Genomic DNA, 56,348 nt, shown 5'->3' with positions numbered 1-56,348 from the left:
CGAGCAGCTCCGTGACCGCGCCGGCTACTTCGGCGGGCGTGGCATGGTGCGAAAGCAGGCGATGGGCCGCGGCCGGAAGCAGGGCCACGGGCAGCACCGGCGGCCGGCGGCCCGTAAGCACCAGCGTAGGGAGCCAGGGCCGCAAGCTGCGCACCTGGCTCAGAATGGTAGGCAATACCTTGGCAGCCAGAGCAGTACCATCCATAATGAGCAGGGCGTAGGCCTGGCTGTGCAGTAGCCGGGGCAGCTGCGCCAGGTCGGCCACAAAATGAATAGGGCAGGTGGGCCAGGCTTCGCGCAGGGTGAGCAGCAAGCCGTGGCGGAGGAGAGTGGGCGGGGCGGCCACCAGCAGCCCCGCATCCAGAAGGAGCGTTGCCATGGATTAATTACTGAGGTGGGACTATCAGTACTTAACCCAAGTAACTAGCCAGCAATGGGTTGCAGTATGGGCTGGACGCGCGCCCACGGTAACATTGAGCCGGGGCAAAAGAGCTATTCCAACTAAAGCCGGGCCAGAACGGCGCGCAGAAGGCAGGCTTCCGCGCAGAGAGTAGGGAAATCATAGCAGGTAAGGAAAGTAGAGTGGCAATACTCAACCTTAGACCGCGTAATCGCTTGAGGTATAGGGAGGAGTTGATACCAAAGTACAGCGCTCTCCTAGCTAAAGCAAGCCATTTTGCTCAGTGTCCGTTATTTGCAGCCAGGTGCCCGCGGGGAGTATCCCGCCGGGGTCGGCATCGAGCAGCAGGGCTCGGGTGGGCGGCTCATCGGCGCGGGCTAGCTCCTCAATGGTGGCGGGCAGGGCCAGGGGCGGCTGGCCGGGGCGGTGCAGGCGTAGCAGCAGGGTTGTGTGCAGCGGGTGGGCACCCAGCCAGGCGGGCGCGGGTGGTGCGGGCAGCACCAGCAGGCCTAGCCCCGGTACCCGAAAGCTGCTGGTCACTACGAAGGCGGGCGCGGGTATCATGCGGTAAAAAAGCGAAGCTTGGGCGGGTGCCCTATTCGCCCGTCTTCGTGATTTGGCCCTTGCGCTTGCCGTGCTTTTTGATGCGCGTGCCGGGCAATATTTGCAGCTCCACCGTAGCGGGCGCGCACGAGGCGAGCGTAACTACCTGGGGCGCGTAGCCGGCGGCACTCACCGTGAGCGTGGGGAACCCGGTGCCAGTAGCAGGCAGTGTAAAAAAACCTTCCTCATTGGTAATGAGAATCATCATGGCTCCCTTCACCGACAGGCTAACGCCGGCCAGTGGCTTGCCACCGGCCATAACACGGCCGCTGAACGCGTTGCACGCCCGGCTGGCCGCGTCGTACCCGGCGGCCGGCGGGGTAGTCTGGCTGAATGCAGGTAACGTGCTGGCAGTGAATAATATGCAGAAGAAAGAGTGTGAATAATTCATAAGTAGAGTAGGGTAAGCGATGGGCGGGACAGGGGAAACGTAAGGTGGTAGTACGCAAACAGCGACTAATGGCTGAAAGTCTTGTTTCAGAAAGCGTGCCGGATGCGACGGTAGTAGGCCGAGTGGCCGGCTGCGGCTGGGGGCCGGGCCAGGATTACTTTCGTAGCATGCGCTTTTTTATTCGTTTCCGGGGGTGGTTGCTGGGGTTGTGTTTGGTGCTGGCCGGTGGCCGGCTGGCCGCGCAGCCCACGCCGCTGCCGTGCCTACTGCTACCCCTGGGCCCCGCCGAGCGGGTGCAGGCCGCCAACCTTATCGTGGAGGCCGAAGTGCTTGATGCACAAGGTGAATGGGATGCCGCGCACCAACGCATTTTTACGCGGCAGCGGTTGCGCGTGTTTCGGGTGCTCAAGGGCGTGCTGCCCGACACCGCCGCCCTGCCGCTGCTGGTAGAGGGCGGCCAGGTGGGCCTGGCCCGCCAGGAGCTCACCAACACCCTGCGCCCGCTGCCAGTGGGCCAGCAGGGGATTTTCTTTTTGCAGCCCGCGCCGTGGCCGGGCGTGGCCCCGGCCTACGCCGCCTACGCATCCAGCCAGGGCGTTATCACCTATAGCCTGGCCCTGGGCACCGCCGCCGAGCCAGCCCGTGCCTACGCCACCTGGGCCGCGGCCGCCCAGCAAACCACGCAGCTCAGTGGCCAGCCCGCGCAGCTGCTGCGGGCCAACCCACGCCTGCAAGCGGCCGCCCAGCGGCTGGCCAGCCCTTTCGCCCAGCGCACGGCGGCCCCCACCATCAGCGGGTTTAGCCCGGCCCAAACTACGGCGGGCACCGGGGCGGTGCTCACCATTCGGGGCAGTGGGTTTGGCAGCAGCCAAGGCAGCGGGGGCGTCGATTTTCGCAACGCCGACGATGGTGGGGCCACCACCACCCGCGCCCTGGCTCGCGACTACCTCAGCTGGACCGACACCCAGATACTGGTGCGGGTGCCCTCGCTGGCCAGCGGCGGCCACCCCGCCGGCACCGGCCCCGTTACCGTAACCGCCGCCGATGGCACGGCCGCCACCACGGCCACAGCGCTCGTCATCGTCTACGCCCTCGCCAATATCGACAACACCACCGGCACCTTCACCGACCGCCCCAACCACGTGGCTACCAATGCCACGGGCGGCCTCACGTTTCGGCTGGCCCCCAATTTTCGGAGCAACGCCCCCGCCGTGGCGGCCTGGCAGCGGGCGCTGGCGCAGTGGCGCTGCACCTCGGGCATCAACTGGGAGCTGGGCCCCGATGCCCCGGCCAATACCATGGCCCTCGACCAGGTGAATACCGTTGCCTTCGACGATGGCACGCTGCCGGCTCGGGTGCTGGGGCGCACAACCTCTTATTATTCGGGTTGTTACAATGCCCAGGGCGAGGTGATATTCTACGTGTCCGAAATCGACCAGCAGTTTACTACCAGCTTGCCGTTTCAGCTGGGGCCGGCGCGGCCCGGGGCGGGGCAGTACGATTTGGAGTCGGTGGCCGTGCACGAGCTGGGCCACGCGCAGCAGCTGTCGCACCTCATTCGGCCGGGGGCCATCATGCACTTTGGGGTGGCGGCGGGGGCCACCCTGCGCGTGCTCGACCCGGCCTCCGATGTGGCGGGCGGGCGGCTGGTGCTGCGCACCCGCAGCTTCCGCAACCGGGGCTGCGGCGGCCCGGCCATGCTGCCGGCCCCGCTCACAGCGCTGGCTATCAATGCGGTAGGCACCGCGCCGGCGGCCACCTTCAGCACCCGCGACGAGTGCTTTGTAAACGGCTTTGTGCTGGAGCGCAGCGCGGGCCTCGACACCACCACCGCCGGTGCGGGCTGGCAAGCCGTGGCCACCACCAATGCCGGGGCCGCCAACAGCAGTCAGTACACCCTCACCGACCCGCGCCCGGCCCTGGGCCTGCGCTACTACCGCCTGGGCCTGCGCCGCCCCGATGGCAGCCTCGACTACGCCGCCCCCATGCCCGTGGCAACCGGCGAGGCTGTTGCCGACGCGCAGGTATTCCCTAACCCACTGGAAGGCAATAAGTTGCAGCTAGCCTATCCTGCCGCCGCAACCGGCGACTTGGTGCTGCGCTTCTACGACGAGCTGGGCCGCTACCACCGGGGCCAGCGCACCAGCGTGCAGGCCGGCCTCAACCTGCTCACCCTCGACGTAACCGGCTTGCGGCCCGGCTTCTACATCCTGCGCCTCACCACCGACCAGGGCAGCCGTAGCGTGCGGGTGATAAAACTCTGATTGAATGGTAGTTGCTAAGCAAGGGTTCGTGCGCCGGTCCGCCGGCGAAGCCGGCCGACCGGTTGACGGGCGCGCCGCCTGGCCAGTCGCGCAGGTACTTGTTCACGCACCAACCAGTTGAAGAGCCCGCGGCTGGTCGTGCAGGAATCATTCACATGATAACTGGTCGGCCAGCTCGCGCCGGCGGACCGGGGGCCGGGCTGGCTTTTAACTCTTCACCGGCTGGTAGTTGGCCAGGTCCTCGGCAGTAAGGTTGCCGTTGAGCCACTCGCTTTCAATGTTGGCTCCCAGTTTCTTATAGAACGCGATGGCCGGCTCGTTCCAGTCGAGCACCTGCCACTTCATGCGCTGCGCGCCGGTGCGCTGGGCCTCGCCCACCACGGCATCGAAGAGCAGGCGGCCGTAGCCGCCGCGCCGGGCGGCCTCGGTCACCACTAGGTCTTCGAGAAAAAGCATGCGGCCCTTCCAGGTCGAGTAGGCGGTGTAAAACAGGGCCAGGCCGATAATATCAGCCCCGCTTTCGAGCACGAAAAAACCGAAAATTGGCGCCGGCCCGAAGCCATCGCGCTGCATCATTTCGAGCGTATTAGTCACGGCATCGGGGGCGCGCTCATACACGGCCAACTCCTGAATGAGGGCCAGCACGCGGGGCAAATCGGTTTCCTGGCCGCGCCGCAGGATAGGGGAGAGCGTCATAAAATCAACCAAAAAATAGGTATGCAAAAGCCTGGGTTAATAAGCTGTACCACAACTCATTAACTCAGGCCATAAAAACCAGAAAGCGCATTCAAAAATCCGAAAAGAAGTCGTCCGAATCAGCGCAATTTGTCTAAATCTGCGATTTACATCTGCGGCTGCATCTTCTTGATGTCTTCCACGGCGTTGGGGGCCGTTAGCTCGCGGTTGACGCTGTTGGCGGCGGGAGTGGGGGCTTTTTTACCGCCACTCGTGTCCACGGCCGCCGGAATGGGGGGCAGGGGCACGGTGGCTACGTCGTCTTCGGTCGAAGTGGGGTTGCCGTCGGGCGAACTGCACGCGGCCATCGTCAGCGTGAGGGCGGCGGCGGCTAGCAACGTGGGCAGGAAGCGTTTCATCATCATACAGGTAAGCCGGATTTTAGGCCGCAAGTTACGGCGCGAAAGTGTAGGGTAAGCTTTCGCTGGCCGGGCGTTAAGCGGCTTTCTACGCAATTGGCGGCCTACCTGGCCAGCGAAAGTTTGCCCTACCCCCGCCACAACAGCCAGCCGAGCCAGGCGGCCCGCGCCGTCCAGGCCAAGGTGCGCAGCCAGTTGGTGCGCGTGAGGCCGTCGATAGCAATGTAGTTATAGCCGCTCGCCCCCAGCCGGTTGTGAAACGGCACCGAAATAAGAAACGTGACGGCCCACACTGCCAGCACCAGCGCCAATTGGCCCAGCGCCGGGCCCGCGCCCCAAGTGGCGTAGGCGGCCCAGGCTAGCCAACCGGCCAGCGCCAGCTCCAGCACCATGGGGGCGCCCACCACCCAGCCCATGCCCTGCGTGTGGGCCGCGTGGTAGCGCCCAAACTCGGGCTTGCCCACCAGCGCCAGTGCCGGGTACACCACCAGCTGCACCACCCAGACAACGCCCGTGAGGTAGGCGGCCAGCGCGAAGTTGAGTAGCAGGAGGCGGGCGAGGGGCATGGGGCGGTAAAGTGGTGCAACCGTCTTACGCAAAGGGCCGCCTGTTGGTGGGTTGGCCCGGTTGGGTTTAGCTTGCGCGTGCTGGCTGATTGCTGCGCGTGCGGTACCCAAGCTGAAGCTTATGCTACATCTTTCTTATGAATAAAAACCTGTTGGCGCTGCCGCTGCTGGCCGCCCTGGCCACGGCCTGCAACTCGTCCCCCAGCTCATCGGCCGCGGGCGACAAGCCCGATTTGCTGCGCGCCGCCCTCGACACGACCGTGGCCCCCGGCGACGATTTTTTCAGCTACGCCAACGGCACCTGGATTAAAAACCATCCCATTCCGGCCTCCGAAAGCAACTCGGGCATCGGCATTGAGGTGCAGAAGGAGATTTATAACCGCCTGCGCGAAACCAGCGTGGAGGCCGCCAAGGCCAGCGCCGCGCCCGGCAGCAACCAGCAGAAAATCGGCGACTTCTGGGCCGTGGGTATCGACTCGGTGAAGGCCAACCAGCTGGGCTACACGCCCATTAAGGCCGAGCTAGCCCGCATCGCGGGCATCAAAACGGCGGCCGATGTGCCGGGCGTCATCGCCCAGGAAATCAAGCTGGGCGTGCGCGCCCTCATCGGCCCGCGCGTGAGCCAGGACGACAAGAACAGCGACAAGATGGCGCTGTACCTCTACCAAAGCGGCCTGGGCCTGCCCAACCGCGACTACTACTTCAACACCGACACCCGCACCAAAAACATCCGCCGCGCCTACGCGCGCCACGTGGCCAACACGTTTAAGCTGCTGGGCCAGGACTCGACCACGGCCAACGCCAACGCGGCCCGCGTAGTGGCCCTCGAAACCAGCCTGGCCAAGTCGTCGCGCAAGCTCGAAGCCCTGCGCGACCCCTACAAAAACTACAACAAGATGACCCTGGCCCAGCTCGACAAGCTGACGCCCGGCGTGGATTGGAAGTCGTGGTTTGGCCAAATGGGCGTGCCCAGCGTGGACACCGTGATTGTGGGCCAGCCCGAGTTTTACCAAACCGTGGGCCAGCTCCTCAAAACCAAGCCCGTTGCTGACTGGAAAGCCTACCTCACTTGGCAGCTGACCCGCGAGTACGCCACCACGCTCAGCCAACCATTTGTGGATGAGAGTTTTAAGTTCTACGGCACCACGCTGCGCGGGGCCAAAGCCATGCGCCCCCGCTGGAAGCGCGTGCTCGACATGCAGGAGGATGCGCTGGGCGATGCCCTGGGTCAACTATTTGTTAAAGAGTACTTTAAGCCCGAAGCCAAAGCCCGCTACGATACCTTGGTGAAGAACGTGGTATCGTCGTTCGCCGAGCACATCAAAAACGTGGACTGGATGAGCGCGCCCACCAAAGTAGTGGCCCTCGACAAGCTCCATAAAATTGCGCCCAAGGTGGGCTACCCCAATAAGTGGAAGGATTATTCGGCGCTCACCATTGACCGCAGCTCGCTGACCGCCAACGTGATGCGCGCCAACCAGTGGCAGTACAACTACCAGCTCAACAAGCTGGGCAAGCCCGTGGACCGCACCGAATGGGGCATGACGCCCCAGACCTACAACGCCTACTACAACGGCTCGAACAACGAGATTGTGCTGCCCGCCGCCGCCTTCGCCATCCCCACGCTGCTCGATGCCAACGCCGACGACGCGCTGGTGTACGGCTACGCCGGGGCCAGCACCATCGGCCACGAGCTCACCCACGGCTTCGACGACGAGGGCAGCCAGTACGACGCCCACGGCAACCTGCACGAGTGGTGGAGCAAGGACGACCGCAAGCGCTTCAACCAGCGCGTGGCCGTGATTGTCAAGCAGTTCAATAGCTACACACTGCTCGATTCGCTGCACATCAACGGCAAGGCCACGGCCGGCGAAAACATCGCCGACCTCGGCGGCATCGTTATCGGCCTCGACGCCTTCAAGAAAACCAAGGAGTATAAGGAGGGCAAAAAAGTGGCCGGCCTCACGCCCGTGCAGCGCTATTTCCTGGGCTATGCGCTGGGCTGGCAAATGCACGTGCGCGACGAGGCGCTGGCCTCGCAGTTGCTCACCGATGTGCACTCGCCGGCCCAGTACCGCGTGAACGGCCCCATGGCCGACGTGCCCGCCTTCTACGAAGCCTTTGGCGTGAAACCGGGCCAGAAGCTGTTTATTCCGGATTCGGCGAGGGTGAAAATCTGGTAGATGAAGGTCTGACTGTCAGGCATGAACGTTGCGTGAAGCTGGTTAGGGAAGGGCGGCGGAGGTTTACCTTTGCCGCCCTTCTTATTTAGTATAGAGAACCTTACCGTTTGATGCCACGCTACTTTTTTCGCCCGTTGGGCTTATCGCTGGCGGCGCTGCTGCTGGCGGGCCGCGCCCTGGCCCAGGGCGGCGTTACTTCGCCCGTGGGCACCCAGCCCGCGCAGCAGCCGGCCGCTGCCTCGGCCCAGGAGCCCACGCACCACGAGCACGACGCGGCCAGCAACTGGAGCGTCCACTTCCAGCAAACCATTATTCAGCAGTGGCACAATGACTTGAGCCCGCGCTACGCCGGCCCGTTTAGCTTGCAGGCCCGCGAGCAGGCCAAGCTCTCGCTTACCACCACGGCCTTTATCGGGCGCAAGCTGTGGCGTGGGGCCGCCGTGTACTTCAACCCCGAAGTAGCTGGGGGCAGCGGCTTGAGCGGGGCCACTGGCATCGGCGGCGCGCCCAACGGCGAAACCTTCCGCATCGGCGACCCCGCCCCGCAAGTGTATTTGGCGCGCCTCTACCTGCGCCAATTGTGGGCGCTTGGTTCAGAAACTACTAATTTTGAGGACGATATCAACCAGGTATCCGGCGCGCGCCCGACCCGCTACCTGGCCCTGAACGTGGGCAAGTTCAGCATGGCCGACTACTTCGACCAGAACAGTTACTCGCACGACCCGCGCACCCAGTTTTTCAACTGGAGCCTGATGAGCGCCGGCTCCTGGGATTATCCGGCCAACGTGCGCGGCTACACCGCGGGCGCGGTGCTCGAATACGTGACGCCGACCTACGCCCTGCGCGCCGGCCTCGGCGCCATGCCCACCGATGCCAACGGCCCCACCCTCGACCTGCACTACGGCAAGGCCCAGGCCCTCACCGTGGAGCTGACCAAACCCTACACCCTGGGCGGCCACCCCGGCACGGTGCGCCTGCTGGGCTTTCGCAACCAGGCGGCCATGGGCAGCTACACGCTGGCCGTGCGCAACGCCGGCCCCGCTGGCCCCGACGTCACGGCCGTGCGCGCCGACCGCCGCACCAAATATGGCTTCGTGGTGAATGCCGAGCAGGAAATTTCGCCCAATGTGGGCCTTTTCGGCCGCTTCAGCTACAACGATGGCCACAACGAAACCTGGGCCTTCACTGAAATCGACCGCAGCCTGAGCGTGGGCCTCACCAGCACCGGTGCCCGCTGGAAGCGCCCCACCGACCGCCTCGGCGTGGCCGCCGTGGCCAACGGCCTCTCCAAAGACCACCAGAACTACCTGGCGGCCGGCGGCTCGGGCTTCATCCTCGGCGACGGTCGCCTCGACTACGGCCTCGAATACATCGGCGAGGTGTACTATAGCATCGACTTCCCGCGCTACCACGCCGCGCTAAGCCCTGATTATCAAATCATTTTCAACCCCGGCTATAATACCAGCCGCCTGCCGGGGCCGGTGCATGTGGTGGCGCTGCGGGTGCACGTCGAGTTTTAGGGGGCTGGGCTACCTTTATACGTGGTATCAAAAACGCCCCGCTTATGGAACCCATCACGCAGTTTTCGCAGCTCGACCTGAGCAAAACGTACACCTACGCTGATTATCTGACGTGGAAATTCGACGAGTTTGTCGAGCTTATCAAAGGCAAAGTGCTGCGCCCGATGGCGGGGCTCAGCCGGCGACACCAAGCTTTGTCGATAAATATCCTGCGTCAGGTATTGCCGATGGTGCAGGGTAAGTCCTGCCAGGTTTATCACGCGCCCTTTGACGTGCGCCTGGCAAGCGGGGGCGCCAATGGCAACCAGCAGATTCAGACGGTTGTGCAGCCCGATATCTGCGTGATATGCGACCGAAGCAAGCTCGATGACTGGGGCTGCCTGGGCGCGCCCGACTGGATTATCGAAATTGTGTCGCCCGGTAACACCGCCCGCGATACCAAAACCAAGTTTGACCTCTACGAGGAAAGTGGCGTGCGCGAGTACTGGATAGTCTACCCCGGCCAAAAAACAATAACGGCCTACGTGCTTGAAGGTGAGCAGTATAAACTAATGGGCGAATACATCGAGCCCGGCGCGCTGCCCGTAACCACCCTGCCCGGCCTGGCCCTGGAGTGGGCCGACATCTTCGCCGAAGACTGAGGCGGCGCACCCGCTTATATTTGCAGCCCCCTGACCGGCAAGGTGTCCTTGCCGGTCTTTTATTTTCTGCATTAATGAAGAAGTTTTTGTTTGCGCTGGCCGTGTGGGCCGCGCTGCCGCTGCACGGCTGGGCGTGGGGCGTAGAGGGCCACCGCGCCATCGGCATTATCGCCGAAAACCACCTCACCGACAAGGCCCGCCGCATGGTAATGGACCTGCTGGGCTCGCAGTCGCTGGCTATGGTCAGCACCATCCCCGACGAGATGCGCTACCTGCCCGAGTTCAAGGAAACCGGCCCCTGGCACTACGTAAACACGGCCCTGGGCCTGGCCCACGACCCCTACCTGGCCGCCGTGAAGGCCCAGGTAGAGCCCAACGCCTACAACGTATTATTGCTGAAAATCAAGGAGATGAAAGACCCCGCCAAAACCCGCGAGCAGCGGGCCGAAGCCCTCACTTTCGTGGTGCACATTGTGGGCGACATTCACCAGCCCATGCACACCGGCCGCGCCGAAGACAAGGGCGGCAACGACATCAAGCTCACCTACCGCGGCAAAGACACCAACCTGCACAGCCTCTGGGACAGTGGCCTGCTCGACTACCAGGGCCTCACCTACACCGAGCTGGGTACCCAGTATAGCCCCGTGCCCGCCACCCTGCTCAAAACCTGGCAGGCCACGACCAGCCCCGCCGAGTGGCTGTTTGAGTCGTACACCATCGCGGGCCAACTCTACACCGAGGCCGCCCAAAACGCGAACCTCGACTACCGCTACTACCCGGCCCACGCCAGCGTGGTGAAGCAGCGCATTCAGCAGGCCGGCGTGCGGCTGGCTGCCGTGCTCAACGAGGCGTTTAAGTAGGCCGCCGCGCCGCAAAAAAGCCCGCCGCATCAGGTAGATGCGGCGGGCTTTTTTGCGGCTAATCACGTAGCTGCCAGTAGCTAGATTACCGGCACATTAGCGGAATAAAGAGCCAAAGTTACGGTAGCTACTGCCTGATGCGCAAGCAGTTAAAAATTCGTCAAAATAATTTGGACTGGAGAAAGCCCCGAAAAACGTGTTCCTGACCACGTTAGCGCCGAAAAAAATGGGCTGAAAAAAATCGCCCAAAAGCTTTTTGTGAATGATAACATTGCCCCCAAAAAGAAACTGGTAATTTTGCACTGTGAACGCACTCAACCACCAGTGGATGATGCGCGGAACGGCCCCAACCGCCGTTCTGCGAGAAGACCGGAAGGCCGTTGGCCCCGTTTTTTATTCGTTCTGTGATTCGTTTTTCGTTTCGTTTTTTTGATTCACCGCTTCATTCGTTTGAAGCGGTTTTTTTGTGCCCGGCCGGCGCGTAAGGTTTTTCAAGTTTTCAGGTTTTTCAAGTTTTCACTAACTGTAAATTCCCCCTTAACTCTAGTATGGATACCAACACGCTTTCCCCGAAAGTAGCCGCCGCTACGTTGTCTTCGACCGCTAAATCTGCCCACGCTGGCAACCGCAACCTGAGCACCGACCCCAAGCGGATGGCCGTTATCAAGGTGTGGGATTCGATGATGCGCGGTGCCCGCAAGTACTGCGAGGAGCAGGGCTTCGTAACTATCCACAACATGCCTCATATTGTGGGTGTTACGGGTGCTTGCGAAAACACGGATACCCTGTTTACCCTCGACTGGTACGATGGCAAGAAGATGTTTCTGCCCCAGAGCAACCAGCTCTACATCGAGATGCTGACCCAGGCCGTGGAAGGCGGCCGCGTGTGCGGCGAAATCCAGAGCTTCCGCAAGGAGCTGAACGCCGACAACCGCCGCCTGGCGCAGTTCACGCTGTTTGAAATCGAGCACGTAGGTGACCTCGACGAGCTGCTGGGCCACCTGGCTGGCATCGTGCACACGGCTTGCCGCGAAGTGGCTACCAAGTGCGCCAAGGAGCTGGCCCTGTTTGGCCGCGATGCGCAGGACATCATCGACCTGACCTTCAAGCGCATGACCTACGCCGACGCCGTTGAGCTGCTGAAGCCGAACGGTTTCCCCGACCTGCAGTGGGGCGATGACCTGGGCGCTGAAGAAGAGAACCGCCTCACCGAGCTGGAGGGCCCCATCTTCATCACCCACTACCCGGCCGACATCAAGTTCTTCAACATGCGCAACAACGACGACGACCCCCGCGTGGTAAACTCGTCTGACCTGTTGCTGCCGCTGGCCGGCGAGTCGGCTGGTTCGGCCGAGCGCGAGTTTGACGGGGCCAAGCTGCGCCATAAGCTGGAAACCAGTTCGATGCTGGCCGGCCTCATCCGCCAGGGCATGAAGCTCGAAGATTTCGAGTGGTACCTGAGCTTCCACGAGGAGCACGACGTGCAGCTGCACTCGGGTGCCGGCGTCGGGATGGCCCGCGTAGCCCAGTTCATCTTGGGTCAGACGGACATCCGCGAGTGCGTGCCCTTCCTGATTAACCGCGAGAACGTTATCTAAGCTGCTGACTGCGAAGCGCCCGGCCCACGCCGGGCGCTTTTGTTTTTACCCGGTTCGTAGCGCGATGTAGCGCGGACTTTTAGTCCGCGAGTAACCCAGCCCAATCTAGTCCAACCCATCGCGGACTGAAAGTCCGCGCTACGCCATGCAAAAGCTCCTTAATCGCGTTGCCCAGGCTAATACGCTGCTCTGCGTGGGCCTCGACCCCACCGGCTCCGACGAAGAAGTGACGCGCCGCCTGCCGCAGCTCATTGCCGAAACCGCGCCCTACGCCGCCGCCTTCAAGCCCAACCTGGCCTTTTTTCTGAGCCGGGGCAACGGCACGCAGCTGCTGCGCCAGGTGGTGGCCGCCGTGCCCGAGGGCATTCCGGTTATTCTGGATGGCAAGTTTGGCGACATCGCCAACACGGCCATGCACTACGCGCAGTTTGCCTACGACATAGTGGGGGCCGATGCCGTGACTGTGAACCCCTACATGGGGGCCGATGCGGTGGTGCCCTTCGCCCGCCCCGGCAAGTTCGTGTTCGCCCTGGCGAAGACCTCCAACCGGTCGGTAGTGCAGGATGCCGTGCTGCAAAACGGCGAGTCCGTGAGCGATTTTACCGCTAAAATGCTGGCCGACCTCGACGCCACCCACGGCAATATTGGCCTCGTGGCCGGCGCTACCGATTCGGCAGCGCTGGGCCGTCTGCGGCGGCTGTGCCCCACGCAGTGGTTTCTGGTGCCCGGCATCGGCGCGCAGGGCGGCGACCTGGCGGCCGTGCTGGCCGCCGGGCTATTTGCCGATGGGACGGGGCTGCTGATTAACGCCTCGCGCAGCATCTGGCAGGCGGAGGATGCGGCGGACGCGGCGCGGGAATTGATGAATGAAATAAACGAACACCGGCCGGTAACTACCTGATAAATAGAGATTTATGAATTAAAAACTAATGAAGCGCTGTCTCCCAACCAGCAAATGGAGGCTCTACCTGGTAGGACCTATCCAGAAAATGGCGGATGTACTGCGTAGCGCGTAGCGTGGCATGGTCTTCATTTGTGACTTCCCCTTGGGCATCAAACTCCAGCACATTGGCAAAAATGGCGTAGGCCATTTCAACTTCACTCGGATTCTCCCCATATAAGCTCAAGTAATCAATGTCCTCCAAATAGTAGTGTGTGCCACTGGCCATAAAGTAGGAAAATGTGCGAAGGGCACCGCTGACGGAATGACTGAGTTTCATAGATGATGATTAACGAGTGTGCAAAGTACTTGCTCGCAAAGGACAGATTAACAGCTTTACAGAATGACCCCAACCACCCTCACCCCCGGCCTGCCCCCCGCCGAAGTCGCCAGCATCATCGAAGCGCAGCTGCGCGCCGAAGGCGCGCTCCTGAGCGGCCACTTCAAATTGTCGTCGGGCCTGCACTCCGATACCTACGTGCAGTGCGCCCGCTTTTTGCGCAAGCCCGAGCTGGCCGCGCCCGCGATGGCCGAGCTGGCTCAGCGCCTGCGTGACGCGGGCATTAACCCTGATGTAGTGGTTGGCCCCGCGATGGGCGGCGTGGTGGTGAGCTACGAATTGGCCCGCCAGCTCGGTGTGCCGTCGCTTTTTACGGAGCGCGACGCAACTGGCGAAATGGTTTTGCGGCGCGGCTTCACGTTGGCCCCTGGCGAAAGGGTAGTTATTGCTGAAGACGTAGTTACGACCGGCAAAAGCACCCTCGAAGTAGCCCGGGTTTTGGGTAAAATGGGGGTCGAAGTGCTGGCAGTGGTGTCCTTAATTGACCGCACCAATGGGAAAGCTGAGCTTCCGTTCCCGAACTTTGCCCTGTTGCCGGTGCAGGCGGCCGTGTTTGCGGCCGATGCGGTGCCGCAACACCTGGCCGGGATTCCGGCCGTGAAGCCCGGCAGTCGGCCGGACTCGAAGTAATCCATTACCACCTGTCAACCTTATCTGGCGTACGCTTGCGAAGGACCTTATCACACTCGCAACGTGGTGATTAGCAAACCTGGTGAAGGAAGCAGTGATAAGATGCTCCCTTCGCCAGCCTGACAAAAGTTAATTTGGAAACCACCCAGCATTCCATCCTCCTTTCGCTGCAACCCGGCCGCCACGACGGCGACGGCCAGCGCGTGGCCGCCGACGCGGCCCGCCACCTGGGCCTGCGCACCGGCCAGGTGCGCAGCGCGGCCCTCTACGCCGTGCGCTACCCCGGCCTCACGGCCTCGCAAGTGGCCGACTTCGCCGCCGCCTGCCTGCAAGACCCCGTGCTGCACGCGGTGGCCATCAACGAGCTGGCCGCGCCCGCCGGCTTCCAGAGCTACATTCTGGTGGCCAAAGGCCCCGGCGTGACGGACGACGAAGGCACCTCGGCCCAAAACGCGCTCAGCGACTTCCGCAACGAGGCCATCGACACGCGCACGCAGCACATTTTCTCGAAGCGCCTCTACTGGGTCGAGCAGGCGCTGCCCGCCGCCGACCTGCGCCGGATAGCTGAAGAACTACTTGGTAACAAGCTCATTAACCGCTTCGAGGTAGGCGCGGTAGCCGACGGCCTGCGCGACTACACCCCGCGCCCCGGCGGCGGCGCCGACGCCCGTACCGAAACCATCGTGCTCAGCGGCCTCAGCGACGAGCAGCTTTTGCAGCTCAGCAAGGACAACGTGTACGCCCTCAACCTGCCCGAAATGCAGGCCATCCGCGACCACTACGCCCAGGCGGCGCTGCGCGAGGAGCGGGTAGGGCAGGGCCTGCCGGCCGACCCCACCGACTGCGAGTTGGAAATACTGGCCCAAACCTGGTCGGAGCACTGCAAGCACAAGGAATTCAGCGCCCTCATCAAGTATAAAAACCTGGAAACGGGTGCCGAGGAAGAGATTGACGGGTTGTTTAAAACCTTCATCAAAGGCGCTACCAGTGAGGTAGATAGGCAGCTGCGGGCCAACGGCAACGACTGGCTCATCAAGGTGTTTTCGGACAATGCCGGCGCGGTGCGCATCAACCCCGAGTCGCTGTTCGTGTGGAAGGTCGAAACCCACAACTCGCCCTCGGCCATCGACCCCTACGGCGGGGCCATCACCGGCATTTTGGGCAACAACCGCGACCCGCTGGCCACTGGCATTGGTGGCGCGCGCTTGTTGTTCAATACCAACGTGTTGTGCTTCGGCAACCCCAACTACGACGGGCCTTTGCTGACCGGCCAACTGCACCCGCGCCGCATATTTGAAGGCGTGCGCAAGGGCATAGAGGACGGCGGCAATAAGTCGGGCGTGCCCACGGTGAACGGCGCCATCATTTTCGACGACCGCTACCGTGGCAAGCCACTCGTGTACTGCGGCACCGGCGCGGTAATGCCCATGCAGCTGGACGGCCAGGACAGCTGGGAAAAGGTCATTTTGCCCGGCGACCGCATCATCATGGCCGGCGGCCGGGTGGGCAAGGACGGCATCCACGGCGCGACGTTCAGCAGCATCGAGCTGGACGAAGCCGCGCCCGCCACGGCCGTGCAAATCGGCTCGCCCATCACCCAAAAGCTGGCGATGGACTTCCTCATTATTGCTACCCGGCGCGGCCTCATCCGGTGCAGCACCGACAACGGCGCGGGCGGCCTCTCGTCGAGCGTGGGCGAGTTGGCGCTCATCCCCGGCGGCGCGGTGGTGGAGCTCGAAAAAGTGCCCCTCAAATACCCCGGCCTCAAGCCCTGGGAGATTTTCCTGAGTGAGTCGCAGGAGCGTTTCACGCTCGCTGTAGCGCCTGCCAAGCTCGACGAGCTGCTGGCGCTGGGTCGCGAAATGGAGGTCGAATTGACCGATATCGGCTTCTTCAACGCCGAGGGTTCGCTCGATGTGCTGTATGATGGCAAGCCCATTGCCGGCCTTTCGCTGGAGTTTCTGCACGAGGGCGTGCCGCGCAAAACCCTGCTGGCCGAGTACGTGAAGCCCGCTGCCCAGGAGCCTGAACTACCCGCTACCCTGGATTATAACGACGTGTTGCTGAAGCTGTTGGGTTCGCTCAATATCTGCTCGCGCGAGTCGGTTATCCGGCAGTACGACCACGAGGTGAAGGGCCGCACCATTGTGAAGCCCCTCATGGGCGCCACCGGCCAGGCCCCGCAGGACGCGGCCGTGGTGCGCTTCAATTTCGAGAGCTGGGAGGGCGTGGCCGTGAGCAACGGCATTCTGCCCCGCATGGGCGATTTGGACGCTTACCAGATGTCGGCCGGCTCGTTTGACGAGGCCGTGCGGCAGATTATTTCGGTGGGCGGCAAGCTGCCCAACCTCACGCCGGGCGACAATATCTTCTGGTCGGTGAACGACAATTTCTGCGTGCCCGACTCGGTTTACGACCCCCTCATTAACCCCGATGGCAAGCAGAAACTCGCCAAGCTGGTGCAGATGTGCCAGGCCCTGCGCGACGCCTGCGCCGCCTACTGCATCCCGCTCACCAGCGGCAAGGATTCGATGAAGAACGACTTCAAGGCCGACGGGGTAAAAATCTCGGTGCCGCCCACGGTCCTCTACTCCATGACGGCTAAGGTAGCCGATGTACGTCAGGTAGTTACCTCCGATTTCAAGCAGGCCGACGACGTGATTTACCTGCTCGGCGAAACTTACGATGAACTGGGTGGCTCGGAGTTCTACCAGCTTTACAACGAGCTGGGGGCCAACGTGCCCAAGGTTGATTTTGCCAAGGCCAAGGCCCTCTACACCCTCGTGGGCGAGGCCAACGACCAGGAGCTCATCCAAAGCAGCCACGACCTCAGCGACGGCGGCCTCGCCGTGACGCTGGCCGAATGCACCTTCGGCCGCGACGGCCTCGGGGCCGAACTCGACCTGAGCGCTCTACCCGCCGAGCTATCAGTGAACGCGCTGTTATTCAGCGAGTCGCACTCGCGCTTTGTGGTAAGCGTAGCGCCTGAAGACGTGGTCGCCTTCGAGAGCATTCTGGAGGACCGCGCCACCCGCCTGGGCCGCGTCACGGCCGATGGCCAGCTGCGCGTGCGCCACCAGGCCACCGAGCTACTGCGCCTGAATACCACCGACTTGCGCGCCGCCTGGACCAACGGCCCCGTTAACCAAACGATTGGCCTGGAGCCGGCAACTGCACTACATTCATAAGTACCAAATAGCTAGTACGTTAGTAAGGTAAATGGCAATGGCAGAACACGAGCAAGCAGCGCCCAAGGCGTTGATTTTAACCGGCTTCGGCATCAATTGCGAAGAGGAAATGGCCGCCGCCTACCGCCTGGCGGGCGGCGTGCCCACCATCGTGCACCTCAACGAGGTGCTGCACGGCCGGGTGAGCATCCACGACTTTGATATTCTGAATTTTCCGGGCGGCTTTTCGTTCGGCGACGACCTGGGTTCGGGCGTGGTGCTGGCCAACAAGCTGCGCTACCGCCAGACCGGCCCCGAGGGCCGCACGCTGCTCAGTGATATCCGCGAGTTTGTGGCCGCCGGCAAGTTTGTGCTGGGCATCTGCAACGGCTTCCAGGTGCTGGTGAAGCTGGGCCTGCTGCCCAACCTGGGCGGCAACTTCGAGCCCGAAGTGACGCTGACGCACAACGCATCGGGCCGCTACGAAGACCGCTGGGTGCGACTCGCGGTGAACCCGCTGGCTAAAACGCCCTTCCTGAAAGGTCTGACGTCGTTTGAGGTGCCCGTGCGCCACGGCGAAGGCCGCCTGGTAGTGCCCGACGCGGCTACTCGTGAACGCATTGTGGCTCAGGGGTTAAACTGCCTGACTTATGCCGGGCATGATGATTTGGAAACCGGCACCTACCCCCTTAATCCGAATGGCGCGGACCTTAATTGCGCCGGGTTGTGTGACCCTACGGGGCATATTTTTGGGCTGATGCCGCACCCGGAGGCGTATCTGGCGGGGTGTAATCATCCCGATTGGGGGGTGAGGAAGCGGCGTGGGGAGTTGACAGACGAGGGGGAGGGGCTGGCGATTTTTAGGAATATTGTGCGGCATTTGCAGCCCCACCCCCCGGCCCCCTCCCCTGCGGGGGAGGGGGAGCCTGACGACTCTTTTTTGGTGGAGGAGGGGCGGCCTCATTACGAGCGGCGTGCGCGGCGTGAGGAAGGCTTGGTTACGTCTATTGCGGATGATGTTTTCACTGCTGATGGCAGCAAATGGGATGCACTTAAGCAGTATAGCCGCCAGATGCGCAAAGAGCCAACGCCGGCTGACAATGAACTGTGGCAGGCTGTGCGCGGGCAAAAGCTCGGGGTGGCCATTCGCCGCCAGCACGCTATCGGGGGCTACATCGCTGATTTTGTGAGCTTAGCTGATAAGCTTATTATTGAGTTGGATGGTGGTATCCACCAAGACCCTGAGCAAGCAGATTATGACCAGGGCCGCACCCAGGCGCTCGCCGAGCTTGGCTACCGGGTAATCCGCTTCAGTAATGAGCAAGTAGTGAATAGTTTACCTGCGGTATTGCAAGAAATAAGCGCCAACCTGCACCCAACTAAATAATCTCAACCATAACCTAAAAAATACCCCACCACAAGCCCCCCAAAGAGTCGTCAGGCTCCCCCTCCCCCGCAGGGGAGGGGACCGGGGGGTGGGGCTACACATATGAACACACTCCCGCACTTCGCTACCCCCCAGCTCCAGCTCCTGCACCGCGGCAAAGTCCGCGACAGCTACCGCATCGACGACGAAACCCGTCTGATTGTAGTGTCCGACCGCCTCTCGGCCTTCGATAGCGTTTTGGAAACCGCCATTCCCCACAAAGGCGCGGTGCTCAACGGGTTGGCCAACTTTTGGTTTGAGAAAACGGCGCACATCATCCCCAACCACGTGAAGGAGCTGATTGATGCCAACGCCATGCTGGTGAAGGAAGCGCAACCCATTAAGGTCGAGATGATTGTGCGCAACTACATCACCGGCTCGATGCTACGCGGCTACCAGAAAGGCCAGCGCACGTTCTCAGGCGTGACCGTGCCCGATGGCCTTACCAAGCACCAGCAGTTCCCCGCGCCCATCGTGACGCCGACCACCAAGGAGGAATCGGACCGCGAAATCACCCCCGCAAACCTCGTGAGCGAGGGCTGGGTGAGCCAGGAGCTGTACGACAAGATGGCCGAGAAGGCGCTGGAGCTGTTCAAAGTAGGCTCCGACTTGCTGACCTCGCAGGGCATCATCCTGGTTGATACCAAGTACGAGTTTGGCCTGCTGAACGGCGAGCTGATTTTGATTGACGAAATCCATACGCCCGATTCGTCGCGCTTCTGGAGCGCCGCCGACTATGCCCAGAACCCCGAGGGTGCCGAGCAGATGGACAAGGAATACGTGCGCCAGTGGCTGATTGCCAATAAGGTAGACGGGGCCTACCCCCGCGCCCTCACCCCCGAAGTAGCCCAGGAAGCTACCAACCGCTACCTCGACATCTACCAGCGCATTGTGGGCCAGCCCCTGGCCACGGCCGACGAAACCGCCACCGGCGGCAACGTCGCCAACCGCTTGGTTAGCAATCTGGTAAAGGCTGGTATCATGAAAGATGCCTGGGTGAATATCGTGATGGGCTCGCCCGCCGATAAGGAGCACTGCCAGAAAATCCGTTCGTTTTTCGAGGGCTACGGAGTATTCACGCAGCTGCGCGTGTGCTCGGCCCACAAAAACGGCGAAGAAATCGGCCCGATGGCCGAAGTCTGGAACCGCTCGATTGAGCCCGGCGTGATTATCGCCGTGGCCGGCCTCAGCAACGGCCTCGGCGGGGCCCTGGCCGCCAACGTGAACGTGCCCGTCATCTCGTGCCCACCCTGGAAGGACTACGCTGAGCTGGCCATGAACCTGAACTCGTCGGTTATCATGCCCAGCGGCACGCCCAACCTCACGGTGGTGCGCCCCGACAACGCGGCCCAGGCGGCGTTGCGCGCCCTCAACACGCCACGCCTGCGCGAGCGCCTGCGCCACGATATTCTGGCCACGAAAGCCAAGTTGAAAGCGGCTGATGCTGAGTTGAAAGCGTTGTAATTCTTTAGCGCGAAGTTTCGCGAAGTGAAAGGCGAAGGCTGGTAAAGCCGCGCTAACGGCTTAGCCGGCTTTACAAAACTTCGCTTTTCACTTCGCGAAACTTCGCGCTCTATGAACACTCAATCTCTCGTTCTCCTCGGTTCCGGTGCCCGCGAGCACGCCTTGGCCATCAAGCTCCGCCAGGATGGCGCGACTGTGCACGTGCTGCCCGGCAACGCCGGCATCCCCGGCAGCGTACCCGGCATTAGCGCTCTCGACTTTCCGGCCATCCAAGATTTCTGCAATGCGCAGCAAGTCAAGCTGCTAGTGGTGGGGCCGGAAGCGCCGCTCGCCGCCGGCGTGGCCGACTTCTTCCTTGATACCGATATCCGCGTTTTTGGCCCACGCCGGCAGGCGGCCACGCTCGAAAGCTCGAAGGTGTGGAGCAAGGACTTCATGCGCCGCCACGGCATTGCCACGGCCCGCGCCTGGAGCTACCGCAGCGACCATCTGGCGGAGGCGCAGGCTAAAGTGGAGGAGCTGCAAGGCCAGGTAGTGGTAAAGTACGACGGCCTGGCCGCCGGCAAAGGCGTGTACGTGTGTAGCTCGGTAGCCGAGGGCATAGCTGCCCTCACCGAGCTGCGTGCCCTGCACGAAGGCTGGTTTTCGGTGCTGCTCGAAGAGAAGCTGACCGGCCCCGAGGTGAGCCTCATCGGCGTTACCGACGGCAACCGCATCCGAATGCTGGCCCCCGCCCAAGACCATAAGCAGCTGCTAGCCAACGATGAAGGCCCCAACACGGGCGGCATGGGTGCCTACTGCCCCGTGCCGTTTCTGGATGATAACTGGCTGGCCGCCATCCGCCGCGACATCATCGACCCCACGCTGGGCGGCCTGCAAGCCGAGCCGTTCGACTTCGTGGGTTTCCTCTACTTCGGCGTAATGCTAACGCCCGATGGCCCCAAGCTGCTCGAATACAACGTGCGCCTCGGCGACCCCGAAGCCGAGGTGATTCTGCCCGCCCTGGAAAGCAGCCTGCTGGGGCTGATAGTAGCCACGCTCGATGGCAACCTGGCCCGGACCGTGACGCGGCAGCGCGCCGGCGCGTTTGTGGGCCTGGTGCTGGCCTCGGGCGGCTACCCGGCGGCCGAGTTTCCGACTGGTTTCCCCATCCACGGCATTGGCAACCAAGGGGCTGATACGCAGGTATTTGTAGGCGGGGTGAAGCCCGGTGAAAAGCCCGGCGAGCTGCTTACTAATGGCGGCCGGGTGGCGGTGCTCGTCTCGCACGGCCCCGACCTGCCCACGGCCATCCAGTTAGCTTATGCGGAGGCCGAGAAGGTCTATTTTCAAGATAAATACGTGCGTTCCGATATTGGCCAGCGCCCCGCGCCCTTGCTCGAAACCGGCGCTTACTAAATGACTGTTCACCGTCCTGCTCGCCTTGCTATCCTGCTCTCCGGCCGCGGCTCCAACATGCTGGCGCTGGCGGAGGCGGTGCGGGCGGGCGTGCTGCAAAGCGTGGCTGAAATAGCCGTGGTATTCAGTAACGACCCCGGCGCCTACGGCCTGGAGGCGGCCGCCGCGCTGGGCCTGCCCACCGCCAGCCTCGCCTCGAAAGGCCGCAAGCGCGAAAGCTTTGACCAGGAAGTGGTGGCGATGCTGCAAGCGTATCAGCCTGATTACGTGGTGCTGGCGGGCTACATGCGGGTGCTTTCGCCTGCCTTTGTGCGGGCCTTCGCGGGCCGCATCGTCAACATTCACCCCGCCGATACGCACCAGCACCAAGGCTTGCACGCCTACGAATGGGCCTTTGATAACCACTTGGCAGAAACCAAGATAACAGTGCATCTCGTGGATGAAGGCCTCGACACCGGCCCCATCCTGGCCCAGCGCGTTGTAAATTTGGTAGGGGCCGATACCCTGGCCGAAGTGCAGCGCCGCGGCCTGGCCGTGGAGCACGTGTTGTACGCGGAAACGCTGGCGGATTTGCTAAAGAGCGCTCTTTTAGTAGGTTAAAAAATCACTGGAATTACTCATTGTTCATTGCTACTTACTCCTTAATATATGTGCGGCATCGTAGGTTTTCACGGCCCTGAGCGCGTGGTGGGCGATATGATTATCGGCCTCACCGCCCTGCAACACCGGGGGCAGGACGCCGCCGGCATTGCCACGTTCGACGGCGATGCTTTTCACCTGCACAAGGGGCAAGGGCTGGTCAATGACGTATTTAAACCCAAGCATACCAAGAAGTTGACCGGCAACACCGGCATCGGGCACGTGCGCTACACCACGCAGGGCGCCAACGATTCGGACCTGGCGCAGCCCTTCACCACCAGCTACCCCTTCGGGCTGGCGATGGTGCACAACGGCAACGTCATCAACTTCCGCGACGTGGCCAAGCTGCTGCACGAGAAGTACCACGTGCTGCCCAAAACGACCAACGACCTGGAGCTCATCATGTACACCTTCGCCTCAGAGCTGCGCGTGAAGAACCTGGACAGCCTCTCGGTGGTCGATATTTTCGACGCCGTGGAAACGACCCAGGAGCTGGTGAAGGGCGCTTACGCCACCATCACCATCATTGCCGGGCACGGTATGCTGGCCTTCACCGACCCGCTGGGTATTCGGCCACTGGTGCTGGGTCGCCGCGACACGCCCGACGGCCCGGTGTACGCTTTCGCCTCGGAGAGCACCTGCTTTGATTACCTCGATTTTGAGTTTGTGAAGGATGTTGGCCCCGGCCAGGCCGTGTTTATTGACAATAACTTTCAGGTCCACTACAAAAATCCCTACTCCCGGCCCAAAGCATTCTGCGTATTCGAGCAGATTTACTTTGCCCGCGAAGATTCCACCATCCACGGCCGCCTGGTGGCCCGCGAGCGCGTACGATTGGGTAAAGTGCTGGCCCGCAAGGTGGCAGATGCCGGCCTGAAGCCCGATATGGTGATTGACGTACCCAGCAGCGGCTACTTTGCCGCCTCGGGCCTGGCCGAAGCCATTGGCGTGCCCTACCGCCGGGCCATGGTCAAGAACAACCACATGGGCCGCTCGTTCATCGTGCCCACCCAGGCCGGCCGCGAAGACGTGGTGAAGAAGAAGCTCAACCCCATCAAGGCGTTTGTGGAGGGTAAAAAAGTAGCCGTGGTGGACGACAGCATCGTGCGCGGCACCACGTCGCGTCGCATTGTGCGCCTGCTGCGCGAGGCCGGCGCCAGCGAGGTCTACTTCATTTCGAGCGCGCCGCCCATCGTGTCGCCCTGCATCTATGGCATCGACATGGCCATGAGCACCGAGCTGATTGCGGCCAACTACACGGAGGACGAAATCTGCCGCTACATCGAGGCCGATAGGGTTATCTACCAGGATTTGAGCGACTTAGAAGACCTGTTTGCCGAGGAGCGCGGCCACGGCGGCTCGTGCTTCGCGTGTTTCACCGGCAAGTACCCCACCGGCGATGTGACGCGCTACCTGCGCCACATTCAGGAGGAGCGCCAGAGCCACCGCCCGGTAGATAAGGAGGCGGTGTCGGTGAGCGCCAAGGCGCCCGCGCCGACGGAGCACTAATTGGCGGCCCCACCCCCCGGCCCCTTTCCCTGCCGGGGAGGGGGAGCCAGACGATTCAGATTTGATTCGGACTACTGTTGACTAACTATCAATTCTACTTGCAATTACGCCCACGCTGCCTAGGCTCCCCCTCCCCCACAGGGGAGGGGGGCCGGGGGGTGGGGCTGCACGATATGAACAACGCCCAAACCCCCGACGCCGGCTACTCCATCGACCTCGGCAACGCCGCCTCGAAAAACGCCTACGACTGGTCGAAAAAGACCTTCGCCACCCGCGCCGGCCTGCCCGGCGAGCCCGCCCGTGGCCTCGACGGCGGCTTTAGCAACGAAATCCGCTTCGGCCAAGAGCGCCTGGGCATCAGCTCGGATGGCATCGGGACCAAAATCGAGCTGGCCGAGCGCCTCGACAAGTACGACACCCTGGGCTACGACCTGGTAGCCATGACCGCCGACGACCTCATCGCCGCCGGCTTCGTGCCCACCAACCTGTCGAATATCATCGACGTCAATACCCTTGACTATGATGTAGTTGACGAGATGATGCGCGGCCTGCACGATGCCTGTATGTTCTCGAAAATCGCCATCACCGGCGGCGAAATTGCCGAGCTGGGCAACCGCATCGGCGGCCACCCCGGCGCGCGGATGAACTTCAACTGGTGCTCCACGGCCATCGGCGTGCTGCACCCCAGCTTGGAGCAGCCCCTGAGCGGCGCGCACGCCCAGGCCGGCGATGCCGTGGTGGCCCTGCGCTCGCCCTCGTTCCGCTCCAACGGCTACTCGCTGGCCCGCAAAACGTTGCAGCGCCTCTTCGGCGACAACTGGCACACAGCACCCTACGACGGCCCCGATGCCGACCAGTACGCCAACTGGGGCGAGGCGCTGCTCGCGCCCTCGCTCATCTACGCGCCCGCCCTCACGGCGGTGCTCGACGCGGGCCTGCCCCTGCGCGGCGCGGCCCACATCACGGGCGGCGGCGTGGCCGACAACTTCAAGCGGGTGCTCAAAAACGGCCTCGGCGCGGTGCTCGACAACCTCTTCGCGCCGCTGCCCGCCATGCAGCGCCTCTGCGAAATCGGCGGCATCAGCCCCGAAACTGCCTACCTCTACTGGAACATGGGCAACGGCATGTTGCTCGTAACCGCCCCCGAAGCCGCTGAGGCCCTGGTGCAGCAGCTCACCCAAAGCGGCTATGCGGCACAGTTGGCGGGGTATCTTACCGCCGAGCCCGGCGTGACGCTGCGCGTCGCGGCTGGGGAGTTGAAGTATGCGTAGCAAGTTGATTTAGAGAAACAAAAAGAACGTCATGCTGAGTTTGCCGAAGCATCTCTACTGCGCCGCTAGGGTGTCGTTTGGTAGAGATGCTTCGGCAAGCTCAGCGTGACGTTCTCTTTGTCTAACCTTACTCTTTTGGAATACTGTGAGGTATTACTATCAAGAAAACTTTGAAAACCTTCCCAGTAGGAGTTGGGCACTTCTGCTAGAGAAGGTTTTAATGGAGGCGACACATTTGGGGGTATGCACGGGTTTCTCAAAAGGCACTTTCTCAGAAGCCTTTATAAATGCGATAACTTCTCTGCCTGAGAATATTTACAGGGTTTATGCTGCCACTCAGCGTTTTCGATTGACGAACGCAGTCATCAGTGAAGTGCGAAGTAAAGAATATCAAAGTTGGGATAGCACTGATTCAGAAGACCCTGCCTTTTACCAAAATGATGTTTTGCTCTTGGGAACAATCAGCCACGAAGACTTGGTGATAATGCTCCTAGATGAACCTGATAGAAATGCGTTAAATAGCAGTGGTTTCAGCTTTTACAAAGAGTATAAGTTTTGAATTAACTCGTAATTACGCCGGCCGCACCGGCCGCTTCGCCAGCATGAGTTGGGTTCGGAACTCGTTCAGCGACTGCTCCAAGCCCACGGGGTAGGTGTGGGGGTTGAGGTAGCGGCGGATGCTGAGGTCCAGGCTGTTGACTTGCTGGCGGGCCAACTCGCGGCTTTCGGCCAGGGTGGGCCGGGGCTGCACCAGCTTGCCGCTGCGCAGTACCGGGGCCAGTAGGTCCACATAGGGTGCGTCGGGGTGCACGGGGCGGCGGCGGGTGGCGTCGGCGGGGTCGATGAGGGTGGGTGCAGCGGGCAGCGGCTCGGGCGCGGCGATGTTGTAAATCATATCGGCGCGGGGCTGGCCGGTTTCGCCCAGGTAGCGGCGCACTTGCAGGATGCCGGGGATGCTGGTTTTGGCCTGCTGCTCGGAGAGCTTGATGGTGAAGTCCCAGCCCTGGCCGTCTTCGGTGCGCAGGGCGGCCAGCTTGTACACGCCGCCGAGGGCCGCCTGGTTGTAGGCCGTTACGAGCTGCGTGCCCACGCCCCAGGTGTCGATGCGCGCGCCCTGCTGCTTGAGGCTGGTGATGAGGTTTTCCTCCAAGTCGTTGCTGGCCACGATGCGCACTTTATCGAAGCCGGCCGCGTCGAGCAGCTTGCGCGCCTCTTTGGAGAGGTAGGCGAGGTCGCCCGAGTCGAGGCGGATGCCGCCCAGCTCGTGGCCGTTCTGGCGCATTTCGAGGGCTACCGTGATGGCGTGGCGCACGCCGTCGAGGGTGTCGTAGGTATCGACCAGAAACACCGAGTCGTCGGGGAAGGCGTCGGCGTAGGCGCGGAAGGCCTCCTTCTCATCGGCAAAGGTCATGACCCAGCTGTGGGCGTGGGTGCCGCGCACCGGAATGCCGTAGCGCTGGCCGGCCAGTACGTTGCTGGTGGCATCGGCCCCGCCGAGGTAGGCGGCGCGGCTGGCTCCGAGGCCGCCATCGGGCCCCTGGGCGCGGCGCAGGCCAAATTCCAGCACCGAGTCGTCGGGGCCGGCGGCGTCGCGCACGCGGGCCGCCTTAGTGGCGATGAGGGTCTGGAAATTGACCAGCGTGAGCAACGCGGTTTCGACTAGCTGGGCTTGCAGCAGCGGGCCCTGCACGCGCACAAGGGGCTCATTGCCAAATACTACCGTGCCCTCGGCCACGGCATCCACATCGCAGGTAAATTTGAGGTCCTTCAAATAAGCCAGAAACTCATCGGGGAACAGCCGGCTGCCTTTGCTGCCCGAGAGGCTAGTTAGGTAGGCGATATCATCATCCGAAAAGCGCAGCGTTTCGAGGTAATCGACGGCCAGCGCCAGGCCCGCCGCCACGGCGTAGCCGCCATTGAAGGGAGCCTTGCGGAAGTAGAGGTGAAACACTGCCTCGCGCTCGTGCAGGCCCTGCTTCCAGTAGCCGTAGGCCATGGTGAGCTGGTAGAGGTCGGTGAGCAGGGCGAGGGAGGGCCGGTAGAGGCCGGAGAGGGGCGCGTCGTTCATGGGGCAAAGCAAGGCAGAAAAAATGGAACTGGGAGCGGCTCCATCCTACGCCGTTAGGGCGGGTGGGTTGGCGGCCGGGGTGCGGGTTCATGGCCGGCCCACGACTCAGATGGTAATTTGGGGCGTGAAAAAAACTGATACTTCGGCCTCGTTGTGGCACCGCCTGGGTCACTTGCCGGCCACGCTGCGCCTGGCGGCGGGCAGCGTGGTGGGTGCGGCGGCCTGGGCCTTTAGCCCGGCGCATTATTCCGGCCTCATTCGCCTTATTATCAGCTGGGATGCCTTTGCGATTACGGCGCTCGCCCTCATCTGGCTCGGCATGAACATGGCCGATGCCGCCCGCATCCGGGCCATTGCGGCTAAGGAAGATTTGAGCCGGCTGCTCAGCTTCGTGTTTGTGCTGGTGGCAGCGGCGGCCAGCCTACTGGCCGTGGTGCTGCTGCTTAGCACTACCCACAGCCTGCCGCCCGGCCAGTTGGCCAGCCACATTGCCCTGAGCGGCGTGGCAGTGGCTACGTCGTGGCTGCTGGTGCACACGGTGTTTACGCTGCGCTACGCCCACATATACTACGACGCCGGCCCCGATGGCAACGACGTGGGCGGCCTCGACTTCCCCGGTGACGAGAAAGAGCCCGACTACCTCGATATTGCCTACTTTGCCTTCGTGGTAGGCATGACGGCCCAAACCGCCGACGTGGCCATCAGCAGCCGGGGCCTGCGCCGCCTGGCCCTGCTGCACGGCCTCATCTCGTTCGTCTTCAACACGGCCCTGGTAGCCCTGGTTATCAACGGAGTAGCGGGTATATTATAAGCCAGCTGTCCTTGCGGGCGCAGCGCGGCAAGCGCCCCAAAACGATACCCAAACGGCTCGTTCTGGTGCGCTTGCCGCGCTACGCTCGCAAGGGCAAACGGCGCTAAAACAGGCTACCCTGCACCTGCTGCGGCAGCAGGCGCGGCGGTGGCACCGCAATGCCCGTTAGCTCCTGCATGCGGGCCAGGAAGTGCTGGGCCCAGAGGGGCGCGTGGCGCACATCTTTCTGATGGATAAAGATATACGCCGTGTGCAGGCCCTGGGCGTACCACTCGGCCAGGCGGGTGGCCCAGGCGTCGGCGCGCTCGTAGTCGCTGGGAATGAGGCCGTGGCCGTTGAGGCGCAAAAAGGCCACGGGCGTGGTGAGGCGCTGGGGCAGCACGTCGCGCCGGCCGGCCACATCGGTGATTACCAGGGTTTTATCGAGCGCCTCCAGGGTGGCGAACACCGTGTCGGCCAGGGCTTTATCGGAGAACCAACGCGGGTGGCGCAGCTCCACGGCCAGCGGTACCTCGGCGGGCCAGTCGAGCAGGAAGCGTTCGAGGCGAGGTAGGTTTTCGGGGCCGAAATGTGGGGGCAGCTGCAAGAAGCAGGTACCCAGGTTATCGCCCAGCTCCCGCACGGCGCGGGTAAAGCTCAGGGTAAGCTCGTCGGTATTATAAAGCTCGCGCTCGTGGCTGATGCTACGCGGCAGCTTGGGGCAAAACTTGAAACCCGGCCCCACGGCCTCGCGCCAGCGCCGCCCAGTGGGCGCGTCGGGAATGCGGTAGTGGGTGGTATTCAGCTCGATAGAGTTGAACTGCTGGGCGTAGTATTTCAGAAAGTCGGGCTCCTTGGCCCCCTGCGGAAAGTAGGAACCCAGCCACTCCTTGTTCGTCCAGATGGGGCAGCCTACGTAGAGCCGGGGCGCGGCCGGCGGCGGGGTGCGCGCCAGCACGCGGGCGGTATCGGGGTGGGCGGGGGGCAGGCGAAAATCAACGTAGCGCAGGTCGGGCAGGCGGCCAAAATCCATAGCTACGAAGGTACGGCCAGCATCCCGTTTCTCACGGGCGCGATATACAACCGCGTGCGCACTGCCGCAAACAGGCCCCGCCTGGCCTCCCCAGCCCCAGCCCCGAATCTTGTACCCGTCGGATAATCTAATTCGGGATACTGCCTCGGAAAAATACAAAAACGACCCATAAAGTGCCTTTAGGAAACACAATTGTGGGTTAAGCCCCGGGTAGCTGGGTAAGGTAAATGCAAGCTTTCTATAAAAAGTGCAATTAAAAATAAATCTTCATCCTGCTGGTCAGAACCCATAATTGTTTTTGCCGGAGGCCGGGTTACATTCGGTTAGTTCACCATCGACTAAACTGGATGACGTTTTCGCAACCACCCTTTCTTTTTTCTGCTGTTTTACTGCGCTGCCTTTGCTGGCTGGCGCTGGGAGCAGGGCTGGCGCTGCCGGCCTCAGCTCGTGCCACCCGCACCCACAAGCTGCACCACACTACTCGTACGCATAAGCTACAACGTACCAGCCACTTACACCGGCGCACCCACATTCCGCGGATGCTGCCTACCGTTATTCCGGCGGCCCAGGAGGGCTACTCCACCATTTTGCGGGGCCGGGCCTCGTGGTATGGTAAGTACTTCCAGGGCATGAAAACGACCAGCGGCGAGCGCTTCAACCGCTTCAAGTACACTTGCGCGCACAAAACCTTGCCCTTCGGCACCCGCCTGCGGGTTACCAACCTCAGCACTGGCGCTACGGTGGTGGTGCGCGTGAGCGACCGCGGGCCGTTTCGCCACGAGCGCATCATCGACCTGGCCGAAGTGGCCGCCCGCCCGCTGGGCCTCATCGAGGCCGGCGCCGCCACCGTAGTGGCCGAAGTAGTGCCCGCCACCACGCCGCTGGGCCTCGCCGAAACCCCCGACAACCTCGCTGACCTGAAGGAAGCCGACCCCAACCCCCAGGCCCCCTTCACGGCCTACCTGCTGCCCGCCATCCCGGCCGAAGCAGCGACCGATGCCGTAGCGGCTACCGCTACCCCGGCCAGCGCCCTAGCCCCCATGGCGCTGGCCGGGCCGCTCGATACCGCTGCCACGTCGCACTTTGTGGTGCAGGCCGGCACCTTTGCCGACGTGCTGACGGCCCAGGCCCAGCTCGCCCGCATCCTGACCCTCGACCAGGCCCTGCCGGCCGAGGTGGTAAACGTGACCGTAGCGGGCCGCCCGCTCAACCGCGTGGTGGTGGGCCAGCTCGATAGCTGGCTGGCCGCCGAAACCGTGCGCCGCAACCTCCAGCTGTGGGGCATTGCCGGCCTGGTGTGCCAGCTGCCCACCGAGCAGGGGGCCCTGGGGGCGCACAAAATGGCCGCCCCGCCCGTGGGCAGCGTCCCCCTGGCCCTGGCTGCTGCCCAGGAGTAGCGCGCAAGCTGGGTAGCACAAGCGAAAGCAGCCCCTCGCTGGCAGGGTACTGCGAAAGCAACTTTTCTCCCTACTTCCTACGAATTTACGATAAGATACTGATAGGCAAGTAGTTGTCTGTAAACATAAAAGCGGCTCTCCCGAATGGGAGAGCCGCTTTTGCGTGTGGCGTCAGGTCGTCTATTCTTCCTCCATAGCGCGGTTTATCACCACGATAGCTACTACGGCCACGGCGGCCACGGTCAAAATAAGCTGGGTAGAGGTGAATCTCTTGGCGGCTTTGCGCAGCAGGGTGCCGCCGTTTTTGAGCAGGTCGTCCATGTGCTCGGTTTTACCCTGAAACACGTTCACGGCGCTCTCTACGGTGCGAATAACGTCTTGAAAATCAATTTTATCGAGTTGTTGAAGCTGGTCAGCCATGAGAAAGGCAAGTTGGGGTGAGTTGGCAAAAGAAGTGGGCAGCTGCCCGTTGCAAGGCTTCTACGCAAAAAGCCCGTGGGTGTTCCTGCGCAGCTTATTTTGCTTACTCACCCGCTACCACCAACACGAGCGCGCTGCTGCGGCTGGCCTCGCGCACCACGCAGTGGTAGGTGCTGGGAGCCAGCCCGCGCACATCGAGCGGCACGCGCTGCGGGCCGGTGCCCAGCGCGCGGCCGGCCACGTAGCGGCGCACCTCGCGCCCCAGCCCGTCAAACAAGCTGAGCTGCACGGCCTCGCCCTGGCTCTCAAACAGGGCCGTGGCCTGGCCCGCCGCCGGGTTGGGGTACACGCTGAAGCCCACCACCGGGGCCGCGCCCGGCGTGGTAGCCAGCACCGCCTGCCTGATAACCGGTACGTAGGGGAAGCTCTGGCCAAAGAGCTGATTGAGCGTGGCTTGCGGCACCTGAAACCAGTCTTTGAGAATGCTCGTGTACACGCTGCGGAAATCCACCTGCATGGCCACGTTGTCATTCACGCCGGCGTTGGCGGGCAGCTGGGGGTTGGGGCCGTGCACCAGCGGGTTGGCCTGCGCCCCAAACACGATGAGCGGGGCTGCCGCGCCGTGGTCGGTGCCGTAGCCCGAATTGGCTTTGATGCGCCGGCCAAACTCCGAAAACGTCATCCCGATAACCCGGTCCTGCACGCCGAGGCGGCGCAGGTCGTCCTGAAAGGCGTTGATGCCGTCGGCGATTTTGCCCAGCAGCGTGGCGTGCGCGCCCGTGGTGGTGGTGCCCGTGGTGGGCACCTGCTGCGAGTGCAGGTCGAAGCCCCCCAGCTGGCACACGTAGATGCGGGTGCTGAGGCCGCCGGCCACCAGTTGGGCCACTATCTTGAACTGGTCGGCCAGCGCGTTTTGGCCGGCGGCGGGGTAGAGGGGCGACAGGTTTTTGGCCTTGCCCGCCGCCGCCTGAATGGCCGTGGTGTACACCTGCGTCTGGCTCACCACCTGCCGGATAAACGTGAGCTCGTGCCCCGCCGGGGTGGCGGGCGCGGCATCCACGCCGCCGCTCAGTAGCTGGTAAAAGCTTGACGTACTGGCAATGGCCATGCCCATGTTCACCACCGGCCCCTGCACGCAGTTGCTCACCACCGAGCCGATGCTCACGGCCAGCGGGTCGGGGTTTTGGGGGCTGGGGTAGCCGGTGGGGAAGCCCGGAAACTCGCCGTCGAGGTAGCGCCCGCCCCAGCCGGTGGTCAGCACCACGTCGGAGCTGGAGCCCGACGTCCAGATATCGGTGGCCCGGAAGTGCGAGAAGTTGGGGTTGGGGTAGCCCACGCTCTGCACCACGCCCAGCTGGCCGTTTTTGAACAGCTGCTGGGCCGTGGCCATGGCCGGGTGCAGGCCGGTGGCCGCCGTGAGGGGCAGCACCTGGCCCGGGGGCAGCATGATGCTGGGCCGCGCCGCCGCCAGGGCCGCGTACTGGTCCACGGGAATAATCATGTTCAGGCCGTCGTTTCCGCCCTGCAACTGCACGATTACCAGCACCTTATCGGTAGCAGTGGCAGCGTTGGTGAGCGCCGCCAGCTCGGCCGTGTAGCCGTAGGCCCCAATGGGGAAGCCGCTGAGCAAAGCCACGCCCGTAGTGGCCGCGGCGGAAGTTTGGAGAAAGTCGCGGCGTTTCATAGGGGTACGTGTTGTCATTGCGAGGAGGCACAACGAAGCAATCCTTCCTTGCCGTTGGTGCCGCCCGAAGCAATGTCTAAAAAATTGATACCAAACAACTAGCGCGCCCAGCAAGGAAAGATTGCTTCGTCGTGCCTCCTCGCAATGACCGGGTTTTTCAACTCAGCTGGTACTCGGCCAGGCCGGCCAGTGCCCGCGCCATGGCCGAAAGCTTGCTGGCCACCGCCGCGCGCTTGGCCATATTGGTAGGCGTGGCCAAAAACTGGTTCCATTCGCTGGTCCACTCAAAGTCGGGCAGGCCGGGGATGAGGGCGTTTTTCAGAAAAGCCAACTGGTTCGCCGTGAGGTCGATGGCCACCATCAACTGCGCAAATTCGGCAATGACGAGGTTGGCATCCTGGGCGGTGGCGGCGGGCAGGGCCTGCACCCAGGCCACGAGGTCGGCCCGCAGGGTGGCCCCGTTGCGGGTGTAGCCGGTGGTGCCCAGCAGCAGGTCGGTGGTTTGGTTGCGGCGGGGCAGCGTCACGGCGTTTATCCACAGCTCGTGGTACTGCGGCGTTTGGTAGTAGGCGGCCCAGCCGGCCACGTTGGGCGGGTCGCCGAGGGTTTGCTGCTGCACATTGGCCAGTGCGTAGAGGTAGTCCCAGAGGCCATACTGCGCCACCGGGCTGCTGGCCGGCGGCAGCGCCAGCTCAAACTGCCGCGCCACGCCCACGGTAAAGGCCAGCGGGCTCTTAATGAGGCAGCCCACGTTGGCCGCGTCAAAAAAATGCTGGGAGCCAAACAGCGCCCGCAGCACCGGCACCACCTCGTAGTTGCTGGCAATGAGCAAGGTAGCCAGCGGCTGAATAATATCGCTTTCTACTTGGTCATCAATCACATAGTACACAAACCAGCGGTAGAGCTTGCGCACCAGAAACGCGGCCGTGGCCGGCTGCCGGAAAATGAGGTTCAGCAAATCCTGGTACTCGCTGGCGCCGTTGGGTGCAATGCGCGCATTGCCAAAGGCGGCCGAAAACTGCTTGGTGCTGGCATCGTGGCGGCTGGCCGTGAAGTAGCCGGCCACGGTGGCGGCCTGGTCGCGCCAGCCGGTGAGCACCCGGGCGGCGGCCTGCACGTCGGCCTCGGTGTAGGTGGTGTAGTTGCCGGCTCCGATGAGCGGCCCCTTACCTAGCGTAAACAGCTCCAGCAGCTCGCGGCCGTAGTTCTCGTTGGGGGCGGTGGCGGTGCTGGCGTTGCCGTTGAGGTAGCGCAGCATGGCCGGGGTAATAGTCACGTCCTTAGCGAGTTGGCGCACGTTTCCGAGGGCGTGCTGGCGCAGCAGCCGCACGTACTCGTAGCCGTACTGCGCACTGTCGATGTTGCCAAACTCCATCACAAAGTGGTTGTGCCAGAACAGCGTCATCTGCTCGCTCAGCGAGGGGCCCTGCGTGAGCTGCTGGCCCAGCCACCAGTCGCGCAGCGAGGTGCGGCGCGCGCCCTCCAGCGTTTGGTCGAAGGCCTGGCCCACCCACGTTTGGCCCAGGGGCACGGTGGTGTCGGTGGCACTCACGCTCACGGGTGGGGCCGGGGCGGCGGGCGCGGCCAGCAGCCCGGTGAGCACCGCCGTCAGCGAGGAGCCCGCGGCGGCCTGCATTTCGCCGCGCGTGGGCCCCGGCAGGCAGCGCCGCAGCAGGTGCGACGCCTGGGGCAGGCCCCACGGCCCGGCATACGGGGCCAGCGTAGCGGCCGTGGTGCGCAGGCCGGCCGGCAGCGCCCGGTTGGCGTAGGGGCTCAGGGTTTCGGGCAGGTCGGCGGCCGGAACGGGGCCAGACCACGCGGCGGCGGCAAAAGCGGGCGCGGGCTGCGCAACCGGCTTGGGTTGGAGGAAAGCTCGGCGGTTCATAGGCAGCGGCGAAAGGAGTGCTGCTTAAAGATAGGCGAAGCCCGCGAAAGTTTAGTGGCTGATAAACAAAATTTTACCTAAAAAATTACTCACCACTTCTTCACTCATTGGCGGGGGCTGGCTGGGGCGAGCAACCGGGGTGGCTCACCGCCAAAACTCCTGCTGCTGATTGGGGAACAGCCGCTCGGCCAGGCCTTCGAGGCGGCCGCGGGTGGCCTTCACGCGCTGCTTCACCGGCTGCGCGCCGAAGTCGAAACCGGCCAGCGCGGCCACTTCGTCCTCCACCGGGCGGGTTTGTAGAAAAGAGGCGAGCAGGAAGGCGGCGATGGGCTGGTTCCACTCGGGCTTGGCGCTCCAGTAGTGGCCAATGCTGGCGCTGGCCGCCGCCAGTGGCCCGGTTTCGGCCAGCGCCACCGACAGGGCCAGTTGCTCGATGAGCCGCCGCGTAACGCCCGCTGCGCACCAGGCATCGCAGAGTCGCAGCGCCAGCGCGATGGCCGCCGTGGTGCGCCCAGCGGGAATGCCCACCGCGCCGGCATTCCACATCAACGTGTTGCCAGCCAGGCTAATGCCTTCCCAAGGACGGCCTCGCAGCTGCTGCCACATCAGGCGCTCGGTTTTGCTGGGCAGGGCCGCCAGCTCCCCCTCGGACTCGTGCATGAGGGCAGTGTTGGCGGCCAGCGCCTGGGTCAGGTCGGTGGCCTGGCCCCCCAAAAAGGTATCGGAGTCGAGGTAGAGCAGGGCCTGGCCGGGGCAGGCGGCGGCCACGGCTTCCAGGGCTTTTATCTTGACGCGCCAAAAGAACTGGTGCGGGCCTTCCCACTCGCGCAGCAGGGCGGCACTCACGGGCAGCCGCCGCACGCGCGCGCCCAGCCGAGCATAAAAATCGGGCCGGTCGGTAACCACCGTAATGCCGCTCAGCGCCGCCGGCTGCCGCAAAAACGTGAGAATGGAAAAATACGCCTGCGTGTGGTTGGCGGCGTTGGGGCCAAAAACGAGGTAAACTACGTGCATAGGCTACGGCGCAAGGGGCCGGTGGGCAAGCTACCAAAAAAGCCCCGCCGGGCGGCAGGGCTTTCAAGCTCACACAGAAAAAGGGATAAAAAAGAAGCGTAGCTTATTCGTACACCCGCACCACAAACACGAAGTCTTGCAGGCGCTTCAGCTGCTGCGGGCGGCCAGCGCCGGCCAGCTGGTTGGTGTGGGGCAGGCGGTAGGTCGCCTCGGGCTGCCGGTTTTTGAGTGAATCGACGAGCCGCACCAGGTACGACGACTTGGTGGCGAAGGCCGCGCCCAGCACGTCATCTTGGCGGCTGCTTACCACGCCAATCAGGTTGCCCTGCGCATCGAGCAGCGGGCCGCCCGAGTTGCCGGGGTTCAGCGGAATGCTCACCTGGTAAAAGGCCGTGTCGCCGTCGTAGCCCGAGCGGGCGCTCAGCGCGCCCTCGCCGTACACGGCGTCTTCGCGCGGATAGCCCAGCGTGTACACGCGCTCACCCAAGTCGGCCTGCCCGGCCTTGAAGGTGTAGGGAAGCCGGCCAAAGGTTTTGAAATCGCGGTCCTTGATGCGCAAAATGGCCAGGTCGTGCTTCCTGTCGGCGTACACCGTTTCGGCGTGGTAGCGCTGGTGGTCGCGGCCTTCTACTAGTAAGGAGTCGGCCCCTTTAATAACGTGGGCGCTGGTTACGATGTAGCCATCGGCCGTGAGGGCGAAGCCCGTGCCGCTAAACTTATTGACGCGCACTGGCGGCGCGCTCACGTCGCCCATGCGGTTATCTACCTTACGACTCAGGGCCTTCTGGCTGCGCACTATCTGGGCTACTTCTAGCCGTAGCTCGCGCAGGCCCGTGGTCGGCAGGTTGGCCGAGCGCCACACATCCAGGCCCAGCAGGGTACTGAACACGGCCAGCACCGCCACCGAAGCGGCCACGCCCACCGTGGCACGGTGCCCGCTCCAGAACTCGCGCAGCTTGCGCTCGGTGCGCGAAATGCGCAGCAGCGGGTTCACCGAGTGCGTGAGGGTGGTTTCGACTACCGGGGTGGCTTCGGCGGCCAGCATGGCCTCGTGCAACGCGCTGATAGTGTGGCGGGTGCGGCGGCGCTCGCCGTAGGCGTTCAGCGTACCCGTGAGGTCGAGGTACTCGGCGTAGAGCTGGCCCAGCCGCTGCTCGGCCCCGAGCCGGGCTTCGAGGCTGGCCCGCGCGCCGGCCGCCAACTCACCGCGCTGGTAAGCTTCAAAAAGGGCGTAGTAATCGGCTTCGGTTTGCATGTTGGCTTTTAGCTGTTGGCCGATAGCTAGTAGCTGATAGCTTTTTGCAGTGAGCCCTATGAACGAGAGCTAACGGCTAGCAGCTAGTGGCTAACAGCTAAAGATTAAGCTTCTTTATAACTGGCAAAAAACAACTTCTTCAAGCGCGTTAAGCACTTGTACTTCTGGGTTTTGGCGGTGTCGGCGTTGGTGTAGCCGTGCTCCGCCGTGAGGTCGAGCATCGATTTTTCGAGCAGGTAAAAGCCTTCGAGCAGCGAGCGGCAGGGCTCGCCCAGGTGGGTGAGCGCCTCGCTCATGGTGGCAAAGCGCCGGTCGCGCTCCTCGGCTTCCTGCACGTCGTCCTCGGCCCCGGTATTGAGGTAGGGGCCATGCTCTTCCTCATCGAGCAGGCGCACACCGTGCAGCCGGCTCTTGGTAGTTAAGCGCTTGAGCCACAGGCGGCGGCAGACGGCGTATAGGTAGGTTTTAATCTGGCAGCTCAGCTCCAGCGAGCCTTCGCGCACCTTCTCATAAAATACCATTACCCCCTCCTGGTACACGTCGCGGGCATCGTCCTCCGAGCCGCTATTTTGCAGTACGAAGTGCGACACCATCGGCCAGTGCAGGCGGTATAGCTGGCTGAGGGCCCGTTCGTCGCCACTGTGGATGGCTCGGATAAGTTGGGCGTCGGCGGCCAGCGCCGTTGTGCTATCCATGTTCATTCGCTTCGGGGCTTAATGCCGGCTGAGGGGCATTAGTAACCCATGAAAAACTTTTTAAAAAAAACTTTGTAACCGCCGGGTTACCTATCCGTAGCGCCGGCATTAAGGGCAGATTTTAAGACAATCCCTTTTCAAATTTACCCCAAGATGAACAACCTACTGAAAGTTGCCGCCCTGTTCCTGACCGTTGGCATGGTTTCGTGCGAGTCGAAGACTGCTACTACCGAAACCACCACCACTACGCCCGCTACCGAGTCGACCATGACCACGACTACGGATTCGACTTCGACCATGGCTGCTCCTGCTGCCGATGGTGCAATGGCTCCCGCTGCTGACGGCGCAATGGCTCCTGCTACCGATGGCAAAATGGCTCCTGCTGCTGATGGCGCAATGGCTCCTGCTGCTAGCAGCACCACCACTACGACCGAAGAGGTTAAGAAGTAATTACGGCTGGGCCTAGCCCAGCGTAGTTTCTAGCTGAAAGGGCCCGCGCAGCAATGCGCGGGCCCTTTTTCGGGTCTGGGGCGTGGGCTATATTTTATCGATAAGTAATTGGTTTTCACCCCGCAGCAGCGTAATGGCTCGCTGATAAGGGTGCATTTTGCGGATGCCGGTCGGCGCGGCTTTGCGCCAGTCTTGGCCATCGTTTCGGGTTTCGAGCAGCTCGCCGGCCTCGGTGAGCAGGTAGCCGGCGTGGGTGCCTGGCACAAAGGCCACCTGCTCGAAGCTGCGCGCCTCAGGCAAGGCCACTGCCTGCCACTGGCCCCGGCCAAAGCGCAGCAGCCGCTTGGTGGGCAGCGGCACGTAAAAGAGCTTGCCGTGCGCCACGTGCGGCTTGCGGCCAGCGAGCGTGGCCCACAGCTCGCCGGTGGCGGAGGTGGCCAGCGAGCGCACGTCCACCGTGTCGGGCACATCGATGAGCCTGGCGTGGGGGCCCAGCGCCAGGGGCAGCGTGTAGATGTTGCCCGGCGTGGCGCTCAGCTCATTGGCTGGGAGCGTGGGCATGCGGTCGCTGCCAAAAACCAGGAGCAGCGAATCGGCCTGGGTAAAGCCGACGATGCCCCGGCTCACGCGCAGGTGAAAGGGGTGCTGCGGCGTATTACCGGCCAGCTGCCTGGCATAGGTCGCATCGGTACCGTAGAGCCAGATGTCGCCGTCGCCGTGCAGGGGCAGCGGGCCTTCCTGCTCGTTGGCGTAGGTGCCCACCAAAAAGTTATCGCCAATTGCGGTTAACGCAGTAGTAAAGAAGCTGGTAGGAATCCGGTGCGTATCCCAGGCCTGGCCCTGGCTGCGCGTGATGGCGATAAAGGCCTGCTGCTTTTTATTAGGCAAATAATAATGATAGGCCCCCGGCTCCAGCTGGGTGCGCGTGAGTAGGGTAGTGGCCGCGGAACTGGCATCGGCCCGGCGATACGCGTGCCAGGCGGGGCTGCACGCCACAAGGGTAGCCGCCCCGGCCAGGCCGGCCAGCAGCCCGGCCACTACCCGCGCCGCCGGCCGTCGCCGCCGGCGAAGGGCCAGCGCCAGCAGTACTAGCAGTGTGGCCAGCAGCCCCGCGCCCCCAAGGCCACCTTGCTGAGGCGCGGGCTCGCCGGGAGTAGCATTGCCCACAATAGCCCCGTAGCGGGGCGTGATAAAATGAAAATGGGCAACCCTGAAGCCCGGCGGCGTTGCCACCAGCTCGGTCGTATTGCCCACAAACCGGTGCAGGTGCCCCGCGCCGTCGAGCACGAAGCCGGACGAATCCGTGAGAAATTGAAAATCCTGAATGTGCGGGATGTGACTGAGGGTGAAGGTTTTCACGGGAATGGGGCTGCTTTTAGACTGGGGCTCCCGCACCAAATTTTGGGCGGCTGGTTTTTAGCTCGTAGGGCGGTGTATCTCCAAACCCTTCGCTAACTCAAGAGGCAAGCGTAGCGCCGGAAGCTGCACGCAGGGCTGCCTAAATCTGGTGCGGAAGCTTACCCTTTGACTAGCGCTGAGCAGGCCGATAAGGCCGCCCACCCCTACGAGCCTGGAGGCCAGCTTAACCAGCCACCAAGCCCAATAAAGCAGCCGCGATACCCGGCCAGGGCTGGTGTAAATCGAGGGTAACGATGCGCACCGGGTGGCCGCCGAGCGTGTAGCGCACATCCACGGCGGCCGTGGCGGCGGGGTAGAGCAAAATGCCCTCCAGGGCCTGGCCGGGGGCGGGCCGCAGGTTTTGGAGGTACGCGTAGAGTTGGTAGAGGTGCGGCGCAATGAGGCGCGGCTGGTCGTAGCGCGGGCGCAGGGCGGCGGCGTAGTACTTGGTATCGAGGATGATTTTGCGGGCCGGGCTCTCCAGGGTGGTATCGGTGAGCATGGTAGGCAAGAGGCTCATGTCTTGCGCATTAGCCGCTTCAGCTTGCCAGGTAATCGTTTCGGTAAATACGCGGTACTGGCGCTGCTCGTGGCGGTAGAAGTTGCGCACGGCCTGCTCGAAGAGCCGGGCCATCAGCCGCTCATCACGCCGGAAATCGGCGAAGCGGCCACGGCCGTCCTCGGCCGGCGCGGGCAGCGCGGTTTCGTAAATCAGCTCGCAGATGTGCAGCAAAAACGCCCCGCTCGCCGCCAGCCGCTGGCGGCGCAGCGCGGCAAACACCGGCGCGGCGGGGGCCAGTGGCTGCACCGCGGCCGGCAGGCGGCGGCGCAGCTGGCTCACCTGCCTGCGCAGGGCCAGCGGCAGGCCGGGGTGCGGGGCCAGGGCCGCCAGCGTGCCGGCCAGCAGCTGGTGCAGCGGCTGGTTGGGGCTCAGCTCGTCGAAGGTGCACACGGCGCGGCCCTGCGGCAGCAGGCCCCGGCCCAGCGTAAGCGCCAGCTCAATGCGCCCGCGCAACTCGCTCACTTCTTGCTGGTTGCTGATAAAAGCCAGCGGCAGGCCGGTGCGCAGCAGCTGGCCGGCGGCGTGCAATAGCATTTGCGTAAGCAGCTCCAGCGGGCGGTGAAAGGGCGCGGCCTCGGTGGCTTGCAGCACGGCCGGCTCGGGCAGGCGCTGCCAGGCGTAGCACAGCAGATAGTAGAGCGTGGCGAGCGGAATCAAGCGATAATGGGTGACGAGTAAATAAGTAGGGTAAGCTTTAGCTTGCCGGTCGTTGCGCGGCACTGGCGGCAAGGCGCGACGGCCGGCAAGCTAAAGCTTACCCTACAACACCAGCTTGCGCAGCTGCGCGGCGGCGCGGTCGGGCTGCTCGCGCCAATAATCGGCCAGCAACGGGCCGATTTCCTGTTCTAAAATCAGGCGCAGCCACGTCTCGGCCGGCGCGGTGGGCGGCGCGCAGAAGTAGCTGTGGCCCACTTCAAAATCGGGCCCCAGCTCGGGGTCGGCGGCGATGACGTGGTTGAGGGCCGCCAGGCGCTCGGTTATCAAGTCAATGAGCGATTTAGGTAACTCATTAGTTGATAATAATTTACGCAAGTGCTCGCCAAACTGCGGCCGCATGGCCACGAACGCAAAGCGTCGGCGCAGGGCGTAGTCGAGCGGAGCCAGCGAGCGGTCGGCCAGGTTGAGGGTGCCGATAACGTAGAGGTTTTCGGGCACGAAAAACCGGGGCGCGCCGGGCGGCGCGTAGGGCAGGCGCAGGGCGTGGGCGGGGCCGCGCTTATCGGGCTCCAGTAGCAGCAACAGCTCGCCAAAAATGCGGGCCACGTTGCCCCGGTTCAGCTCATCAATCAGCAGGAAATAAGGGCGTTCGGGGTCTTGGGCGGCGCGCTGGCACAGCAGCGGCAGCACGCCCGGCACCAGCTGAAACTGCCCATCGGCCCCCGGCCGGAAGCCCAGCATAAAGTCTTCGTAGCCGTAGCTGGGGTGAAACTGCACCAGCTCGATGCGGCTTTCGTCGCGCGCGCCCAGCAGCAGCCAGGCCAGGCGGCGCGCCAGGTAGGTTTTGCCGGTGCCGGGCGGGCCCTGCAACAGCAGCGCCCGGCGGCGGCGCAGGCCGGCCAGCGCGGCATCTAGCTCAGCCTCAGTGGTAAACAGCTCGGCCAGGGCGTCGGCTTTGGTGTAGGCGGCGGGCGGGGCGGCGTAGGCGGCGGTGGGCTCGGCGGCCAGTAGCTCCGAGCTTTTGAGCGATGTTTCGGAGCCGGTGTACAGGTCTTCGGCCTGCTGCTCGGCGGCCAGGCCCTGGTCCTGGGCCGAGCCGGCGGCGGCCAGCATGGGCCGCTTAGCCACGATGGTGAAGTCGAGGGCTTCGAGCAGGGCGTTGGTGGGCTGGCCGGCGGCGTGCGGCCAGCGCGCCTGGGGGTCGGCCAGGGCCAGGCGGTGGGCCAGCTCGGCCACGGCGCGGGGCGGGTAGCGGCGGCCCCGGTACAGCAGCTCGTACACGGTGCTGGGCGGCAGGCGGCGGCCTTCGCGCGCTACCAGGCGCAGAGCGCGCAGCACGTGCTCGCGGGTGAGGGGGGTGGGCGGTAGGAGCGGGGAAACGGTAGTCACGGTGCAAATGAACGCGTACTTGCGGCCGATGGTGCGGTGGGCGGTGGGTTTCCGGGCCTGGCCGCGCGCGGACCCGGCTGCCAACTTCACCGCTACCAATTGGTTAGTGTATTTATGGCCCAGCAACTTCCCCTCGACCCCGCCGTGCTTGGCGGTCTCACTGCTTTCCAAAACCTGCCCGCCGAGGTGCTAAGCTGGCTGAGCGCGCACGGTGAGCTGTGCCGTTACGCCGACGGCGAAACCGTGGTGCAGGCCGGCGACCCGGCCACCCGCATGATGGGCGTGCTCGGCGGCACCATGCAGTACTACCGCACCGACAACGGCCGCCACGAGCCCGTGTTTCGGGTGGAGGCCGGCCAGCTCACGGGCGTGCTGCCCTACTCGCGCTTGCAAGTAATTCGGGGCCAGGGTGTTGCCGTGGGCGAAACGACCCTGTACCTGCTGCCGCGCACCGAGTTTCCGGCCCTGGAGCAGGTGAGCCCCGAACTGGTGCAGCGGCTGGTGGGCGTGATGAGCGACCGCGCCCGCGACGAGGTGCGTGGCCAAGAGCGCGACGATAAAATGCGGGCCCTGGGCAAGCTCTCGGCCGGCCTGGCCCACGAGCTCAACAACCCCGCCGCCGCCATTGCCCGCGCCGCCGACACGCTCAACAATATGCTGAAGAGCAAGCCGGTACTGCTCCAAAACCTGCTGCTGGCCTGCCCGCCCGCCGCGGCTATGGCGGCGCTGCTGGCCTCGGGCGACGCGCTCGCCGCGGCCCCGGCCTCCCCGCCCCGCTCGGCCCTGGCCCGCGCCGACTGCGAAGACGAACTGGCCGACTGGCTCGAAACCCAGGGCTGCTCCGACGGCTACGCCCTGGCCCCCAGCCTGCTCGATGCCGGCCACACCGCCGCCACGCTCACCCCGCTCATGGCCCCGCTGCCCGCCCCGGCCCGCCCGCCCGCGCTGGCCTGGCTCGAAGGCCACCTCGCGGCCCTGCGCCTGGCCCGCGATATTCACGAGGCCAGCCAGCGCATCAGCACGCTCGTGGGCAACGTGAAAACCTACTCGCACATGGACCGCGCCAGTGGCCGCGAGCGCCTCAACCTCACCACGGGCCTCGACAGCACGCTCAACTTATTTGAGCACGCCCTGCGCCACAAAAACGCCAAGCTCACCCGCACCTACGCCCCCGATGCCCCCGCCGTGCTCGCCGAGGCTGGCCAGCTCAACCAGGTGTGGACCAACCTGATAGATAACGCCATTGATGCTCTGCCCGACTCCGGCGGCACCCTCATGGTGCAGCTCGCCAGGCAAGTGAGCGGCGTGTGCGTCAGCATTACTGACAATGGCAGCGGCATCTCGCCCGAGGTGCTGGCCCATATGTTTGAGCCGTTTTACACCACCAAGCCAGCCGGCGAAGGCAGCGGCCTGGGCCTCGACATCGCCCGCCGCATTGTGCAGGAGCACGGCGGGCGTTTGGAAGGCCGCTCGGTGCCGGGACAAACCGAGTTTTCGGTCTGGCTACCAAGCGTGTGAGGTGCTGTAGGGTAAGTGTATGGTCCCGGAAAGTCATGGTGTAGTTTTGGATTCTGCCTTTCGTACAAATTTATGGACCAAGTACTTCATGGCAGCGCCCGCACAACACCGGCCGTGCGCCGCGCCATCCAAGCCAGTTCGGACAGCCTCGCCAAACTAGCTGCCCGCTACGGGCTAGACCCCAAAACGGTGGCTAAATGGCGCGGGCGCACCAGCGCGGAAGATGCCCCGATGGGCCCTAAAAACCCGGTTTCCACAGTGCTAAGCCCCCTGGAAGAGGCCGCCGCCGTGGCCTTCCGCCAACGGACCCTGCTCCCGCTCGATGATTGCCTCTACGCCTTGCAGGAAAGTATCCCCCACCTGTCCCGGTCTGCCCTGCACCGGCTGTTTCAGCGCCATGGCATCAGCCAGTTACCCGTCGAAGAACCCCCTGAAGGCCGAGCTAAAAAGACGTTTAAGCACTACCCCCTCGGCTACTTTCACGTCGATTTTGCTGAAGTGCGCACCGAAGAAGGGAAGTTGTATCTCTTTGTCGCTATTGACCGCACCAGCAAGCTGGCCTTTGCCGAACTGCACCCGGAGGCGACAGCGGTCCGGGCCGCAGACTTTTGGCAACGCGTCGTGGCTGCGGTGCCCTACATCATTACTAAAGTACTGACCGACAACGGCGTGCAGTTCACTCAACTGCCTCACCGCCAGCGGGCCGAACCCCACCTGTTCGATGCCGTCTGCGCGGCGCACGGCATCGAACACCGCTGCACCAAAGTGGCTCACCCCTGGACCAACGGGCAGGTCGAGCGGATGAATCGCACGCTCAAAGAAGCCACTATTCGCCGCTATCACTACCGGGATGAGGCCGAACTTAACACCCACCTGCAGACCTTTTTACGGGCCTACAACGGCGGTAAACGCCTCAAAAAGCTACGCGGCAAAACCCCATATGAATTCGTGTGCGCTGAGTACGTTCAAAATCCTGGTATCTTTATACGAGACCCGGCCCATGACTTTCCGGGACTATACAGGTAAGCTTTAGCTTGCCGACGTCCGGGCCGCTTGTTGCAATACAAGGTGCTTGTTGCCCAGGCGGCGGCAAGCTAAAGCTTACCCTACATTATTCCACTGGCGCACGAATAAGAATAAGGCCATTCTGTCCAATCTGATACCAAGCCAGCTTTTACCGGGTTGTTCAGCACATAGGCTATCACGCGCTCTTCCTCCTTGCCATGGCGCACCACATGGTCGTAGCTTTCATGCTGCCAAAACTGCTGCCCTTGGCAGTGTAGTAATTTGTTGGCTGCCAGCGCTGTGCGGCCTTTGAGGCGCTGCATCATCCGGCTTGCCGAAAAATCAGCTTCGTCGGGTAGCTGTACTACCAAGTGTACGTGGTTGGGCATCAGGCAATAGGCAAGCACCACAACGCGCAGCTCAGCCAAGGCTAGTATTTCTTCCGTTACCAAGCGGGCAATGCCTGGATTGCTGACCCAGGTGGGGCCGTAGTTGGCTTGGCCCAGCAAGGTATCAAACCTGGCAAATTGCAGCTTTTTGATTTTTGCAATTATTTCCAATTGATGTTCAACTGGCTCGTTTGCAGCTTTTTGTAACTCAATATTTCGTGATTCAGCTAGTTGTTGAATCATTGCCACTGGCAGGGAGCCGGCCAGGCGAAACGTAAAAAAAATGACAGCGCCCGGTGGTAGCACATGCGGTAGCCGGCGCTGGTAATGCGTCTTCATAGAAGTGGGGGTAAGCTTTAGCTTGCCGCCGCTTGCCGGCTATCTGCGCTAAGCGGCGGCAAGCTAAAGCTTACCCTACATGTTACAATTCTCTTATGAAAAAGCCTATTATTCTCACGGTTGATGACGACGCGCAGGTGTTGGCGGCCATCACCCGCGACCTGCGCCAGGAATTTCGGCAGGACTACCGCATCTTGAGCGTGAACTCGGGGCCCGAGGCCCTGGCTACCCTCACCGAGCTGCGCGCCCGCGCCGAGCCGCTGGCCCTGGTGCTGGCCGACCAGCGCATGCCCGAGGTGGAGGGCGTGGAGGTGCTCACCCGCGCCCGCGAGCTGTTTCCGGAGGCCAAGCGCGTGCTGCTCACGGCGTATGCCGATACTACGGCCGCAATTAAAGCCATCAATTCGGCGCAGCTCGACTACTATTTGCTGAAGCCCTGGGACCCGCCCGAGCAGCTGCTCTACCCGACGCTGCACGACCTGCTGGCCAGCTGGCAGGCCACTTATCGGCCGGCGTTTGCGGGCCTGCGGCTGGTGGGCTTTCAGTGGTCGCCGCTCTCGCACGAACTCAAGGACTTTCTCAGTGGCTACATGGTGGGCTACCAATGGCTTGATTTTGAGAAAGATGCCGAGGCCAAAGTGCTGATGGAAGCCAACGGCTTCACCCCCGACGACCTGCCGTTCGTCATTTGCCCCGATGGCCAGGCCGTGGCCCGGCCCAACAAGCCCGACCTGGCCCGGCACCTGGGCCTGCTGGTGGAGGCCCAACAGGCACTGTATGATGTAGTAGTGATTGGGGCCGGCCCGGCCGGGCTGGCGGCGGCCGTGTACGGGGCTTCGGAAGGCCTGAAAACCCTCATTATCGAGCGCCAAACGTTGGGTGGGCAGGCTGGCTCGTCGTCGCGCATCGAAAACTACCTGGGCTTTCCCACCGGCGTAAGCGGGAGTGAGCTCACCCACCGCGCCTGGAGCCAGGCCACCCGCCTCGGGGCCGAGTTCATGGCCCCGCAGGAAGTGACGGAACTCTGCGTTCAGGATGGCTACAAAGTGCTGACGCTGAGTGATAAAACTCAGATAAAGGCCCGCGCCGTGGTGCTGACTACCGGCGTGAGCTACCGCACGCTCGACGCGCCGGGCCTGGCGCGCCTGAGCGGGGCCGGCGTGTACTACGGGGCCGCCCGCACCGAGGCGCGCAGCTGCAGCGACCAGCCAGTGTACATCATCGGCGGGGGCAATTCGGCGGGGCAGTCGGCCATGTATTTGGCGGCGTTTGCCTCGCGGGTGTTCCTCGTGATTCGGGGCGCGGGCCTGGCGGCCAGCATGTCGTCGTACCTCATCGAGCAGATTGCCCAGACGCCTAACATCGAGATACTTCCCTTCACCCAGGTGCGCGAAGCCTGCGGCCAGCAGGCCCTCGAAGCCGTGGTGATTCAGCGCGAAGGCCAGGAGCCCGAGCAGCACCCCGCCCGTGCCCTGTTCATCTTCATCGGGGCCAAGCCGAGCACCGAGTGGGTGTGCCACCTGGCCCTGTGCGACCCCAAGGGCTACCTGCTCACCGGCCGCGACCTGGTGGCCGACCCGCGCTACGCGGCCGCCTGGAAAAAAGACCGGGAGCCCTATCTATTAGAGACTTGCGTGCCCGGCCTCTTCGCCGCCGGCGACGGCCGCGCCGGGGCCATGGCCCGCGTAGCCTCGGCCGTGGGCGAGGGCAGCATGGCCATCAAGTTCGTGCACCAGTACCTGGATGAGTAGCAAGTAGCGCGAAGCCTCCGCTTCGTGCGCGGGCGCAGCGAGCCGGCGGAACCGAGCGGCTGGGCTCTTGCAGGTGCTACCGAACGGCCCGGTTGCCAGCTGCTCGCTGCGCTCGCGCACGAAGCGGCAGCTTCGCGCTACTTGCTACTTGCTTAGGTAGGCCGCCTGGGCCTCATCGAGCAGGCGCAGGATGGCGGTGCGCTGGCCTTGCAGGTGCGCCAGCGCGGCGGCGGGCAACCGGCGCACGCGCAGGCGCTTGAGGCGGGCGCTCAGGGTTTGCCAGTAGCCCAGGGCGTAGAAGCCCGCCAGGGGTAAGCTAATGACGAAGAGCGCGGCAAGGCGCCAGTCGTGGGTCCAGTGCTGCACGGCGGCGTCCTCCACGGCGTAGGCCAGCGGAAATGTGACGATGCCCACGCCCAGCATAATGGCGGCGATAAACTCGGTTTCCTTGGTGGCGCGGTCGGCTACTGCCGACGGAATTTTGTAGGGTACGTAGTTGGTAATCAGCCCGTAGAGCCACACCGGGAAGCCGAGCACCAGGTTGAGGTAGTCGGCCAGGCGGGTGCCGGGGCGCTGGCTCTGGTCGAGGGCGTCGTCGTCGAGCTTATATTTCTCTAAATCAGCTAGATATGTGGTGAGCGTGCTGCGCAGGTCAGCCAGGCGGTTGGGGTCGTGCTGCTCAAACCAGGCCACGGCATCGAGCAGGGTGCGGCTGAGCTGGAAGTTGTCGTAGAGCGTGGTGGGGTCGTCATCGGGGTTGAGGTGGTCGCCGAAGGTGCGCTCGACCTGCTGGGCCAGCTGGTCGTCGGCGGCGTCGCGGCTGATGACGAGGCGGCGCGTGAGGCGCAGCCGGATTTCCTCGGTCAGCTCATCGGCGGCGGCGTCGGGGTCTTCGCGGTAGCGGGCGGCGTAGCTGGCTACCTCAATGGGGGCGGCCACGTTGAGCAGCACGTCGGAGCGGAAGTGGCTGGGGTCGAAGTAGTTGGTGCCCACGCATACCAGTTTCAGGCCCAGCTTGAAATCGTGGCGGGCCTCGGTACCCAGCGCAATGCGGGCGGCCCCGGTTTTGAGGGGCCGCAGCCGGCGCTCGCTCACACTGGTGCCTTCCGGAAAAATCATGACCGTGCCGCCGCGCTCCAGGTAGTCGTAGCAGCGCCCGAAGCTGGCCTCGTTGCTGGCCGTTAGTTGCGCGGGGCTCAGCGCGTTGGCGCTACCCTCCGAATCCTGCCGCCGGTAAATGGGAATGCAGTTGCCCGAGCGCATGATGGCCCCCAGGATGGGGTTTTTGAAAAAACTGCTCTTGGCCAAAAACGCAATGGGCTCGTGGCGCTGAATGGCCGTCACGAGCGGGTCCATGAGGGTATTGGGGTGGTTGCTGCACAGCATGAGCGGGCCGGGCAGGCGCAGCCGCTCGGGGTGGCGCACTTCGAGGCGGCGAAAAAAAACGCGCAGCCCCAGGCGCACCACGGGCTTCATAACGGTGTAGAAGAGCATAGGCGGCAAGATTACGCACAAAGGGCCGGCTGCGCTGGCAGCCGGCCCTTTGGGGATAAGTGTGAAGTGTGAAGTATGGGGTGTGAGTTGAAAAACGGTGCGGTTAGCTTAATTTTCAACTCACCCTTCCCGCTTCACGACTCATCCTTAAAAAGCGCTGTTGAGCTGGTTGGCGTTGTTGGGGTTTTGGCTGCCCCCCTTTGTGGCGTCGTAGCGGCTACCCGAAGCCGGGCCCTGGTCGCGGCGCTGGTCGGCGGCGGGCGCTGCGGAGCGTTGGCCGTGGTCGCGCTGGTGGTCGGGCTTGGGGCTGCTGCCCGCATTTACGCGGCCGCGGCCGGCGCTGGCGGGGGCGGCGGCGGTGCCGTAGCGGCTGCTGCCCCAAGGGCGCTGCTGGGCGCGGGGGCTGCCTTTGTCCTCAGCTTCGCGGTTCGATTTTTTGGAGAAGGGCGAGCGGCGGTCCTTCAGGCGGTACTCACCTTTGTCTTTGTTCTTGCTGCCCCGGATAATCAGGAAGGCAACGCCAGCGGCTACCAGGCCCACGCTCACGTACTTCTGGGTATTAGTCAGGCCGTTCACTCTATTGAGCGCCTGGCTGCCCAGCTCCTTGGCTTTTTGGGGCAACTCCTTGGCTTTTTCGGCCAGGTCGCTGTCCTTCAGCCAGCTTTTGCCTTCGTCAATGGTTTGCTTGCCACTGTCGAGAATGGCCTGAATGCCCTCGTTGGCTTTCTGCTTGTAGTCTTCCACGGTCGAGCCTTCAGTGCTCGAAGCAGGCTGCGTTTTAGGAAGCGGCGCGTCGAACCGGGGGTTGGGGGTGCCAGGCGTGTTATTTGGGGTAGGGTTCATGGGAAAAGAAGCTAGAGTGAGTGCGGGGCCGCCAGTACGTAAGCAGGCTGCCTGATAGTATTCGTAAGGAGGGGCCGGCGGGTTGCGCTCCTACGCCACGCGCGGGGTATTGCAGGCGGGCAGCCAGCCGCGGGTGGGGCCGCACCGGCCGCACGCGGCGGGGGCTGGGCCGGTGGGCAGTTCGCGCACCGCGGCGCAACTGTGGCAGGCATACAGCCCGGCGTGGGGCAATTGTTGCAGCGGGTGCTGGTAGAGCTCGGGCCAGATGGGCAGGCCGGGGCGCTCGGCGTGGGGCTCAAAAAAGAATACGCTAATCTCGCCGGTGGCCTCCAGGTAGAGGCGGCGCACCTGGCCCAGGTGCTCTACTTGCAGCTGCCGCAGCTGCCCGCACAGCTCCTGCCCGGTGAGGCTCGACTTGGCAAAGGCGGGCAGGTCGATTTCGCCCTCCACGATGATAAGCTCGGCCGCGCCCTCCAGCATTCGCTCGATGCGCGGGTACTTGTCAGTTAAGTAGTTGAACAGCACGTACATGGCGATAATCGCTACGAATACCGTGGCCGCGTGCAGCAGCGGCGTATCGTGGTAGATGGTGGCATCGCCGGCGGCCGAGCCCAGCACCAGTATCAGGGCAAACTCGAAGAGCGAGAGCTGCCGCACCCCGCGCTTGCCCGACACCCGCAGCGCCGCCACGGTGAGCAGAAACATAACCACGCTCCGAAACGCGATTTCGAGCAAAAAGCCGAGCGGAGCCTCGTCCGACAGCCACAGCCGCTGCCAGTCGAAGGGCGCGTAGGGCGCGAGTAGGAGGGTGGCCAGGAGCGTCATAGAACTAACCTGTACGGTAACGAATGCCGCAAGGTGGGCCGCTACCGGGCGGCCAGCCCCTTTTTTAGCCCAACGCTGGCCCGTAGCAAACAACCGGCTTTCGAGCGCGTTTGCTAATCTGGTTATAAGCGTTAGCACATTCTCTTTTCATGTTTCGTTTTCAGAATAAAATTTGCCTGGTTACGGGCGCTACTTCGGGTATTGGCCGGGCCACTGCCGTGCGGCTGGGCCGCGAAGGGGCCACCGTTATTTGCATAGGCCGCGATGTGCAAGCCGGCCACGCCGTGGAGGCCGAAATCAAGGCCCTGGGCAGCGACGCCCTCTTTATTAAAACCGACGTGGGCCACGACGCCGACCTCGTGCACGCCGTCGAAACCACCCTGGCCCGGTACCACCGCATCGACATCCTGATAAGTGATGCGGCCATGATGACGTTTACGCCCATTCTGGAGCTGGACCCCGCCGACTGGGACCGCGTGATGAACGTGAACCTACGGGCCCTATTCCGGCTCTGCCAGCTGTGCGTGCCGCACATGAAGGGCGGGGCTGTGGTGGCCATCAGCTCGGTGCACGCCTTCCAAAGCACCCCCAACGTGGCCCCCTACGCCACCAGCAAGGGTGGCCTCGAAGCCTTCGTGCGCGGCCTCAGCCTGGAGGTGCCCTACACCCAGGCCCGCATCAACGCGGTGGCCCCCGGCGCGGTCGAAACCCCCATGCTGCGCAGCAACCCCAACGTGATGGACGGCACCGAAGTCATTACGGGTCAGGTTGGTACGCCCGAGGAGCTGGCCGCCACCATCTGCTTCCTGGCCTCCGACGAAGCCAACTTCATCAACGGCAGCACCATGACAGTGGACGGCGGCCGGCTGGCGCAGTTGTAAAGTAAGAGCACCCCGGCACAAGGGGCCGGGGTGCTCTTACTTTACAACTGCTAATAATCAATGGAGGCGTTTAAATGGTAAAATAGGTAATTGGTCTGGGTCTGGAATCACTGGCTTCCCATTGAAAAGTACTGCTACAACATCGTACTTATTCAATGGGTCGTTGGGTTTGGTTTTTTGCACATCCCAAACGAGTGTATCAGTTTTACCTCCAAGCTCTAGGTAAAATGTTTTAACACCGTCGGCACTTACTAATGACATGTCTAAGGAAGAATACTTGTACGAGTATTTAGGATTTCCTGTCGAAGTATACGTTTCCCTTACCATTGTGCACCCCCCTCCAGCACATTCGCTACCCAAATAAACTGGTTGAGTACCCTTGAGGAAATATACTTTAATAGGAGTTGAAGTGCTGGTAAGCAATTGATTACCCTGCTTATCGAGTAACGCGAAATTAATTGGTGGTGGCATAGTGTTGCCGGTCGGGTTAGCGGGTTTCTTGCAACCACACAGGCTTAAAAAAGCTAAAAATATCAAAAGTATTTTCATCTTACTTACGGATGAATATTGATAATGTACTGTTTGGCATAATTGTAGTTGTGCGTGTCACCGTTGACATCCGTTACCTGCCAATTATTGTAGCCAAACCAGCCATTGCTTGCACCGTCCCAACCCCAATTCATCGCAAAATAGAGGTATCCGTACCCATCGCTGTAAGACTGGATGTATCCATCACAGACCCAGCAATGCCCACTTGCATTTGGATACCCAAACCAATTGACGCTAGGGAATCCACCTAAAATAACGGGTTGGCCTGCATTCAGATTGTCGACAACAGTTTGAAACAGCCCTGGGTCTTGATTGTTTTTATACTCGGCAGACTTATAGCCATACCTGTCTTTTAGCGCATCGTCGATGTAACCAGCATCTGTACCAGAGCCAGTTGGTGCATAGTCCATTTGCAATTTTCCTCCCAGGTCATCCATAAGATGAGCTGTAGCCGGAGTGCCGTGATTGAGCGGCATAGCTGCCCAATTGAAGGAAGCCGGATAGTGCCAGTAATACATTACTTGCGCTTGTGCAGTGGCTACGCAGCCTGTCGGGCAATGGTAACAATAGTACCAGTCTCCGCTAGCAGTTACATTATCATTGTAGCCACAGCCCTGCCCCCAAGTCGTATGCATCAATGGTCCAACTTGTACCGTCGGCGGGTCCGCGGGTGGGTCAGCAGGCGGGAGGGGCCGATAAGTAGGGCTAGGTGGACCAGATATAGTGAAAAATGTTTTCGATAGGTCCCCCGGTTTATCAACCAGCGTTGCCCAAGCTACAGGTGCGCCCAGCTGCGTATTCTTTTCACTGGGATTTTGACGAAGGGCAACTGCCAGCTGCCGGGTAGTTTCTAGCCAAGAAGCTAACCCTTCCGATACTGCACGGGTACCCTGTAAATTAGTAGTGGGGAGGGCACCGTATTCGGAGAGCGCCAGGATTGGTTGCATATGCCGGTCGGCCGCAATTATAGCAAAGCCCCCTTTCGCATAGTTGCAGAGATACAAAGCTGGCTTACCATCTGAAGCTAACAAAGGCGTTAAGTTCAACACCCGCTGAGGCCCCTGAAAAACCCGCTGCGTATCGTTTTTCGCTTGGTTATTTTTGCGTTGAGCAACAACGCCACTACTGAGCGCAATATTCTCAGCGGCTAAAGCAGCCTGCGTAGCTGTCACTTCATAGCTTATTACGTTAACTGGTGGTATAAGCGTTTCAGCTTCCTTCTTACACGAGAAAGTAACCAGGCAGCCTACGCCAACCAGCAGCAGCTGGCGAAGCCGTTGGGTGGGGGGGGTAAATGGTTGAGCATAAAGGGAAAAGGAATTAAAGGGTACGCCTCAAATTTACAAGACTGCCTCGCTATTTTGCGCTCTTCCGCAAAAATATAACTCGCAAGTGCCTCAGGTGCTTTAATACGGCAGCTTTTCAGTTCCTAAGCTTGCTTTCCGCCTCACCGGCGCGCACCTAGCCGCGCCGCGCGCCGGCCTGCTGGCCTCGCTGCCGGGCCGCCACTACCAGCCGCGCCCCCTCGCGGAAGAGCCGGGGGTGGCGGGGCGCTAGGGCGCGGCGGCCGCCACTACCAGCCGCGCCCCCTCGCGGGCCTCCACCTCAAACTTGTTGGCGTAGTAGCCCACCCGCGCCGACTCCAGCAGGTACTCGTACAGGAAGCGCAGGCGGCCCAGGTCGCGCACCTGGCGCAGGTGCACTTCTTCGTGCGCCACCCACTCGGCATCGGCCAAAAATTCTTCGCGGGTGGCCCCGCTCAGGTGCACGGTGTGGCCCAGCACCATGGCCACGCGGGGGGCGCGGCCCAGCACCAGCCGCGCAATGCGGGCCAGGGGCGAATTGACGAAAGTAGGGGGCTGGCTCATTGTATATAATTCGGGCTATGCTACGAGGAAAAATTGAGCAGGGTTGCAAGCTGCCATGCTAAAAATCACCTTTTATTTGGTATTTTAATAAGTTATGTTGACTTTTTCGAAGAATCTGATAGGTTGGTTACCAGCTTAGTGCTTAGCTTTGGCTGATTACTACCCCCTAAAGTTGCTTTAAAAAGGTAGTAAGCACGCATTTATTCAACCTTAATTCTGGCCGTTTTCACGGCACTGCCTAGCGCAACAGTCTACGAAATTTTCCCTTTACCCGGCCAGCAGCTTTAGAGCGCCGGCCGGTGCCCACCCCACCGACGGACAATGAAGAATACCCTGCTGTGTTGCCTCGCCGCTGCCTCCCTGGCGCTCTCCTTCTGCTTTGAAAAAATGCCCGATGCTTCGGCTTCGGCTGGTGTTTCGGCTCCGGCTGTCGCCGAGGCTTCTTTGTTATCGGGCCTGCTGGAGGCCGGCACCCCGCCGGCCGCTGTGGAGCCGCCCGCTACCACCGCCTCGCGCGATTCGCTGGCCTACGGCTACTACAACCAGACGCTGGGCCTCAAGCTGGCCCAGACCGAGAATAAGAGCCTGCTCCAGACCGTGACCGACTGGCTGGGCACGCCCTACAGCTACGGGGCCGCGTCGCGCCGGGGCACCGATTGCTCGGGCTTCGTATCGCAGGTGTTTAAGAAGGTGTACGGCATCACGCTCAAGCGCAGCTCGCGCTCCATGTTTACTACGGTGCAGCGGGTGGCTAAGACTGATATGAAGGCCGGCGACCTGGTGTTCTTCAGCCACGGCAAAGGCAATATCTACCACGTGGGTATCTATCTGAAAGACAATAAGTTTGCTCATTCGGCTTGCAACGGCGGCGTCATGGTAAGCTCGCTCAACCAGGCGTACTACCACCGCAATTTCTACGCCGCGGGCCGCGTGGCCGGCACCGAAGCCCTCTCGGCTGATGCCACCGCCGCCGAAACGGCCGAGTTGCTCACCGCCGCGGCCAGCGCCCGCCCCGAGTAAGCTGCTGATAAGGGCAATGGGTTTTCAGGCTTATAAAAAGGGCTCCCGGCACTTGCGCTGGGAGCCCTTTTTTGGGCCCTGCATAACTTGGAGGCGGCGAATGCAGTACACGGACCTGAACGTACTGCTGCGGCGCAACTGCCGCGCTTTCTACTTTTTTTTGCATGGCTACTACTGGTTCTACCCCGCCCAACGGCAAAGACATTGCTGCTTCGGCCATCTTCAAGAAATTCCTGGCCGCCGCCGAGGGCTACATCACGCAGCCCACCCGCCTCAAAAAGCTGCTGATGGATGCCTTTAATAAGGCGCGTGAGAAAAAAGAAATCGGCACCATCGCCCACGAGGTGTGGGACACGCTGCAAAGCCTGTTCCGTCTCATCAAGCTGAGCGTTTCGGGCGAATACACGGGGGTGCCCCGCACCACGGTAATTGCCGCCGTGGCCGTGCTCGTCTACTTTATCTCGCCCATCGACCTCATCCCCGACTTCATTCCGGTGGTGGGCCTGCTCGACGATATGGCGCTGATTGCCTGGTTCTCCACCTCTATTAAGCACGAGCTTGATAGGTTTCACGAGTGGGAAAACACCAAGGGCTCGGCCGTGGTGATGGAGAATGAGCCCTGGGAAATCCGCACGGCCGGCACCACCAACCAGTCGGCCAAAAGCACCGGCACCATTGACCTTCCCCTGGCCCCCAGCGGCACGGGCCAGTCGGCCACCGACGCGGGCCTGGGCTCGCCCAGTAGCACCACCACCCGCCCCGTGCATGAGGCTGGCCCCGATGCTGGGCATGATACCGCCTACCGCGGCGATGCCCCCGGCAACACTACCGAAGGCTCGCGCGCCGATAACGACGGCCGCACTGCTACCGGCGGCAACGTGCGGTAGTCTGAACCGCGGATTAATCGGGTTTGTCGGATTTTGGTGGCGAGCTACTTTTACCTTTGTCTGAAGACAGTTAACGCAAAAAAGGCTGCCCAAATGGGCAGCCTTTTTTGCGTTTGAGTACGTGGATAATCGCCACCAAAATCCGATTAATCCGACAAATCCGCGGTTCAGACTACGCAGCGTGGGCCGTTACGTAGCGCACAAAGTCGCCGACGGTGTAGAAGGGCACTTCGTCGGGCACCGTGATGTGGAAGCTGCGCTCCAGCTCCAGGATAATATCCACTAAATCAACGGTATCGAAGCGTAGGTCGCGGCTGAGGCTGGCCGTGCGGCGCAGGCGAACGGCCTTGATATCCTTACGCTTGCTGATAATGCGCAGCACCTGCTGCTCGATAGTCTTGGGGGCGGGGGTAGATGTGATAGTGAGCATAAAACTTTTTGCAATAACAGAAAAATAAGGAAGTGAGGTATACCGGGAATGCGGGGTATCGCCGGTTGCTGCTGTGCACTCGCTGAGTGGTGGGTAGCAACCGGCGGACCGTCGCAAACTTTAGGCCAGTACCGCGGGCGTGGCCGCCTCTACTTCCTCTTCATCTACCTCCTGGGAGGGGGGCGGGGAGTTGTAGTCGCGGCCCGAGATTTTGGCCTTCAGTTTCTCGCTGAGCAGATACATCACCGGGACTACCAGGAGCGTGATAAGGGTTGCAAACGTTAACCCAAAAATGATTGTCCAGGCCAGCGGGCCCCAGAACACCACCGACTCGCCACCCAGAAAAAAGTGCGGGTGGCCCGAGTTGAAGAGCTCGTAGAAGTCGATGTTGAGGCCGATGGCCAGCGGAATGAGGCCCAGCGTGGCGGCCGTGGCCGTGAGGATAACCGGGTTGAGGCGGGTGCGGCCGGCCAGCACAATGGCGTCGTGCAGGCCCATGCCCTGGCTGCGCAGCATGTCGGTGAACTCGACCAGCAGGATGCCGTTCTTCACCACGATGCCGGCCAGCGCGATTACGCCCACGCCCGTCATCACAATGGAGATGTTCATGCCCGAGATGGCTAGGCCGAGCATTACGCCGATAATCGAGAAAATGATTTCGGAGAGGATGATGAGCGGCTTGCTCACCGAGTTGAACTGGGTAACCAATACCAAGAAGATGAGGCCGATAGCCCCCACGGCGGCTATGCCGAGGAAGTCGCTGGTTTCCTTCTGGTCTTCCTGGGCACCGCCCATTTTCACGGTGTAGCCGGGCGGCGTGGGGAAGCTCTTGAGGGCGCGCTCCACGTTGGCCACCACGTCGGGGCCGGTGAAACCGTTGAGCACGTTGGACGAGATAGTGATGAGGCGGTGCGTGTCCTTGCGCTTGATGCCGCCGTAGGTGGTGCC

Annotated in this window: 51 protein-coding genes and 1 pseudogene (2 of these 52 only partly in view); 25 read left to right on the top strand and 27 right to left on the bottom strand. The window is 62.6% G+C overall.

The genetic code is table 11. The annotated features are described in order from the left end of the window. From QMK33_RS04220 to QMK33_RS04210, 3 genes are all read right to left on the bottom strand, one after another. On the bottom strand, positions 1-379 hold the 5' portion of the coding sequence (locus tag QMK33_RS04220) for a helix-turn-helix transcriptional regulator (RefSeq protein ID WP_283563307.1). 257 nt of this gene lie to the left of the window's left edge; the window shows 379 of its 636 coding nt (coding positions 1-379); the start codon lies at positions 377-379; its stop codon lies off the left edge, out of view. A 282-nt stretch (positions 380-661) separates the two neighbouring features. After that, on the bottom strand, positions 662-964 hold the full coding sequence (locus QMK33_RS04215) for a hypothetical protein (RefSeq protein ID WP_283563306.1): 303 nt from the start codon (positions 962-964) through the stop codon (positions 662-664). 31 nt (positions 965-995) lie between these two features. Then, positions 996-1,394, bottom strand: coding sequence for a carboxypeptidase-like regulatory domain-containing protein (locus tag QMK33_RS04210; RefSeq protein ID WP_283563305.1), 399 nt, complete (start codon positions 1,392-1,394; stop codon positions 996-998). Between the two features lie 167 nt (positions 1,395-1,561). Here QMK33_RS04210 and QMK33_RS04205 point away from each other — a divergent pair, with 167 nt between their 5' ends. Continuing rightward, on the top strand, positions 1,562-3,658 hold the full coding sequence (locus QMK33_RS04205; RefSeq protein WP_283563304.1) for a T9SS type A sorting domain-containing protein: 2,097 nt from the start codon (positions 1,562-1,564) through the stop codon (positions 3,656-3,658). 207 nt (positions 3,659-3,865) lie between these two features. On the opposite strand, the gene QMK33_RS04200 is transcribed toward QMK33_RS04205, so the two are convergent. The 3 genes from QMK33_RS04200 to QMK33_RS04190 all read right to left on the bottom strand — a co-directional run bounded on the left by QMK33_RS04200 (position 3,866) and on the right by QMK33_RS04190 (position 5,318). After that, positions 3,866-4,354: a GNAT family N-acetyltransferase gene (locus QMK33_RS04200; protein WP_283563303.1), complete on the bottom strand. Its 489-nt coding sequence runs from the start codon at positions 4,352-4,354 to the stop codon at positions 3,866-3,868. A gap of 146 nt (positions 4,355-4,500) precedes the next feature. Continuing rightward, positions 4,501-4,752 carry a hypothetical protein gene (locus QMK33_RS04195; protein WP_283563302.1) on the bottom strand — a complete coding sequence of 84 codons (252 nt, stop codon included), beginning with the start codon at positions 4,750-4,752 and terminating at the stop codon, positions 4,501-4,503. 128 nt (positions 4,753-4,880) lie between these two features. Next, entirely contained in the window at positions 4,881-5,318 is a 438-nt protein-coding gene (locus QMK33_RS04190; RefSeq protein ID WP_283563301.1) for a hypothetical protein, read from the bottom strand. A 137-nt stretch (positions 5,319-5,455) separates the two neighbouring features. Between QMK33_RS04190 and QMK33_RS04185 the strand changes: the two genes are divergently transcribed. The 6 genes from QMK33_RS04185 to pyrF all read left to right on the top strand — a co-directional run bounded on the left by QMK33_RS04185 (position 5,456) and on the right by pyrF (position 13,021). Further along, a complete protein-coding gene (locus QMK33_RS04185) occupies positions 5,456-7,501 on the top strand; it encodes a M13 family metallopeptidase (RefSeq protein WP_283563300.1) in 2,046 nt (681 codons plus the stop codon). Between the two features lie 110 nt (positions 7,502-7,611). Then, positions 7,612-9,021 carry a carbohydrate porin gene (locus QMK33_RS04180; protein ID WP_283563299.1) on the top strand — a complete coding sequence of 470 codons (1,410 nt, stop codon included), beginning with the start codon at positions 7,612-7,614 and terminating at the stop codon, positions 9,019-9,021. Positions 9,022-9,065: 44 nt separating this feature from the next. Next, positions 9,066-9,662: a Uma2 family endonuclease gene (locus tag QMK33_RS04175; RefSeq protein ID WP_283563298.1), complete on the top strand. Its 597-nt coding sequence runs from the start codon at positions 9,066-9,068 to the stop codon at positions 9,660-9,662. A 74-nt stretch (positions 9,663-9,736) separates the two neighbouring features. Beyond that, on the top strand, positions 9,737-10,522 hold the full coding sequence (locus QMK33_RS04170; protein ID WP_283563297.1) for a S1/P1 nuclease: 786 nt from the start codon (positions 9,737-9,739) through the stop codon (positions 10,520-10,522). 548 nt (positions 10,523-11,070) lie between these two features. After that, on the top strand, positions 11,071-12,120 hold the full coding sequence (locus QMK33_RS04165; protein ID WP_283563296.1) for an amino acid--tRNA ligase-related protein: 1,050 nt from the start codon (positions 11,071-11,073) through the stop codon (positions 12,118-12,120). A gap of 145 nt (positions 12,121-12,265) precedes the next feature. Then, positions 12,266-13,021 (top strand): orotidine-5'-phosphate decarboxylase, encoded by a 756-nt coding sequence (pyrF, locus tag QMK33_RS04160; protein ID WP_283563295.1) that lies wholly within the window; start codon positions 12,266-12,268, stop codon positions 13,019-13,021. A 25-nt stretch (positions 13,022-13,046) separates the two neighbouring features. Here the strand turns inward: pyrF and QMK33_RS04155 are convergent, their stop codons facing one another. Continuing rightward, positions 13,047-13,340 carry a DUF7677 family protein gene (locus QMK33_RS04155; RefSeq protein ID WP_283563294.1) on the bottom strand — a complete coding sequence of 98 codons (294 nt, stop codon included), beginning with the start codon at positions 13,338-13,340 and terminating at the stop codon, positions 13,047-13,049. Positions 13,341-13,403: 63 nt separating this feature from the next. Between QMK33_RS04155 and pyrE the strand changes: the two genes are divergently transcribed. The 9 genes from pyrE (at position 13,404) to QMK33_RS04110 (ending at position 25,463) form a co-directional block, all read left to right on the top strand. Next, positions 13,404-14,030, top strand: coding sequence for an orotate phosphoribosyltransferase (pyrE, locus tag QMK33_RS04150; RefSeq protein WP_283563293.1), 627 nt, complete (start codon positions 13,404-13,406; stop codon positions 14,028-14,030). Between the two features lie 134 nt (positions 14,031-14,164). Beyond that, positions 14,165-17,218, top strand: coding sequence for a phosphoribosylformylglycinamidine synthase subunit PurL (locus tag QMK33_RS04145; protein ID WP_283563292.1), 3,054 nt, complete (start codon positions 14,165-14,167; stop codon positions 17,216-17,218). Between the two features lie 31 nt (positions 17,219-17,249). Next, the gene (locus tag QMK33_RS04140; protein ID WP_283563291.1) at positions 17,250-18,584 is read left to right on the top strand and encodes a phosphoribosylformylglycinamidine synthase subunit PurQ; all 1,335 of its coding nucleotides are present in this window, start codon (positions 17,250-17,252) and stop codon (positions 18,582-18,584) included. Positions 18,585-18,686: 102 nt separating this feature from the next. Next, entirely contained in the window at positions 18,687-20,087 is a 1,401-nt protein-coding gene (locus QMK33_RS04135) for a phosphoribosylaminoimidazolesuccinocarboxamide synthase (protein ID WP_283563290.1), read from the top strand. Positions 20,088-20,198: 111 nt separating this feature from the next. After that, positions 20,199-21,485, top strand: coding sequence for a phosphoribosylamine--glycine ligase (gene purD / locus QMK33_RS04130; RefSeq protein ID WP_283563289.1), 1,287 nt, complete (start codon positions 20,199-20,201; stop codon positions 21,483-21,485). Continuing rightward, positions 21,486-22,085, top strand: a complete 600-nt coding sequence (gene purN / locus QMK33_RS04125) for a phosphoribosylglycinamide formyltransferase (RefSeq protein WP_283563288.1) — start codon at positions 21,486-21,488, stop codon at positions 22,083-22,085. It abuts the gene before it with no gap. Positions 22,086-22,133: 48 nt separating this feature from the next. Then, positions 22,134-23,633, top strand: a complete 1,500-nt coding sequence (purF, locus tag QMK33_RS04120; protein ID WP_283563287.1) for an amidophosphoribosyltransferase — start codon at positions 22,134-22,136, stop codon at positions 23,631-23,633. Between the two features lie 173 nt (positions 23,634-23,806). Then, complete coding sequence (locus QMK33_RS04115) at positions 23,807-24,904, top strand: AIR synthase-related protein (protein ID WP_283563286.1); 1,098 nt, start codon at positions 23,807-23,809, stop codon at positions 24,902-24,904. 145 nt (positions 24,905-25,049) lie between these two features. After that, positions 25,050-25,463 (top strand): hypothetical protein, encoded by a 414-nt coding sequence (locus tag QMK33_RS04110; protein ID WP_283563285.1) that lies wholly within the window; start codon positions 25,050-25,052, stop codon positions 25,461-25,463. A 12-nt stretch (positions 25,464-25,475) separates the two neighbouring features. Here the strand turns inward: QMK33_RS04110 and QMK33_RS04105 are convergent, their stop codons facing one another. After that, entirely contained in the window at positions 25,476-26,972 is a 1,497-nt protein-coding gene (locus QMK33_RS04105) for a nicotinate phosphoribosyltransferase (protein WP_283563284.1), read from the bottom strand. Positions 26,973-27,096: 124 nt separating this feature from the next. On the opposite strand from QMK33_RS04105, the gene QMK33_RS04100 reads away from it, so the two are divergent. After that, entirely contained in the window at positions 27,097-27,783 is a 687-nt protein-coding gene (locus tag QMK33_RS04100; protein WP_283563283.1) for a DUF1345 domain-containing protein, read from the top strand. Between the two features lie 103 nt (positions 27,784-27,886). Here QMK33_RS04100 and QMK33_RS04095 read toward each other — a convergent pair whose 3' ends face one another. Further along, positions 27,887-28,795, bottom strand: a complete 909-nt coding sequence (locus QMK33_RS04095; protein WP_283563282.1) for a DUF72 domain-containing protein — start codon at positions 28,793-28,795, stop codon at positions 27,887-27,889. A gap of 539 nt (positions 28,796-29,334) precedes the next feature. On the opposite strand from QMK33_RS04095, the gene QMK33_RS04090 reads away from it, so the two are divergent. Beyond that, positions 29,335-30,192 carry a septal ring lytic transglycosylase RlpA family protein gene (locus QMK33_RS04090; RefSeq protein ID WP_283563281.1) on the top strand — a complete coding sequence of 286 codons (858 nt, stop codon included), beginning with the start codon at positions 29,335-29,337 and terminating at the stop codon, positions 30,190-30,192. A gap of 180 nt (positions 30,193-30,372) precedes the next feature. On the opposite strand, the gene QMK33_RS04085 is transcribed toward QMK33_RS04090, so the two are convergent. From QMK33_RS04085 to QMK33_RS04060, 6 genes are all read right to left on the bottom strand, one after another. After that, positions 30,373-30,612, bottom strand: coding sequence for a hypothetical protein (locus QMK33_RS04085; protein WP_283563280.1), 240 nt, complete (start codon positions 30,610-30,612; stop codon positions 30,373-30,375). 103 nt (positions 30,613-30,715) lie between these two features. Continuing rightward, the gene (locus QMK33_RS04080) at positions 30,716-32,296 is read right to left on the bottom strand and encodes a DUF1501 domain-containing protein (protein WP_283563279.1); all 1,581 of its coding nucleotides are present in this window, start codon (positions 32,294-32,296) and stop codon (positions 30,716-30,718) included. Positions 32,297-32,453: 157 nt separating this feature from the next. Further along, positions 32,454-34,181, bottom strand: a complete 1,728-nt coding sequence (locus QMK33_RS04075) for a DUF1800 domain-containing protein (protein ID WP_283563278.1) — start codon at positions 34,179-34,181, stop codon at positions 32,454-32,456. A 144-nt stretch (positions 34,182-34,325) separates the two neighbouring features. Further along, on the bottom strand, positions 34,326-35,195 hold the full coding sequence (locus QMK33_RS04070; protein WP_283563277.1) for a hypothetical protein: 870 nt from the start codon (positions 35,193-35,195) through the stop codon (positions 34,326-34,328). A gap of 103 nt (positions 35,196-35,298) precedes the next feature. Beyond that, positions 35,299-36,450, bottom strand: a complete 1,152-nt coding sequence (locus QMK33_RS04065) for a S1C family serine protease (protein WP_283563276.1) — start codon at positions 36,448-36,450, stop codon at positions 35,299-35,301. Between the two features lie 104 nt (positions 36,451-36,554). Beyond that, the gene (locus QMK33_RS04060) at positions 36,555-37,145 is read right to left on the bottom strand and encodes an RNA polymerase sigma factor (RefSeq protein WP_283563275.1); all 591 of its coding nucleotides are present in this window, start codon (positions 37,143-37,145) and stop codon (positions 36,555-36,557) included. 153 nt (positions 37,146-37,298) lie between these two features. On the opposite strand from QMK33_RS04060, the gene QMK33_RS04055 reads away from it, so the two are divergent. After that, complete coding sequence (locus QMK33_RS04055; RefSeq protein WP_283563274.1) at positions 37,299-37,595, top strand: hypothetical protein; 297 nt, start codon at positions 37,299-37,301, stop codon at positions 37,593-37,595. A gap of 87 nt (positions 37,596-37,682) precedes the next feature. Here the strand turns inward: QMK33_RS04055 and QMK33_RS04050 are convergent, their stop codons facing one another. The 3 genes from QMK33_RS04050 to QMK33_RS04040 all read right to left on the bottom strand — a co-directional run bounded on the left by QMK33_RS04050 (position 37,683) and on the right by QMK33_RS04040 (position 41,601). Then, the gene (locus QMK33_RS04050; protein ID WP_283563273.1) at positions 37,683-38,954 is read right to left on the bottom strand and encodes a hypothetical protein; all 1,272 of its coding nucleotides are present in this window, start codon (positions 38,952-38,954) and stop codon (positions 37,683-37,685) included. A 223-nt stretch (positions 38,955-39,177) separates the two neighbouring features. Continuing rightward, positions 39,178-40,212: a 5-methylcytosine restriction system specificity protein McrC gene (locus QMK33_RS04045; RefSeq protein WP_283563272.1), complete on the bottom strand. Its 1,035-nt coding sequence runs from the start codon at positions 40,210-40,212 to the stop codon at positions 39,178-39,180. A 102-nt stretch (positions 40,213-40,314) separates the two neighbouring features. Then, on the bottom strand, positions 40,315-41,601 hold the full coding sequence (locus tag QMK33_RS04040; protein WP_283563271.1) for an McrB family protein: 1,287 nt from the start codon (positions 41,599-41,601) through the stop codon (positions 40,315-40,317). Positions 41,602-41,715: 114 nt separating this feature from the next. Here QMK33_RS04040 and QMK33_RS04035 point away from each other — a divergent pair, with 114 nt between their 5' ends. Continuing rightward, entirely contained in the window at positions 41,716-43,119 is a 1,404-nt protein-coding gene (locus QMK33_RS04035) for a sensor histidine kinase (protein WP_283563270.1), read from the top strand. Positions 43,120-43,191: 72 nt separating this feature from the next. Next, entirely contained in the window at positions 43,192-44,145 is a 954-nt protein-coding gene (locus tag QMK33_RS04030) for an IS481 family transposase (protein WP_283563269.1), read from the top strand. 80 nt (positions 44,146-44,225) lie between these two features. Here the strand turns inward: QMK33_RS04030 and QMK33_RS04025 are convergent, their stop codons facing one another. Further along, positions 44,226-44,852 carry an REP-associated tyrosine transposase gene (locus QMK33_RS04025; protein WP_283563268.1) on the bottom strand — a complete coding sequence of 209 codons (627 nt, stop codon included), beginning with the start codon at positions 44,850-44,852 and terminating at the stop codon, positions 44,226-44,228. A 95-nt stretch (positions 44,853-44,947) separates the two neighbouring features. Here QMK33_RS04025 and QMK33_RS04020 point away from each other — a divergent pair, with 95 nt between their 5' ends. Further along, complete coding sequence (locus QMK33_RS04020) at positions 44,948-46,603, top strand: NAD(P)/FAD-dependent oxidoreductase (protein WP_283563267.1); 1,656 nt, start codon at positions 44,948-44,950, stop codon at positions 46,601-46,603. Between the two features lie 144 nt (positions 46,604-46,747). On the opposite strand, the gene QMK33_RS04015 is transcribed toward QMK33_RS04020, so the two are convergent. The 3 genes from QMK33_RS04015 to QMK33_RS04005 all read right to left on the bottom strand — a co-directional run bounded on the left by QMK33_RS04015 (position 46,748) and on the right by QMK33_RS04005 (position 49,765). Continuing rightward, on the bottom strand, positions 46,748-48,097 hold the full coding sequence (locus QMK33_RS04015; protein WP_283563266.1) for a lysophospholipid acyltransferase family protein: 1,350 nt from the start codon (positions 48,095-48,097) through the stop codon (positions 46,748-46,750). A gap of 147 nt (positions 48,098-48,244) precedes the next feature. After that, a complete protein-coding gene (locus QMK33_RS04010; protein ID WP_283563265.1) occupies positions 48,245-48,940 on the bottom strand; it encodes a hypothetical protein in 696 nt (231 codons plus the stop codon). A gap of 90 nt (positions 48,941-49,030) precedes the next feature. Beyond that, positions 49,031-49,765, bottom strand: a complete 735-nt coding sequence (locus QMK33_RS04005; RefSeq protein ID WP_283563264.1) for a YetF domain-containing protein — start codon at positions 49,763-49,765, stop codon at positions 49,031-49,033. A gap of 149 nt (positions 49,766-49,914) precedes the next feature. On the opposite strand from QMK33_RS04005, the gene QMK33_RS04000 reads away from it, so the two are divergent. Beyond that, complete coding sequence (locus QMK33_RS04000) at positions 49,915-50,646, top strand: SDR family NAD(P)-dependent oxidoreductase (RefSeq protein WP_283563263.1); 732 nt, start codon at positions 49,915-49,917, stop codon at positions 50,644-50,646. A 57-nt stretch (positions 50,647-50,703) separates the two neighbouring features. Here QMK33_RS04000 and QMK33_RS03995 read toward each other — a convergent pair whose 3' ends face one another. The 3 genes from QMK33_RS03995 to QMK33_RS03985 all read right to left on the bottom strand — a co-directional run bounded on the left by QMK33_RS03995 (position 50,704) and on the right by QMK33_RS03985 (position 53,063). Continuing rightward, the gene (locus QMK33_RS03995) at positions 50,704-51,195 is read right to left on the bottom strand and encodes a hypothetical protein (RefSeq protein WP_283563262.1); all 492 of its coding nucleotides are present in this window, start codon (positions 51,193-51,195) and stop codon (positions 50,704-50,706) included. A gap of 5 nt (positions 51,196-51,200) precedes the next feature. Then, positions 51,201-52,367 (bottom strand): C10 family peptidase, encoded by a 1,167-nt coding sequence (locus QMK33_RS03990; RefSeq protein WP_283563261.1) that lies wholly within the window; start codon positions 52,365-52,367, stop codon positions 51,201-51,203. A 381-nt stretch (positions 52,368-52,748) separates the two neighbouring features. Next, entirely contained in the window at positions 52,749-53,063 is a 315-nt protein-coding gene (locus tag QMK33_RS03985) for a hypothetical protein (RefSeq protein ID WP_283563260.1), read from the bottom strand. Between the two features lie 321 nt (positions 53,064-53,384). Here QMK33_RS03985 and QMK33_RS03980 point away from each other — a divergent pair, with 321 nt between their 5' ends. After that, positions 53,385-54,083: a C40 family peptidase gene (locus tag QMK33_RS03980; protein WP_283563259.1), complete on the top strand. Its 699-nt coding sequence runs from the start codon at positions 53,385-53,387 to the stop codon at positions 54,081-54,083. 413 nt (positions 54,084-54,496) lie between these two features. Next, positions 54,497-54,610 (top strand): annotated as a pseudogene (locus QMK33_RS23560) (YkvA family protein); the annotation flags it as partial. Between the two features lie 532 nt (positions 54,611-55,142). On the opposite strand, the gene QMK33_RS03970 reads toward QMK33_RS23560, so the two are convergent. After that, positions 55,143-55,400: an acyl carrier protein gene (locus QMK33_RS03970; protein WP_283563257.1), complete on the bottom strand. Its 258-nt coding sequence runs from the start codon at positions 55,398-55,400 to the stop codon at positions 55,143-55,145. A 120-nt stretch (positions 55,401-55,520) separates the two neighbouring features. Next, a protein-coding gene (locus QMK33_RS03965) for an efflux RND transporter permease subunit (RefSeq protein ID WP_283563256.1) crosses the window boundary here: on the bottom strand, positions 55,521-56,348 show its final stretch. The gene runs 2,613 nt beyond the window's last position; the window shows 828 of its 3,441 coding nt (coding positions 2,614-3,441); the start codon falls outside the window, past its right edge; its stop codon occupies positions 55,521-55,523.

Origin of the sequence: Hymenobacter sp. H14-R3, assembly GCF_030063445.1 — a bacterium.
Lineage (GTDB): Bacteria > Bacteroidota > Bacteroidia > Cytophagales > Hymenobacteraceae > Hymenobacter.
This window is presented reverse-complemented; position numbering and strand designations above follow the sequence as displayed.

Bases quoted from the DNA above. Each gene is read 5' to 3' on its own strand.
- QMK33_RS04055 (WP_283563274.1), top strand. From the start codon at position 37,299: ATGAACAACCTACTGAAAGTTGCCGCCCTGTTCCTGACCGTTGGCATG.
- QMK33_RS04210 (WP_283563305.1), bottom strand. From the start codon at position 1,394: ATGAATTATTCACACTCTTTCTTCTGCATATTATTCACTGCCAGCACG.
- QMK33_RS04155 (WP_283563294.1), bottom strand. From the start codon at position 13,340: ATGAAACTCAGTCATTCCGTCAGCGGTGCCCTTCGCACATTTTCCTAC.
- purD (WP_283563289.1), top strand. From the start codon at position 20,199: ATGAACACTCAATCTCTCGTTCTCCTCGGTTCCGGTGCCCGCGAGCAC.
- QMK33_RS04065 (WP_283563276.1), bottom strand. From the start codon at position 36,450: ATGCAAACCGAAGCCGATTACTACGCCCTTTTTGAAGCTTACCAGCGC.
- QMK33_RS04175 (WP_283563298.1), top strand. From the start codon at position 9,066: ATGGAACCCATCACGCAGTTTTCGCAGCTCGACCTGAGCAAAACGTAC.
- QMK33_RS03995 (WP_283563262.1), bottom strand. From the start codon at position 51,195: ATGAAAATACTTTTGATATTTTTAGCTTTTTTAAGCCTGTGTGGTTGC.
- QMK33_RS04105 (WP_283563284.1), bottom strand. From the start codon at position 26,972: ATGAACGACGCGCCCCTCTCCGGCCTCTACCGGCCCTCCCTCGCCCTG.
- QMK33_RS04060 (WP_283563275.1), bottom strand. From the start codon at position 37,145: ATGGATAGCACAACGGCGCTGGCCGCCGACGCCCAACTTATCCGAGCC.
- QMK33_RS04215 (WP_283563306.1), bottom strand. From the start codon at position 964: ATGATACCCGCGCCCGCCTTCGTAGTGACCAGCAGCTTTCGGGTACCG.
- QMK33_RS04200 (WP_283563303.1), bottom strand. From the start codon at position 4,354: ATGACGCTCTCCCCTATCCTGCGGCGCGGCCAGGAAACCGATTTGCCC.
- QMK33_RS04195 (WP_283563302.1), bottom strand. From the start codon at position 4,752: ATGAAACGCTTCCTGCCCACGTTGCTAGCCGCCGCCGCCCTCACGCTG.
- purN (WP_283563288.1), top strand. From the start codon at position 21,486: ATGACTGTTCACCGTCCTGCTCGCCTTGCTATCCTGCTCTCCGGCCGC.
- QMK33_RS04095 (WP_283563282.1), bottom strand. From the start codon at position 28,795: ATGGATTTTGGCCGCCTGCCCGACCTGCGCTACGTTGATTTTCGCCTG.
- QMK33_RS04030 (WP_283563269.1), top strand. From the start codon at position 43,192: ATGGACCAAGTACTTCATGGCAGCGCCCGCACAACACCGGCCGTGCGC.
- QMK33_RS04190 (WP_283563301.1), bottom strand. From the start codon at position 5,318: ATGCCCCTCGCCCGCCTCCTGCTACTCAACTTCGCGCTGGCCGCCTAC.
- QMK33_RS04005 (WP_283563264.1), bottom strand. From the start codon at position 49,765: ATGACGCTCCTGGCCACCCTCCTACTCGCGCCCTACGCGCCCTTCGAC.
- QMK33_RS04010 (WP_283563265.1), bottom strand. From the start codon at position 48,940: ATGAACCCTACCCCAAATAACACGCCTGGCACCCCCAACCCCCGGTTC.
- QMK33_RS03980 (WP_283563259.1), top strand. From the start codon at position 53,385: ATGAAGAATACCCTGCTGTGTTGCCTCGCCGCTGCCTCCCTGGCGCTC.
- QMK33_RS04115 (WP_283563286.1), top strand. From the start codon at position 23,807: ATGAACAACGCCCAAACCCCCGACGCCGGCTACTCCATCGACCTCGGC.
- QMK33_RS04205 (WP_283563304.1), top strand. From the start codon at position 1,562: ATGCGCTTTTTTATTCGTTTCCGGGGGTGGTTGCTGGGGTTGTGTTTG.
- QMK33_RS03985 (WP_283563260.1), bottom strand. From the start codon at position 53,063: ATGAGCCAGCCCCCTACTTTCGTCAATTCGCCCCTGGCCCGCATTGCG.
- QMK33_RS04135 (WP_283563290.1), top strand. From the start codon at position 18,687: ATGAACACACTCCCGCACTTCGCTACCCCCCAGCTCCAGCTCCTGCAC.
- QMK33_RS04000 (WP_283563263.1), top strand. From the start codon at position 49,915: ATGTTTCGTTTTCAGAATAAAATTTGCCTGGTTACGGGCGCTACTTCG.
- QMK33_RS04015 (WP_283563266.1), bottom strand. From the start codon at position 48,097: ATGCTCTTCTACACCGTTATGAAGCCCGTGGTGCGCCTGGGGCTGCGC.
- QMK33_RS04020 (WP_283563267.1), top strand. From the start codon at position 44,948: ATGAAAAAGCCTATTATTCTCACGGTTGATGACGACGCGCAGGTGTTG.
- purF (WP_283563287.1), top strand. From the start codon at position 22,134: ATGTGCGGCATCGTAGGTTTTCACGGCCCTGAGCGCGTGGTGGGCGAT.
- QMK33_RS04080 (WP_283563279.1), bottom strand. From the start codon at position 32,296: ATGAAACGCCGCGACTTTCTCCAAACTTCCGCCGCGGCCACTACGGGC.
- QMK33_RS03970 (WP_283563257.1), bottom strand. From the start codon at position 55,400: ATGCTCACTATCACATCTACCCCCGCCCCCAAGACTATCGAGCAGCAG.
- QMK33_RS04185 (WP_283563300.1), top strand. From the start codon at position 5,456: ATGAATAAAAACCTGTTGGCGCTGCCGCTGCTGGCCGCCCTGGCCACG.
- pyrF (WP_283563295.1), top strand. From the start codon at position 12,266: ATGCAAAAGCTCCTTAATCGCGTTGCCCAGGCTAATACGCTGCTCTGC.
- QMK33_RS04090 (WP_283563281.1), top strand. From the start codon at position 29,335: ATGCTGCCTACCGTTATTCCGGCGGCCCAGGAGGGCTACTCCACCATT.
- QMK33_RS04140 (WP_283563291.1), top strand. From the start codon at position 17,250: ATGGCAATGGCAGAACACGAGCAAGCAGCGCCCAAGGCGTTGATTTTA.
- QMK33_RS04170 (WP_283563297.1), top strand. From the start codon at position 9,737: ATGAAGAAGTTTTTGTTTGCGCTGGCCGTGTGGGCCGCGCTGCCGCTG.
- pyrE (WP_283563293.1), top strand. From the start codon at position 13,404: ATGACCCCAACCACCCTCACCCCCGGCCTGCCCCCCGCCGAAGTCGCC.
- QMK33_RS04075 (WP_283563278.1), bottom strand. From the start codon at position 34,181: ATGAACCGCCGAGCTTTCCTCCAACCCAAGCCGGTTGCGCAGCCCGCG.
- QMK33_RS04165 (WP_283563296.1), top strand. From the start codon at position 11,071: ATGGATACCAACACGCTTTCCCCGAAAGTAGCCGCCGCTACGTTGTCT.
- QMK33_RS04070 (WP_283563277.1), bottom strand. From the start codon at position 35,195: ATGCACGTAGTTTACCTCGTTTTTGGCCCCAACGCCGCCAACCACACG.
- QMK33_RS04025 (WP_283563268.1), bottom strand. From the start codon at position 44,852: ATGAAGACGCATTACCAGCGCCGGCTACCGCATGTGCTACCACCGGGC.
- QMK33_RS04180 (WP_283563299.1), top strand. From the start codon at position 7,612: ATGCCACGCTACTTTTTTCGCCCGTTGGGCTTATCGCTGGCGGCGCTG.
- QMK33_RS04085 (WP_283563280.1), bottom strand. From the start codon at position 30,612: ATGGCTGACCAGCTTCAACAACTCGATAAAATTGATTTTCAAGACGTT.
- QMK33_RS04035 (WP_283563270.1), top strand. From the start codon at position 41,716: ATGGCCCAGCAACTTCCCCTCGACCCCGCCGTGCTTGGCGGTCTCACT.